This window comes from Acinetobacter sp. SWAC5 (assembly GCF_003419885.1).
Lineage (GTDB): Bacteria > Pseudomonadota > Gammaproteobacteria > Pseudomonadales > Moraxellaceae > Acinetobacter > Acinetobacter cumulans.
In genome coordinates, this window is the sequence record NZ_QUWR01000010.1 from 57,672 (window position 1) to 115,342 (window position 57,671).

Sequence of the window (57,671 nt, forward strand, 5' to 3'; positions counted from 1 at the left end):
TGTATTCACAATAGTGAGGTTATTTCTAAAAAAATTATTGATGCTGAGCTCGATTTTGGCATTATTTTAAACCCACAAAGTCACCATCAATTAGAAATTCTCTCTTTTATTGAAATTCCACTGGGCTATACCCTTTCACCCTCGCACCCATTGGCCACAGCAGAAAAAATTTATTTATCTGATACGCTGAGCGAACGTCATATTATGCCCAGCGAGCCTTTAGTGATTAGTGAATATGTGCATACTTTGTATAAACATCATAAATATACACCCATACAAAAAATTGAATGTAATGATATTCGTATGATGAGTGCTTTAATTAAGCAGAATTTAGGTATTGGCTTAATGTCTTATATGGATGCCTTACCTTTAATTAAAACAGGCGAATTAATCTTTAAACCCCTGCATGAAAAAGGGATTCACCGTTTAACGATTGCACTATGTGTAGCATCAAAGCGTCAAACCACTAAAATATCTAAAATTATGATTAATCAAATGATCGAACAAATCGAAATCATTAAAAATCAGCTCAAGGTTATATAAAATAACGTTTTATTTAACGGATGAACGAATTAAATCCACTTCATAAAAATTTAAAAAAATCATAAAACCAGTATCAAGTACTAGTTTTATGATTCATTTCGGTCAGAGCATCAATCTAAGGGATTACCGACAATATTACTAATAATCCCTTTCATAATGTGCTCACCTTGCTCTTGTTTTAAGTCTTCATACCATTGACGGGTAATGGCTTCGTCTTTCATGTGGGTCACATCACAACGCTTACGTGCACGTAGTACCAATTCATTGGCACGTTCATTTCGTTTATTTTGATAGCGTCTTAAGGCATCTTGTAACCCCAAAGTATTAATTTGCAAGGCACGCGCCAAGTAAATCGCATCTTCCATGGCTTGGCAGCCACCTTGGCCAATGTCTGGCGTCGTACTATGTGCGGCATCCCCCACAATGACCACACGGCCTTTATAAAAATCTGCAAAAGGTTCAATATCGTGAATTTCAACGCGGTTGGTTTTTTGCTCATCCACTGCCTCAATCAGCTTTTGTACGGGCTCACACCAACCTTTAAAATATTCTTTAAACAAGGTTTTATATTGGCTACGGTTATTTTCTAAACCCACTGGCAGTGGCACATCAAAAAAGAAATAGAAACGATTTTCTGCAACGGGCATCAGTGAAACACGTTTACCTTCACCGACAAAAGTTGTCCACTGATCTGCAGCTGCAAATTCTTCTGAAATATTGACCAAACCATTCCAATTAACATAACCGGCATAGCGACGATCAACCTGTGCACCTAATACATAAGCACGAGTAATGGAGTGTGTCCCGTCTGCCCCGACCAATAAATCGCAACTGGTTGTGCTTCCATCTGCAAACTGAATTTTGACGGTGTCGTTGTGCTCGGTAAAAGCCGTCATTTTTTTGGCCAAATGAATATCTTCGCGACCAAATTCATCCATCAGCATATTTTGTAAATCTGCGCGAGACACAGGATATGGACGCTGACCGACTTCTTCAATCAGTGGATACAAGCTGAACTGCGTCATGGTATCGCCACTGAGGCCATCAATATAAGCCAAATAGTCCATTTTACCGCCAAGCTTTTCTACTTGTTCCGTTAAGCCAAGGTAATTTAAACACTTTACACCATTTGACCATAGGGAAATTGCGGCACCAATTGGTAAGATCTGTTCAGCTTGTTCATAAATACTGACTTGATGCCCAAATTTTTTCAGTGCAATGCCTGTGGTTAACCCCGCCATACCTGCACCAATAATTGCAATTTCCATCTATAACTCCCGTATTTATTTCATCATCTGAGTCATAAAAAGCGAAAAGCGTGCCATTTTGCTCAAGTCGGATTGAAAAAAACAAAAGTTGGCACAGGCTGTGCTTCTAAACACCTTGTAAGGCTTGTTTTTATCGAATGTTCAAAATTCATCAAGATGATGCAAGTGTGATGTTTAAAACGATCAAACCTGAATGGATTTTTATAAATGGCAACATTATTCGCCCCTATTTTTGATATTCCTGCACAATTACAAACACTAACTAACTTAGCAGATGCCCGTATTGGTGCAAAAATTATGGAATGTTCCGATGATTTTTTTGCAGAAGCTAAGCGTATGCTTCAATTTGAAGCACCTATATTTGTCGAAGATAAATTTGACGACAATGGCAAATGGATGGATGGTTGGGAAACACGCCGTAAGCGCCACAGTGGTTATGATTGGGCGATTGTGCAATTAGGCGTTGCCGGTCGTATTCAAGCCTTTGATATCGACACAACCTTTTTTACTGGTAATTATCCAGCTTCAGCTTCGGTCGAAGCCTGCTATGCACCAGATGGCGACCTCAGTCAGGCAGAATGGGGGAGTCTTTTAGATAACTCTGTTTTAGGGCCGAGTCAGCATCATGTATTCGCTGCTAAGTCACAGCAGCTATTTAGCCATGTACGTTTAAATATATTTCCAGATGGTGGCGTGGCACGTTTTAAAGCCTATGGCACAGTTGAAGTGCAACTACAAGATGTAGAACAAACGATAGATTTGCTGGCGCTTGAAAATGGCGGTCGCGTCATCGCATATAGCGATGCGCATTTTGGTCACCCACGTAACTTAATCAATCCTGGTCGTGGCATTAATATGGGTGATGGTTGGGAAACAAAACGCCGCCGTGCACCAGGGTTTGACTGGTGCATATTGGCTTTAGGCCAAAGTGGTTCTATTGAAAAAATTGACATTGATACTGCACATTTTAAAGGAAATTATCCTGCGCAAGTTTCAATTCAAGCAGTGTATATCGAAGATGCAACAGATCCACAGCTGATTCCGCAAAGTATGTTCTGGCCTTTCTTGCTGGAAGCGCAAGATATGCAGATGGATCATATCCACACTTTCCTTTCAGAAATTTTAGAGCATGAAAAAATCTCCCATATCCGTGTGAATATGATTCCAGATGGCGGCATTAGTCGTATACGTCTTTGGGGCAAAATTGCGGGATAAAAAGTGATGAGTATGCCTTTTGATCTTCAAACAATTCACATCGAACCACTCACAAAGGCCAACTTTGCCGCTTTTGGTGAAGTCATCCAATGTGCAGAGCAAGATTTCTTCCATATCAATAATGCACATACAGAGCGCTATCATGCGATTGCTGTGACCCAAACAGACCAAGCTCAATCGGGCATTAGTATTTTTCGTAATATCAAATCTACGGTATTACCTTGTACAATCTGCATGTTAGAGCGCCATCCCTTAGGGTCTCAGGCTTTTATTCCTATGCATGGACAGATTTTTTTAATTGTTGTGGCCCCTGCTTTAGATGCCAACCAACCAGATCTAAGTCAGTTGCGTGCGTTTATCAGTAATGGTGAGCAAGGGGTCAATTATCATGCAGGTACATGGCATCATCCTCTTCTGACGCTTGAAGCACCCAGTCAGTTTGTGGTGATTGACCGTATTGGTACAGGGCAGAATTGTGATGTGATTCAATTTGCTACTCCAATTCAGCTCTGTACTACTTAAGGCATGCTGTTTTAAAATTTATTTGTCATCTAAAACAAGCACTTTAGTGCTTGTTTTTTTTATCTCAACTATTTGTGTTGTTTAAAATATCAGTCTATCGTTCCACGGCATCAACAGTGCATATTCTAAAGTGCCTACCCAATTTTAGAACTCATAAAAAGCCCACAAAATGTGGGCTGTATTAAAGTGTTCGTTATGAATCTAGCGTATGACTACTTTAATGTGGTGTTTTCACCAATGTTTTAGACACATTCACAGTCGCTTTGGGTTTAAACAGACTGAGGTGGTTAAACACAATGTTCAGTAAAATTGCCATTACGCAAGTAGAGCTGATCCCTGAATGAAATAATGTTTGCACCCATTTTGGAAAATTTGCATAGAAAGAATGATCAATAATTGGAATCATCCCTGCTGCAATTGCGGTCGCGACAATAATCAAATTCTTTTGTTCATTGTAGTCAATTTTAGCTAAGGTACGAATACCGCTGGCCGCCACTGTGCCAAACAGCACTAGACCTGCACCGCCTAATACAGGGACAGGAATGGCTGCAATAAGGCGCCCCATAATAGGTAATATCCCAAGTACAACAAGAATTAGGCCTCCTGCTGCTACAACGAAACGGCTTTTTACTCCAGTAATAGCTACCAAGCCAACATTTTGTGCAAATGCGCTTTGCATAAATGACCCAAAGATTGGTGCGGCAGCACTCGACAACATATCTGCACGTAAACCATTGGTAATACGTTCAGCATCAACTTTAGTATCTACAATTTCACCTACAGCAATAATATCTGCTGTGGTTTCAGTCATGATCACCAAAGTAACAATCAGCATGGCAATAATTGCGCTGATTTCAAAGGTTGGCATGCCGAAAGCAAAGAAACTTGGAAACTGAATCCAACTGTCGCTTGCAACTTTAGAAAAGTCCCCAAAGCCAAGTACATAAGCTAAAACTGTCCCTAAGATAATCGCCAGTAAAATAGATAAGCGACGAATAGTCGCATTACGCGTTAAATTCAGCGCAATTACGATCGCTAAAGTTAAAAACGCTAAGCTAATGTTTTCTGCACTTCCCCATTCAGGCGCTTTGTTGTTGCCGCCCATCATCCAACGTACGGCAACGGGTAATAAAGACAGGCCAATGACGGTAATTACACAACCAGTCACAATAGGCGGGAAAAAACGGATAATTTTTGAAAAATACGGCGCTAAAAAGAAACCGATAAGTGAAGCGACAATCACTGCGCCATAAACTGCAGAAAGTCCACCACCCGTTGTCACAATCGCAATCATGGTGGCAACGCCCGCAAATGATACGCCTTGTACCAAAGGAAGCTGTGCGCCAATGTATTTCACGCCTATGGTTTGCAGTATGGTCGCCAAGCCGCCGACAAACAGCGCAGCTGCAATCAATAAGCCGATTTGTGCCGCTTCTAAGCCCGCTGCAGTACCAATAATCAATGGTGGCGCAATAATACCTCCATACATGGTCAGCACATGCTGTAAACCGTATGCCAGGCTTTTGCCTGCACCTAAATATTCATGTTCTGGTGAAATGCTTTTTTCGTGTTCTGTCATTGTTATATTCCCCTATATTTTTCAACATTTATTTTCAATTGAAGCGCTTAACTGCCACGGTAAGTTGAATACGCAAATGGGCTGATCAGCAAAGGAATATGAAAATGCTGTGAGGCATCTTGTACATCAAAATGAATGACCACTTTTGGAAAAAAGGTCTGCAGTCCTAAAGCTTGAAAATAGGTTGCTGTAGAAAACTCTAAGCTGTAAGTGCCGGCGCTGAATTCAGTCAGGCCAAAGTCGGTAACCCGTCCATCAGCATTGGTGAATGCAGCGCCTAAGAGCTGCCCAGCGCCATTAAAAAGTTCAATTTTTACATTGGCTGCCGGCTTGCCCAAACTGGTATCTAAAATGTGGGAACTGATCATGCGTTAAGCTCCTGCGTTAATCTTAATAAGGCAATTTCAGTCAGCTGCTGATGCACAATGCGTTTCTCTGTATCTGGATCATTCAGCAGCCGATAACGCAGTGTCTGCAATACATCTTCACTGTTTAGGCCCGAAGCTTTAATTAAAAAAATGTAGCCGTATTTTTTTTCGTAGGCGGTGTTGCCTGCCAAAAGTGCTTCCTGTGTTGCGTCATCACTGGTAATGCTAGCCTGCTCACGCTTAGAAAAATCCTGTTCTTGATCGCTTAAAGTGGCCTGTGCCTGTTTTTCACCTATACGCGGATGATTGTCTAAAGCGCTCTTAATTTCAGACCACTGCCAAGTTTTTGTCTGTTGTTTTGCCTGTATCAACAGGTCTTCAACAGATGCATAAGGTCGCTGCGCTGTTAGTTCACTGACCCAGCTTTTAATTTGCACACAGTGCTTTAAAAAAGATTTTGCATCCGATTCAGATGCTTGATTAAATTCAGCAAGTTGCACTGTTAAATCGCCTAAAAATTGAATATTTGTTCAAATTTTTATTTTGCAATATCAATGCCAAATCAGTTAAAAAATGAAATTTTGCTTTTTTGAAGCAAAAAAAATAGGAGCTAAACTCCTATTTTTTTTAAATACTTATGATTAATTTTGGCGATGTGTTTTCTGCCAATGCAAAGCAATATCCCCGCGTTTGCAAATCCACACTTTTTCGTGAGACTGTACATAATCTAAGAACCGTTGCAGTGCCTTAAAGCGCCCTGGCCGCCCTAAAAGACGGCAATGCATGCCAATCGACATCATTTTTGGCGCAGTTTCACCTTCGGCATACAGCACATCAAAACTGTCTTTTAAATATTGATAGAAATGCTCACCCGTGTTGAAACCGCCCGCTGAGCTGAACTTCATATCATTGCACTCTAATGTATACGGTATGATCAAATGGGGGCGGCTTTGCCCTGCACTGTCCGTTAAGGTGCTCCAAAATGGCAGGTCATCGCCATAGTGGTCGCAATCATATTGAATTTGCGGAAACTCAGCCAATAGCTGACGGGTATTTGGGCTGTCACGTCCGGTGTACCAGCCAATCGGCGCTTTACCGAACAGCGCTTCCAGCACACTTATCGCCTGATCCATGTGCTGACGCTCAATCTCAATCGGCAGGTTTTGATAGTGTAGCCAGCGCTGCCCATGCGACACCACATCATAATTGGCTTCCTTAATCGCTTGTACCACATGGGGATTACGCGCTAGCGCCATGCCAACACCAAAGATGGTCATGGGTAGCTGACGCTTTTGAAATTCTTCGTGAATACGCCAAAATCCAACTCTTGAACCATACTCATACATTGAATCCATCGACATGTGCTTCGCTGGAAAGCTTGCTGCACCAACAATTTCAGATAAAAACTGTTCTGAACCGGCATCGCCATGTTCAACGTGATTTTCGCCGCCTTCTTCATAATTTAAAACAAACTGCACAGCAATGCGGGCTTGATCTGGCCACAGTGCATGGGGCGGTTTGCCATGATAGCCAATTAAGTCTCTGGAATAGTCCTGCTGCTGAATTTCATCAATGAGCGCTTGTCCGCGCAAATAAGGTGCTGACACTGGTATTTCCTAATTATCTATATCAAACAGTAAAAAATATTTCACTGAGTGCTAGCAATTAGTGCGCCAAGAATCCAATTTGCGTGATATGCATGCATTTTTTTAATCAGCAGCCTCAAAATGAGCGTTTATTATGCATCAGAAAATTTTATGCCTCAAAATAAACCAAAGCATCTGCAGCACTATTGCGTTTCAGCGCCAATAGTTTTGCTGTAAAACTGTATTCAGCCTTTAGAAAAAACTGATCTGTTCTAAATTTTCTTCGACAATTTCCAGCCATGCCCGCACAGCCGGCGTCATTGGAACGGTTCTGTTCCATGCCATGCTTAAAGTCCAGTTAATATGCGGCTCTTGTAAAATACTATAATTAAACTTTTCAGCACTGAGCTGTTCGCAGTACTTTTCTGGCAGCAAAGCAATGCCGACATCAGAATCTACCAGTTTGCTGATAAAGTCCCATTGACTGCTTTTACACACCACTTTGGGTTCAAAGCCCACATCATTGGCCGCCTGCAGAATAATTTGATTCAGCCTGAACGTATCATTAAACAGTAAAAAAGATTCTTCTTTCAGTTCAATTAATGACACGGTTTTCCGTTTGCCCCAGCCGGACTGCTTGCGTGACAGCAGGCACATCGGTGAATCCACAATTGGAATACCGCTTAATGCAGGTTTGAGATGGCCTAAAATAATCCCGACATCTACTTTTCTGGCCAATATAGCCGTTTCAATACTGGTTGCGCCGACTTCAAAAAAACTCAGTTCAATATTGGGATACAGCTTATGAAATTTTGCAATTAATCGGCTGAACATAGATGAGCCTATCGGCGGCAAACCGATGCTTAATGAGCCTTGTTTCAGCTGCTGGATGCTGGCAACAGAGGCATACATTTGCCGCTGCTGTTCCAGCATCGACAGCGCATGTTTATAGATTTGTTCACCAATGGCCGTTAAAGCGACATCACGTTTACGCCCAGCCTGCCCCTTGTGAAATAAAGATCCGCCGATTTCTTCTTCTAAGGCATCAATGATTTTACTGACTGTCGGCTGGCTGACAAACGATTCATCGGCAGCTTTTGAGAAACTTTGCAGCTGCACAATATTCACAAAAACATTCAGGCTTTTCATGTCCATAATTAATTATTCAAAATATGCATAATTATTTTTCAATTATTCATAATTTGCCTATCTGGTCAATTTTAAAATAGCCCTCAGTTGTTTAGTACAGTCTGATCTCTATGTTTAATTTAGCTAAAATTCAGCAAGCTTCTATTATTGCGCTGCAGCTGGGGCTGCTGACTGCGATTTGGTGGCTTGGTGCATGTATTCAGCAGTGGTTGAATTTACCCGTCTCAGGCGGCGTGATTGGATTGCTGCTGGTTTTGGCGGCCTTGCTGTCGGGTGTAATGAAGCTGGATTGGATTAAAGCAGGTTCCAGCTTTATTTTGGGCGAACTGGTGCTGCTATTTATTCCTTGCGTTGTCGGCATTATGAAATATAAAGACTTATTTATCAGTCAAGGCTGGCAACTCGTTTTGAGTGTTGTCATTGGTACCATCATTGTAATGACCATTACTGCGCTCACTGTTGCATGGGGCTTTAAGATGGAAGCTGCTTGGTCGAACAAACGCAGTGCTTTAAAAACACAGCTACAACAAGGGAAATAAGGTTGATCACATGAATACTGTTTCAATTATTTGCCTTTTTGCCACCATTGCAGGCTACTTATTGGGTAAAAAGTTTTATAAAAAATACCCACTGATTATTTTTGCACCTGGCATTTTTGTCCCTACGATTATTATCATTGTATTGGTGATGAGTGGCGTGAGTTATGAAACCTATATGCTGGATGCGAAATGGTTGATCTGGATGCTCGGCCCTGCAACGGTGGCCTTTGCACTGCCCATTTATGAATACCGAAAGCTAATTCAAAAGCATGCCTTTGCAATTTGTTTAGGCATTATTGTGGGTATGCTGGCGGGCATTGTGAGTTCTTTTTATTTGGCCAAATTATTCCAGTTTGATGCTGCCACATCTTATAGTTTAATGGCGCGCTCAATTTCAACGCCATTCGCGATGGAGCTGACCTCAAATATCGGTGGCTCAGTCGAATTGGTAATCGTATTCACCATGATTACCGGCACTGCTGGTGTGATGCTGGGTGATATGATTTTGGCAGCGCTAAAACTGAAATCACACTTTGCGCAAGGCGCATCTTTAGGAAATTCTGCGCATGGCTTTGGCACCAGTCACGCCTTTTCCCGTCATGCTGAAGAAGGTGTAGCAGCTTGTTTAACTATGGTGCTCGCTGGGGTATTTATGGTGCTGGCAGGGCCATTTTTAATCCGCTGGACAGTAACTTTGCTCTAAGCAAAGATAATCAATTTTCACTTAAAAACTGTAGCATTTTATTTATATGTTGCAGTTTTTTTTAGTGATTATTTTTTTCAATATGTCTGTCCTTAAGTTAATCCACATCTTCTAAGCGCTTATTAGCCCAGCCCTCTGCAATTCAGCGTATACTGTTTGATTAAATTTCATATTTTTTGCGCATAGCGCAGCCTTGAGCAAGCAATTTCTAAAAATCTAGCTACCCTCATCGGTTTTAGTGCCATTTTGCAATGGTCTTCGATTGTCGGTCTGTTAAAAACAGTTAGTTTCAGTATTGGCCCAGACCTTGCCGTCACGTTTATGTACACGTTCAGTACTGTCATTTTGCTTTTGCTATTTCGTATTCCAAAACTGAAAGACATTCCGCGTGGCTATTTAATTTCTGCAACGTTGCTCTTTCTGATCTATGAACTGTGTTTTTCTTATGCGATTGCCTTAGCGCAAACAGCGCAACAAGCCATAGAAGTCAGTCTGGTCAATTATTTGTGGCCAAGTTTAACCATTGCCGCATTAATTGCCTTTAAGGAATTGAAATTCAATATTTTTGTAATGCTTGGCTTAGCAATCAGTCTCGGCGGTATTGTCGTTATGCAGGCGGGTGCGGGTGATTTTTCATGGGTTGCGGTTATTCAAAACGTGCAGACTAATCCTGCGAGTTATATTTTAGCGTTTATCGGCGCCAGCTTATGGTCTATTTATTGTGTTATTACCAAAAAATACAGCCAAGGCCACAATCCAATTGCGTTATTTTTCTTGGCTATTTCTATTGTGCTATGGCTAAAAATGTTCTTATTTCATGATTTTCAAGGGATTCCAGAGATTCATTTATCTACGGGTATTTGCATGCTACTGGTTTCAATTGTCACGGCATTGGGCTATGCCGCGTGGAATATCGGCATTATTAAAGGCAATATCACTTTATTGGTAACCCTTTCATATTTTAGTCCGCTGTTTTCTTCCCTGCTGTCTATGCTGATTTTAGATACCGTACTGTCCAATGAATTTTGGCATGGCGCCATATTGGTCACAGCTGGGTCATTTGTCTGCTGGATTTCAACAAATTGGGCAGATCTAAAACGAAAACTTAACTTTAAATCTAAAGCATTTAAAATTTAAGATATAAAAAAACAGCCATGATTTCATGGCTGTTTTTTTATGATTGTGCATAGCAAGATATGCATCGCACTTCAAAATTTTACTTAATAAGTCACGCGTTTGTATTCTCGATATTCTGGTGTCCAGAAATTTGCTTCAATTTTTTCACGAATCGTTTCTTCACTAACCCGTGGCGCAACACCATCATCCATAGCGGCAAGTGCAACACGCAACGCGATTATTTTAGAAATTTCTTGCAACTGATCTAAGCTTGGCAGTAAGTCTGCTGTTGGGTCTTGTAACTTTGGTGAGCATTCAGCCAAAGCATTACTGGTTGCCATGAGCATATTATCTGTAACCCGCTTAGCACGTGAGGCAATCACGCCAAGACCAATACCAGGGAAAATATAGGAATTATTACACTGAGAAATATTAAATATTTGATCATGATAATTCACTGGTGCAAATGGACTGCCTGTAGCAATCAGTGCGCGCCCTTCAGACCATTGAATTACATCAGACGGAACTGCTTCTACCTGAGAAGTTGGGTTTGAAAGCGGAAATACAATTGGATTTTCACAATTGGCTGCCATTGTTTCAATAATTTCTTTAGTAAATAAGCCAGCTTGCCCAGACACCCCAATGAGCACGGTAGGTTTTGCATGTCGCACAACATCGAGCAAAGAAATCACATCGTCAGCTTGCGCCCAATGAGCAATGTGTTCAGGTTGCTGCGCCAATTTACGCTGGAAATTCAATAAATTTGGCTGATTTTCTGTAATAAGACCAAAACGGTCTACCATAAATACGTGCTGGCGAGCTTCAGCATCATTCAAGCCCTCTGCACGCATTTGTGCAACAATTTGTTCTGCAATACCACAGCCTGCCGAACCTGCACCTAAAAATGCGATGGTTTGATCTTTCAATTTTTTATTTGATGCATGTGATGCTGCGATTAAACTTCCGACAGATACTGCTGCAGTGCCTTGAATATCATCATTAAAACAACAGATTTTATTTCGATATTTTTCCAATAAAGGCATCGCATTTTTTTGTGCAAAGTCTTCAAACTGAATTAATGCTTCAGGCCAACGCTGTTGAAACGCATGAATGACCTTATCTACAAATTCGTAATATTCATCACCACTAATGCGCGGATGACGTAGGCCCATATACAATGGATCATTCAGCAATTGTTCATTATTGGTGCCCACATCGAGCGTGATTGGTAAGGTATAAGCTGGGCTAATGCCACCACAAGCTGTATATAAAGACAACTTTCCAATAGGAATACCCATCCCACCAATGCCTTGATCGCCTAAGCCTAAAATGCGTTCACCATCTGTAATTACAATGACTTTTACATTTTTTCGATTTACGTTATGCAAAATTTGATCAACATGTTCACTGTCTGGATATGAAATAAAAACCCCGCGATGACGGCGGTAAATATCCGAGAAATGTTGGCAGGCATCGCCTACTGTTGGTGTATAAATGATCGGCATCATTTCTGTTAAATGATTTTCAATCAGATGATAAAACAGCGTTTCATTGGTATCTTGAATGTTACGCAAGTAAATGTGTTTATTGATTGGGTCGCTAAAAGAACTGTATTGTTGATATGAGCGTTGGCTTTGTTCTTCAATATTTTCAATTACATGTGGCATAAGGCCATGTAAGTTAAATGCTTCACGTTCTTGCTCTGAAAAAGCTGAACCTTTATTAAGAAGAGGTAACTCAAGCAAAGTATTTCCAGCGTATGGAATATATAAAGGACGTTTGTTTCGATCTACACTAGACATTAAAAAAGCTCTTTTGAATCAACTTTAACAACTGGGTCAAAGTATCGCGGTTTTATCGTTTATTTGTATAGGATAGCTTAAAATAAGCGAACTTAGTCATTCATTAAATAAATACCTATTTGTCATTAATTTAACCGTCGAATAACGGTAATATTTTATTCTTCTATACCATTTATATTGGCCAAAGGTCTTTCATATCCTTAAAATAATGGGTTTTATGCTTTTTTATGCATACGATTTATAGTTATGAAAAAAATAACAATATATACCTTATTGTTATGTTTTGAATATAAACAATACAGCAAAATTTTTGTCATAAATGTAGAACTATCTGTTTTAGCTATTATTATTTCTTGATAACAAGTTGTTAACTCACTCAAATACCACTCCAAGCTCAATAGTATAAGTTAGTGTTTAAGCTCAATATTTTAAAATATGAATGCCTACATTCCGCTACAATGTGTATAAATTTTGCAGAAGCCTTACACATATATATGTGTAATATTCATATTTAATCCCACTTTATTTTAGAAAATTAGGACTGTACTAATTGCCCTAGCATATATTTACACTCTTCGATTGAAGGCTTTAAATTCTCTAGCTTGGGCAAATAGCCATCTTCAAGGAATGTATGAGGTTTTAATGATGATAAAAAAAATAGCCACTCTTCTTGGTTTATCTGCAATTTCAGCAATGACTTTGGCAGCCGATCCGCTCCATGGTACTAAATGGAAAACCATTGATGATCAAACCAAAAAGCCACTCTCTATTGTAGAGTTCCGCGAAGCACCAAATGGGGCACTTACAGCTAAAATTGTAGATGTGTTCACCCCAGGTGAGGCTGAAAGTTGTGCAAAATGTGTAGGGAAATTTCACAACAAACCCTTGAAAGGGGTTCAAATCGTTTCTGATTTAAAAAATACCGGTAAGAATAGCTATGATGGCGGTAAAATTACTGACCCTAAAAATGGTAAAACATATAGCTTTAATGCCAAACTTTCAAATGATGGCCAAACATTAAATGGCCGTGGTTATATTGGTGTTTCTGCGCTAGGGCGTAGCCAAACTTGGGTTCGTGCGAATTAATCCTTCAGCACATAAAAAAATGGCTCTGATGAGCCATTTTTTTATTTTTAAGCCTTATATTTGCTTAAGTACTACTCGTCTGAATTAGGCATTAGTTAATAAACATCACGTTTATAGCGTTGCTGTTGTTTTAACTGTGCTAAACCTTCTACACCTAGTACCTCAATTAATGCTTGTTCTACACCTTGCGCCATCCCATGTAAACTGCCACAAATATATAGCGTTGCACCCTGCTCGACCCAATTTTTGAGTTGTGTCGACTTTGCAATAATTACATCTTGTACATAAGATTGCGCTTCCCCGTCCCGAGAATAAACCCGATCAAGTTGTGGTAAATAACCTGCATCTTCTAAAGTACTCAATTCTGCATTGCAAATTGCATCATACTGTTGTTGTCGTTCACCAAAAATCAACCAATTTTGCTGATAACCCCACGCTTGACGCTGTTGTAAATGTGCCATTAAACCTGCTAAGCCAGAACCATTCCCAATAAAAATGCATGGTGTATCTTGCATCTTCAAATGGAAACTTGGGTTGTGACGTATAGATGCTCTAAGCGTTTCATCAACTTGTAAATCTTGCGTTAATAAACCTGATCCCAGACCTAAACCTTGATTTCCTATCTCTTGGCGGACAATTAAATCTAATGTCCCATGTGTTGGAATATTGGCAATTGAGTATTCGCGAATGGGTAAATCTATAAGATGATTAATCCATGACTCGATACTTTGTTTTGTACTTTGCTCTGTCGTTTGCAAAACATAGTTAGGAGCATTTTTAAGATTTTTAAATCGTAAAGCTTCAAGATGTGTAGCATTTAAATGCGACTGTTCATTTACAAAGGATTTTAAGGCTTGATTGCTATTTGCACATTGAATTTCAATAATATCACCTGCATGCCATTCAACCTGCTGAGCGACTTGGAAGCTTAAAAAATATAATCCAGTGCCTTGACTACCTGCATTGAGTAAAGATCGGGATTTAAGATGTATATCAATCCAGACTTTTTCCGTTGCCGTATGTTTTAGCTCGGTTTGTGTAAATTGACTTAACTGCGTATGCCATGCTGTTAAATCTGCATTTGCCAATTGATCCACACAAACTAAATTAAAAGCAGGCTGAGCTTGTTGCTGATTCAACCACGTTTGCACGCGTTGGCCAAAAGCACAAAAATTACGATAACGACGGTCACCAAAAGCCAGAATTGCAAAAGTTTGATGTGATAAATCTAAAGTCTGTTGGCTCAATTGATGCTGAAAGCGTTGAGCACTATCAGGAGCATCACCTTCGCCATACGTACTGACAAACCATAAAGTTTGCTGTGCTTGTTTCAGTTGATCAGCTGTTAAATCTTGAATATTAATACAAACACAATCTTCACCCGCTTGTTGTAGCTGTTCAGCAGTATGTTTTGCATAATTCTCAGCATGACCAGACTGGCTAGCATAGATGATTAAATAAGTATGATCATGAATCTGATCGGCTTTCGGCTGTGTAAGTCGGCTATAAATCAACACACAAATATAGACCAAACATAACAATAACAAGCAAGTCAAAATTGTTAGAAGCAGTGCTACTGCAGAAGTCATCACACTGTCCTTAAATTGCAGTCCATATTAATAAGATAAACAACGCCAAGCTACTCGTAGTTAATAGCAAGTGTGTGAGCAAACGCGTTTTAATACTTAAAAATAAAATAAAGCCGGCAATGGACAATAATAAAATAACAACCGAAGCAACATCGATAAACCAATGCCATGCTGTGCCTGCATTTTTACCGCGGTGTAAATCATTAATGAGAGATACAGTTGATGCAGGCTTTGAAGTGACTTCTACTTCGCCAGTGTCTAAGATTGCCCAAACATCCGTTTCGCCAGCAGGACTTTCGAGACGGATCATCACTTCACCATCCATCATTTCGCTACTTTTATAACGTCCGACGACAGTACTGTGTGCACGAACATAGTCCAATAGTGCGGTACTTGGGTTTTCTTGATCAAGCAATTGTTGGCTTACAGTATTAGGTAACTGTAATTTGACTGGTGCTTTTTCTGGTGCGGGTTTAAACCAATCTGGATTATTTAAAAATAAGCCAGTGAGAGCAAAAAAGAAAAGTGTAATAAATGCAAATGCAGAAAGCCAGCCATGCACATAGCGTGCATGGCGGTAAAAATCACGTTGTTGGTACACTGTTTAAAACCTTAAACTCAATCCGCGTTAATGCGCTTTTTGGAAACTCATTTTGACTGCGCCAATTTCGGTTTGAGCAGGCAAAGATTGTGTAGATGCTTTAGATTTTACATTCAAATCGAGTGTTTGATAACTATGGTCACCATGCTCACGTGAGGTTTCAATATGAACAATATAACTACCAGCAGCTACAGATTTTCCGTGGTCATCTTTACCATCCCAAGCCAGTTTGTAGTTACCTGGTTGACGTGAAGGTTTAGCAACCGCATCCAAATTTGTCATTTGACGACCATAACGGCGCCACCAAACGTAGTTTGAATTAATCCACTTCTCATCTTTGCCCCATACTGCAAGGGTACGGACTAATTTTTTATTTTCATCCGTCACCCACACAGATACGTAAGGCATACGATATTTTTCAACATTAATTTTTGGAATTGTTAAGTCAATTAAGGCTTGATAACCTGCTGGCCATTTTGCTGATGCGCCTGCAGCAACTGTCAGCATTTCAGGGCGAGTATCGGTTTGTAGTAAGTGATTCCAGCCTGCACTTTGATAAAACTGACCATTGCTCATGGTGAGTTTAGCTTCATAGCCAACAAGGCTTTCCACCAAAGCCATACCATCTTCAGGTGACATCGCAGTCAATGCGGTTGCCAACGCATCAGCGTCTGCAGCACATGTACCAACAACCACACATTGTTCAACATGTTGCAGTGCTAAACCAGTATTTGGGTCTAATAAATGGCTTTGACCAGCGACATCACGATAGCCCTTACCACTGAAGGCAACAGCATGATCACGTAGTTTTAAAACTTCTGATGGAACGGCTAAATCATGATGATTAAACGCATCTTGTACACCAATGCTCCAACCATCTTTTTGTGGCGCATTACCCCACACACGCATGTCACCACCAATATCAATCAAAAGACCTTCAATATTGGGCACTTTGCTACGTGCTGCCAGCATTGCACGGTCAATGATATAACCTTTTGCATAGGCATCTGGTGCAAATTTTACAGCGCGTTGAATAGCAACAGTCTGTTGTTCTTTATCTAATGTTACGCTGTCTGGTTTCATTAATTCGCTAGTAATGGCTACGCGAGTTGATTCGTCAACTTTATGAATGCCTTGGGCTTTTTCCCACATTGCAATCAGTTCACCTAGTCGTGCATCAAATGCACCACAGCTTTTGGCACGCCATGCTTCACAAGCTACAATCACTTCAAATAATTCAGGTGAAACTTGCGCCGATTTTTTTGCATTTAATGCAGATATTTCGCTGTCAGCACGCCATACAGAAAGTTTTTTATCTAACTGTGCAATTTCTGCTTCAATGGCATCTAAAGCTAATTTTGCATCTTGTTTATTCGTTCCTGTGACAACAACATCAAGTGATGTGCCCAGTACATAGTCACGATGAAAACGATGTGTTTGTGATACATCTGGCTGGTTCTGTTGGGGGCTTTGCACCAGATCTGTTGCGTTGGTCTGCAGTGGAGAAATCAGGGCCAGTGCCATAACCAGTGGGGTTAGATTAAACACTTTTTTATGCAGTTTTTTGTTCTCAGCGAATGGCATGCTGAATCTCCAAAATATTTTTATAGCATCTTATTGATATTGATAACGGTTATCAAGTAGATTAGCGCACATTGAAGATAAATAATTTTTAAACTGGAGAATTCGATGAATAATTGGTTAAAAATCGCTTTAGTTGCGTCTTTACCTGTACTTGCGAACGCACATACAGCAAGCCCGTTTTTACTTCCTGACACATTTGATACAACATCATCGAATGTAACTTTTCAAAGTGCAATTACCATCGAAAAATTCTTTGCACCATCTATGAATTTTAAAACGACTTATGTTGTAACGAATCCAGATGGCAAAACAGTTGCGATTAATCCAGCAACAAGCTTAAAACGCTTCAGTATTGCGGAATTTGATTTACCATCTGAAGGTACATACCGTATTCGTACACAAGACGCGACAGGCAATAGTACAAAATATGCATTGGTTGATGGTCGTTGGTTACGTGTTCGTCCAGTACGTAATCCACAAAATACACCTGCTCGTCCAGCAGCCGAAAAAGCGCCTGAACAAGCAAAAACACCTGCAGCTACACCTGCTCAACCGCCACGTGTAATTGCAGCAGATCAAGTACCAGAAAATGCACAAATTTTAGAAGCAACGAACACATTTATTGCTGAAAGCTTTGTGACTAAAGGTAAACCAACAGCAATTCCAGCCGTGACCAACAAAGGCTTTGAAGTTAAACTTATTACTCATCCAAATGAATTATTTTCAGGTGAATCCTTAAAAGCACAAGTGCTCTATAATGGTAAAGCTGTACCAGATTTAGAAGTTGATGTGTACAAAGGTGCAAGCACTTACGAGCCTAATGCCAAACGTGAATTACCGCATGTACTCACCAACAAAAAAGGCGAATTTGAAATTAAATTTGATAAAGCAGGTATTTATTTAATTTCAGCATCTTATCCAGAAGCAAATACCGATAACACCAAAAAACCAAATACTGAAAATTTTACTTATGGTTTAACTGTTGAAGTTGCTGAATAATTTGTACATAGCACCTTAATTGCAAAATAGAAAAAGCACATCTTTCGAGATGTGCTTTTTCTTTGCTTTCATAAAATAAGATTATTTACTTAGCGCTTTTAATTTCAAAATGTATGGCCTTTCTTAGCTCAAATAGCTTTTGACTAAGGACTTATCCACCATAACTATATGGAGCCAAATAAATAGACTTAGGCCCATATAACCATAATGGCAGCAATCACGACCAATAAAAGTCCCCAGTGATCTGTACGAGCAAGCTTTTCTTTAAAGAAAAAGGCGGAAATAAGTAAGCTAAATAGCACTTCAATTTGCCCAAGTGTTTTAACAATCGCCACTGACTGCATACTCATGGCCGTAAACCAACCGAGTGAAGCCAAAAAGCTACACACACTAACTTTAAATGTCAGTCCAATTCGCTCATACATGGCCACTAGCGTTTTTCGACTAAACAAAACCAAATACAGCAACATAATTAAACACTGAAAACCGATCACACATAGCAAAACCCAAGAAGCGCGATATAAAAATGGTAAGGCTGTCAGTTCTAAACTGGCTTCGCGGACTAACAACGATGTAATGGCAAAACATAAACCACTGCCAACACCAATGAGCAAAGTAGGTACAGATAAGCTTTTTAGCCCCTGACCTTTACTGAGTAAAAATACGGCAATACCGCCTATGAGTACGCCAATCCATGCAAAAAAACTCAGATATTCCTGTAAAAATATCACGCTAATCAGTGCTGCTAATATAGCTTCGCTTTTAGCCAGACCAACACCAATCGCATAATTTTTTTGCTTAAATAGCATGACCATTAAAATGGTGGCTAAAATTTGGCTGCAACCTGCAAAAAAGATATAGAGCCAAAATTTAGAGGTAAATTCCGCATGTACAGTGATGGGATGGGCTTGGTACAACCAAAAGATATACGCGCCAGCAAAAGGAAAACCAAATAAGAAACGTGCCAGTGTCACGCCATAAACATCTACAGTACTGCTGAGTTGTTTTTGAAATGCGTTACGCCAAGACTGCATAAATGCAGCCATTAAAGTAAAAAGGATCCAGCTGGAGAACATGAATATTCCAATGGCGGGAGTGTTTAAAGAGAGTCTTTAATCTACGCCTATTTACACCAATTTTCGAGTTGCAACGGCTATTTAACCTATTGAAGTTTTTTATTGATTGCTCAAAATATCGTTATTATTCATGCTTCATTTGAATAACTTAAAACTTAAACCTGAGGTTTCTATCGCCAGTTCATTATCGAAATGTATTATTTGGGGAAACGAATAACACTGTTATCTACATAGACTTCAATTGCAGTAATATTTCGCGTGTAGCCCCCACCCATCATGTATTTTGAAATTTGGCCATAAGCATAAAGTTCAACGGGTTTGTTGTCAGGCAGTACCAGACATGCCCCCTTATTGATGACAACTTTATGAATCAATATAGGTTTTTCTGAAATAGATTGTACTTCTATCATAGAATTTGGGCTAAACGAATACTGTTTTTGAAGGTCATAGGCATGAACAATAATGGGGTCCTGTTTGGTTTTTGCTTTTGTTTTAGCAAAACTTGATGTACTGATACAGACAAAACAGCACATCATGATGAGTTGCGAAATAGTATTGAAGTAATTCATATTTTTATTCTTAATTTTAGTTATCTGAATATACATTGAATTGGAAAATCAATTCTTTATGCTTTTAACAGTAGGTTTAGATCTTACAATAAAATTTAAACTTTAAAAAAACTGCAAACTTCACCAAGCCCAATTCAATAATTTTCATGGTGAAATATTAATAAACCACAATGCCATACCAAGGGGTATAGCATTGTGGGCTTAGATTAAATGCGTAATTTTGGCACTACTTAAGTACTTAATAGCACTTTACCAAACTGCTCACGCAAATCTTTTTTCAGCATTTTTCCAGTACCACTTAGTGGAATGCTCTCTACAAAAATTACTTTATCTGGAATTTGCCATTTTGCTACCTTATCGGTATAAAAATCAAGAATCTCTGATTCATTTAAATCTACATCAGGCTTTTTAATTGCAATTAAAATAGGTCGTTCATCCCATTTTTCATGCTCTGCCGCAATCACAGCCGCCATCGCAATTTTAGGATGCCCCATGGCTAGATTTTCTAAATCAACAGATGAAATCCATTCACCACCAGATTTAATTAAATCTTTAGAGCGGTCACTAATTTTAAGGTAGCCATCTTCATTTAAGGTTGCAATATCACCCGTATCAAACCAACCATCAATAGTTAAGACACTGTTTTCTTTAGCAAAGTAGTTTTTGATAATCCAATGACCTTTGATTTGTAAATTGCCTGTGGTTTCACCATCACGGCTGACTTCATGGGTCCCATTTTCTTCATCGGTAATTCTTAAATCGACACCAAATGGTGGACGACCTTGAGAAAGACGAACCTGCAATTTTTCTTCGTCAGATAAGCCCATATGCTTGGCTTTAAATTGGTTGGCAGAACCTAAAGGACTGGTTTCCGTCATTCCCCAAGCATGGATGGTTTCACAGTTAAACTGATCTTTAAATGCTTTTAGCATCGCAGGTGGGCAAGCCGATCCCCCCACCACATTACGGCTTAAGCTTGTAAGCTGGCTACCTGATTGTTGCGCTGCATTAATGAGACCTTGCCAAATGGTTGGTACGCCTAAGGCAACACTCACTTTATAGCGATCAATTAAACCCACTAAGCTTGCACCGTCTAAGCCTGGCCCTGGCAGTACCAAGGTACAGCCTGCCATCGCGGCTGCATAAGGCGTTCCCCAAGCATTGACATGAAACATTGGCACAACTGGCATCATGACATCACGTGCAGAGATATTTAAGGAATCTGGCATGCTAATCGCGTAGCTATGTAATACAGTTGAGCGGTGGCTATACAGTACGCCTTTTGGATTACCTGTAGTGCCTGATGTGTAGCACAATGAGCTGGCGCTAAGTTCATCAATCACGGGCCATGTAAATTGTGCAGAATGACCTGCAATTAACTCATCATAAAATAAAACATCTGGAATGGCTTCACGTACAGCATCATCAGGTGCATCTAAGCAAATATAATGTTCTACACTTTTTAGTAAGGGCTTAACGGCTTTAATCAGTGGTAAAAATGTTTTATCAAATAAAAGCGCTTTATCAGCTGCATCATTAATAATAAATACCAATTGCTCTGGGAAAAGTCGTGGATTAATGGTGTGACAGACCAACCCACTCCCCGAAATGGCATACCACGATTCTAAATGTCGATGGTTATTCCATGCGATCGTAGCGACACGATCACCTAAAACAAAACCAAAGGATTGTAATACTTGGGCAAAACGTTTGGAGTTATCGTGTATTTTTCCCCACGTCGTTTCAGTAATACTTAAATCGGTATTTTTTGAAATGACTAAACTGTCCGCATGATAACGTCCAGCATGTTCAATCATGCTACTAATCAGTAGTGGCTGAAACATCATATTTCCAAGCATGCCGTGCTCCTTATGCTATGTTGTTATTTCCATTTGCCCATCATTGGGTTTTATATTTCAGTGATTTTTATAAAAGTTCGTCAGTCAAAATACGTCGCTATGCATTTTGCTCAGTTTTATATTTAACTTAGTTTATTCATTTTGACTAGCTTTTTTGCAAAAGTGTGCAAGTGCTTATTTGCGTAACTATTTTTAAATTAGAATAGAGCGTTTGAAAATGATCTTTTACACCAATTTAATGTCTGAAAATCTCATTGAGTAAAAAATTTAGCTAAAAATAGGCAACTAAAAAAAAGCTCAACACTATTGAGCTTTTTTAGCAGAATGAGAGCAAGTTAAAAATGATTATGCTGGCTTAATGGTTTTGTTTAGCCCATATTAATTTTGTCTGCATTCACAGCAATCGCAACACCAAGGCAAAATAAACCTGCATAAATCGCAAACCAAATAATCATATTTTTAAAAGCTTTGTCTGAAAGACTGCTATCCGCATACTGTGGTGCTTTATCTTGGGGCTTTTGATTCATAGACTCACCTGTAAACTCAATGAAGTGATAACTCATTATGAAAGCCAACAATCCCTTGGGCTAGATACAGAAATACATTAAAAAAATATAACAGTTAAGGTTAATTGGCATTAAATCCCTTTAAATATATTAAAAATAAGTTATTTTAGTTAAATTATAGATACAGATATTTAGGCTGTAGCATGTTTAAGTCTGAAAAATTAGCCCATAGCATTGAGCAATTTATTGAAAATGGTCAGTGGAAACCCCACGAGAAACTGCCTTCTTTACGTGAGCAAGCCCAACTTTCGGGTTATAGCCTTATTACTGTTTTAAATGCTTATCAAATACTTGAAGCTAAAGGCTTAATTTATGCCAAAGATAAGTCGGGATACTATGTTTCTCAGCCTAAATCTTTCATACACCCACCGCTTACTCAGATGCAACACAGCAAACAAATTCAGATCAACTCTACGGTTTTTCGTTATTTAAAAAGTATACAGCACAGCGATATATTGCCTTTTGGTTCAGCCTTTCCAAACCCTGAGCTTTTGTATAACCCTAAATTTATGCAACTTTTAGCACAGCATGCAAAACGTAAGCATAGCTATTTAAACAGTGACAATATGCCACCAGGCAATCATGCATTACGTCAAATCATTGCAAATCGCTATATTTTACAAGGTGTGCAATGCGAAACAGATGACATTGTCATTACATCAGGAGCTTTGAACGCCCTTAATTTGGCCTTAGAGGCTCTCACACAGCCTGGGGATTTTATTTTATTACAAGACACCGTGTTTTATGGTGCATGGCAAGCAGCTGAACGCTTAGGTCTAGAAGTGGTCACCATTCCTACAGATGCCGAACATGGTTTTGATCTTGTTGCCTTTGAGCAAGCGCTAAAACAGTACCCGATTAAAGTCTGCTGGCTCATGTTGAATGTGCAAAACCCAGTGGGCTATACAGTGCCAAATTCGATTAAGCAAAAAATTGCAGATCTTTTACATCACTATCAAGTGTATTTGATTGAAGATGATGTCTATGCAGAATTAAGCTACGGCAAACATAAACCTTTACCCATGACTTATTTTGATCGACATCAACGTGTATTACATTGCTCTACTTTTTCCAAAACACTCGGTATGGGCACACGTGTAGGCTGGGTTCATGCTCGTCAATTTTCAGATGCGATTCAACATTTGCAACTTATGAGTACAGTTTCAGTGAGTCCCTTGGTGCAAAATGCCTTAGTCGACTTTTTGTCACACCATCATTATGAAAAACATTTACGTCATTTGCGTAGTCGTTTAGCTCAGTACAAACAAGTATTTTATGATTATTTAGCGCAGCATTTACCTGTAGATTGCCAAATTCATTTTTTTGCCAGCGGTTATTTCCTCTGGATTGAACTAGCCCAACACTGTGACAGCTTTAAAATTTATGAAAATCTTTTAAAACAAAATATTGGCATAGCACCTAGTGTTTTGTTTCGGCTAGAAAAAAGCACACAAAATTATATCCGTCTGAACTGTTCCTTTGAATGGAACGATACGATGCAATATGCTATGCAACAATTATGTCTATCCATACATCAACATAGTGAATTGCGTTCCTAAATTTTGACTTAAAAACTAAAAAGCCTGCATCAATACAGGCTTTTTATATATTTAGATTTTTTATTGTAAAACTATAGGCTTAAGCTAAGCGATTAAATCGACTAGAAGTTATACATTGCGACAGCATTTACTCGATTGTCTGTGCCTGTTTGACTACCATTTGGTGCGGGAGCAAAGGCTTCTCTTTCACCATAAACATATTCTAGTCCTAAACTGATCGGTTTAATTGGGCTATAAAAAAGATTGGCCCAAGCTTGCCATAAGTCTTTATTGGCTTTGGTTTTATCCGTTAATGCATTGATATACGCATCATTTTGATCAGCCTTCATATAACCATAACCGAGTGTGCCTCGTAGTTGTGGACTAAATTGCTGTGTAATACCTAAAGTGATCGAGTCAAATTCATTCCTAGCAATGATGTCTTTATTGGCATTCGTAACAAAACCTTGGTTACTCCAAGAGACAAAACTACTATCGCCCTTCACATGGTAATAGTCTGCCTTAATCATCGTTTTGTCGGTCACATCCCATTTTGCACCTAAACCAACACCCCATGCCATTTCAGCATCGGTATCCGTTTTTTTCTCTGTGCCCATTGCACGTGCACTGAGTTGTACGCGCTCATTCAGTTGATGGTTTAAGCGTGCAGTTAAAGCAGGTAAACGCATATTTGAACTTTCATCCTTTGCATCTTCAGCCGCCAATACAACATTGGTGATTGGACTGAATTTGTGGCTATAACGGACTTGTGGAGTTCGTTTGACTGCACCACCAACATACCCTAAAGCATCTATTGTTTCAGGCATATAATCAGGTACGGCAAAGTTTGACCATGTTTGACCAATTAACCAATTGCCATAATTCATATAGGCATGACGAATACGAAGTGCATCATTGGTACCTAAAAAGTCGACCTCAAGTTTAGCGTTAATATCTTTGCCAGATGTATCCGTTTTAAAGTCTAAGCCTAAACGTGTGGCAGCAAGCGAAGCTTTTAAGCGATCTGAACTTTCATTATTACCCGTTAATGGCACTGTATTTATTTGATTGTATAAACGCGTTGCGCTACCGCCTTCCGCTTGGTATGACGCATCGGCTCGCACATTGCCATAAAAGGTCAATTCTGCACCTGCTTTGGTTTTGAGGCGCGTTCCTTCCACTTTTAATGCAGGTGTATTTTCAGTATTTATTTTAGCCGTGCTGGCTTGTATCTGTTGCAAGCTTTGTTGATTGCTCTGTTGTTGCTGCGCATATTGCTGCATTAATAGCTTTAAAGCTTTTACTTCGTCACGTAGCTGTTGGATTTCGGCATCGGTAGTTGAGGCTGCAAAGCTCATTATTGGGAAACTACACGCACATGCTATGACAAGTCGGTTTAATTTGAAACTTAACATTTTTTGATTCATCCTGAGTTTGGGTATAACCCCATTTTCCATTTCATTGACACATTAAACCCATGATTTTTACCTTTCAAATCAATATATAAACTTAATGTGTCATGTCAGTGTGTATTTAAATTAATGTGCGGTACTTTTGATTGGCGTGGCTTTTTCTGATGAAGTATGCGTACTCGTTACACCATCTACAGATGCCTTTAAGTTCACACAAAATATGGCAATTGCAGCAATTGCACCTGGTATTGCAATCGCAAGAAAATTCATTTGATGTGGTAATTCTAAGGTGAGTAATGCCCCAGTCAGTACAGGCCCGACAATTGCACCAATACGACCAATACCTGATGCCCAACCCATACCCGTCGAACGGACAGCAGCTGGATAGAACTGTGCCACAAAGGTATAAAGTAAGATTTGCGAGCCAATAGTCGCTGCTCCTGCAACCGCAATGAGCAAATACAATACAAATTGAGGACTATTAAAACCAAGTAACACCAGCGCAATCGCACCAACAGTAAACATAATGCTTAATACAGGTTTTAAGTGGAATTTATCTGCCAATGTCCCGCCACCAATCGCGCCAACCATACCACCGATGTTGAGTGCAAATAAGAACAGCATGCTTGCACCAAGTGAATAGCCTGCTTGAATCATGAGTTTAGGCAACCAACTACCAAGTGCGTACACCATGAGTAAGCACATGAAAAATGCAATCCAAAACATGATGGTACTAAAGGTACGACCTTGCTGGAATAAAGCCTTAAATGGTGCTTCATTGCTATTGCTTTCATTTAAGACAAACTGCGTTTGTGCTGTGACAGCTTGTTCGGGTGCAATTTTTTGCACAATTTCTGCAACTGCTGTTGTTTGGCCTTTTTGGGTCAAAAACATCAGCGATTCGGGTAGAAACTTCCAAATCAAGGGTAAAGCTAAAAATGGAATACATGCGATATAAAACATGATTTTCCAGCCATAATCGGCAATCAGCCAAGCCCCGAGTAATGCAGAAGCCATACCACCAATGGCATAACCACTAAACATGAGTGCAACTAAGGTACTGCGGATACGTTTAGGTGCATATTCAGTCATGAGTGCAACCACATTCGGCATTACACCACCAATGCCAAGGCCAGCTAAAAAGCGTAGTAGGCCAAACTCAATGGGATTAGAAGCAAATGCACCCAAAAAGGTAAAGCCACTAAACAGCCCAACGCAAATCATAATGGTTTTTTTGCGTCCTAATTTATCTGACAAAGTCCCAAATGACATGGCGCCAAACATCATGCCAAAGAGTGCTGTACTGGCCAATAACCCTGCTTGTACTGCACTGAGCGACCATTCTTGCATCAAAAGTGGTAAAGCGACGCCATAAATGACCAGATCATAACCGTCAAAAATAATAATCAGTAAGCACCAAATTAATACGCCCCAATGAAATGGGCTAAACTTGGCTTCATCTACAATCGAATTGATATTGAGTTGTTGTGTATTCACGCTAAGCCTCCTGCTTGTGAATTTTTTATTCACAAAAACAATGAAGCAAAGGTGTTTTTATGTCCAAAACTGATGAGCTCTATATTTATACCTTTAAAGTAAAGCCTAAATTTCTTTCTTTGAAACAAATAATTAAGTCACTAAAAGCCATAAAAAATAGCAAAAAAATATTTTTAATTCGAAGTGCTTTACTAAACTGATTCATAAAAAAAGCAAATCTAAAATCAATATTAGATTTGCCTTAAAATATATATTTCACGTAATTAAAAAGGTATTTACGGTTTATTTTTAATTATTTTAATATAAGCATTCTATACATTTTCTCAATGATTAAATGGTTGCTCTGTCGTAGCTAATCGCTTCTAAGTCATATACTTGATAAATACAATCAAATAAGGAGCGAATATCATCGCTTTCATCCATACTTCGAATAGCAAGAAAAATAGGACTCACCGCCGAATCATCAAGGATAGGTAAATAATGTAAATGCGGAAATTTAATGGTTTGTGCACTTTCAGGCACTACACAGCAACCTTCTCCTGCTGCCACCAACCCTAGCGCCAACTGAATTTCACGGACTTCCTTTAAATTTTTGGGGTCTAAACTATGTTCAGCAAACAAATGTCTGACTTGTGTGGAAAAGTTGGGTTTTGGATGGCTTGGATATAAAAACATATGTTCATCGACAATATCTGCCAAATACACGCCTTGTGCTTGCTCGGCTAAAGGATGGCTGGCATGTACGGCCAACATTAAAGGTTCTTCTCTTAATAAGACCCGACGCACAGCTGAATCTGAAATTCTTAACCGTCCAAATCCAACATCAATACGCCCCTCTTTTAAAGCCGAAATTTGGTCTTTGGTGCTCATTTCAATGAGCTCAATTTTCAAATTTGGATGTTGCTTGCGAAACAAATACACAATTTTGGGCAATAAACCATAAAGCAAAGAGCCTACAAAACCCATTGTCACTGTTTTTTCGACCAGTCCAATACGCTGTGCCATGGTTTTTATTTCTTCAGCATTAGACAAAAGTTTAACAGCATGCTGATAGAAAAATTGCCCTGCTTCCGTGGTCTTTAATGGGCGGCTTCCACGCTCAAAAAGCTGTATACCAAGCTCTGCTTCAAGGTTCTGAATTTGACGGCTCAAAGGCGGTTGAGCAATAAATAATTTTTCAGAAGCTTTGGTAAAGCTTTGCTCCTCTACAACTGCAACAAAATAGCGAAGGTGTCTGAGTTCCATTCAATTCCATACCTTTTATGTATATAAAAATGCAAATTTGATCTTCGACAGTCAAATTTTATTCTTTTAAGGTATATCACAAGAGCCATGAAACGCAAGTTTGCGAAGAGTAAACATGTACAAATCAGTCGAAACACTTTTAGTCGAAATCCCGACCATCCGCCCACACAAAATGGCGGTGGCGACGATGCAAACCCAAACTTTGGTTCTAATTAAAATTACCACTGAAGATGGATTTGTCGGTTGGGGCGAAGCAACCACCATTGGTGGCTTAGGTTATGGTGAAGAAAGTCCTGAAAGCATCAAAACCAATATTGACACTTATTTTTCACCATTACTTAAAACTTTAAAAGTACACAACATTGCGCAAATTATGCGCGTGTTGAAAAAAAATATTAACGGTAACCGTTTTGCGAAATGCGCCATTCAAACTGCACTTTTAGATATTCAAGCACAGCGTTTGAATCTACCGCTATCGGAGTTATTGGGTGGCCGTTTACGTGAAAGTGTACCTGTGCTTTGGGTGTTGGCTTCTGGTGATACCAGCAAAGATATTGCCGAAGCGCAAAAAATGATAGCGATTAAACGTCACAATACATTCAAACTCAAAATTGGTTCACGTCCTGTAGAAGCAGATGTTGAGCATGTGCTTGCGATTAAACAAGCTTTAGGTACAGATATTTCGATTCGCGTAGATGTAAACCGTGCGTGGTCAGAACTTGATGCCCTTAAAGGCATACAGCTTTTACAAGATGGTGGTGTTGATCTCATTGAGCAACCTTGTGCAATTGACAATATTGATGCCATGCAACGCCTAAGTCGCCGTTTCGATATTGCCATTATGGCGGATGAATCTTTAATGGGTCCAAGTTCGGCGTATCGCCTTGCACGTACCAATGCCGCCTCCGTATTTGCAGTCAAAGTTGCGCAGTCTGGTGGACTTTTAGAAGCTAAAGATGTTGCCACCATTGCCAATTTGGCAGGAATCGATCTTTATGGCGGCACCATGTTAGAAGGCCCTATCGGGACAATTGCATCTGCGCATTTATTTTCAACCTTTGAAAATTTGGCCGCAGGAACAGAACTTTTTGGCCCGTTGTTGCTTACCGAAGAAATTTTAAAAACCCCTTTGCAATATCAAAATTTTGAACTTGCTGTGCCAAAAACATCAGGTTTAGGCATTGAGTTAGATCAAGACAAACTTGATAACTTGCGTCGCAAATAAACTTAAATCAGGAGCTTCACATGCTTTTTCAAGTACGAATGGACGTGAATATTCCTCTGGACATGCCAGCGGAAAAAGCAAATGAAATTAAGGCTGTAGAAAAAGCCTATTCACAAGAATTGCAGACTCAAGGTAAGTGGCGTCACATTTGGCGTATTACAGGCCAGTACTCGAACATCAGTATTTTTGATGTGGAAAGCAATGAAGAACTGCACAACATTTTGCAGGGTCTACCGCTATATCCCTACATGAATATTGAAGTAATGGCTTTAAACCGTCATCCATCTTCTATCCGTGACAATGACAGTTAATTAAAACAGTCAATCACATCCTAAGGGTTATTTAACAAGGAATGTGGCAGCCAAGTGAAATTATAAAAATCACATCAGCCACCCAAAAAACATACTTAAGGAGCAATAGTATGAACCGTCAAGACATTGATACTTTAGTCAAAACAATGAATATAGATACGGCAACCAAACCTGTAGATGCACGTGTTCAGCAAGTTGTTGTACGCCTTTTAGGTGATTTATTTCAGGCCATTGAAGACTTAGATATTTCACAATCAGAACTGTGGAAAGGTTTGGAATATTTTACCGATGCAGGTCAGGCCAATGAATTAGGCTTATTGGCAGCAGGCCTTGGCCTAGAACATTACCTAGACTTACGTGCCGATGAAGCAGATGCCAAAGCAGGTATTACAGGCGGTACGCCGCGTACCATTGAAGGCCCGCTTTATGTTGCAGGTGCACCTGAATCTGTTGGCTTTGCTCGTATGGACGATGGTACTGAAACAGATAAGATTCCAACTTTATTTATTGAAGGTACAGTGAAGGATACTGCAGGCAATATCATTGAAGGTGCAAAAGTTGAAATCTGGCATGCCAACAGCTTAGGTAACTACTCTTTCTTTGATAAGTCACAATCTGACTTCAATCTACGTCGCACAATTTTTAGTGATCAAGACGGCAAATATATTGCACAAACAACGATGCCTGTTGGCTATGGCTGTCCGCCTGAAGGCACAACACAATTTGTATTAGACAAACTTGGCCGTCATGGCAACCGTCCATCTCATGTGCATTATTTTATTTCTGCACCAGGCTACCGCAAGCTAACGACTCAATTCAACATCGAAGGTGATCAATACCTATGGGACGACTTCGCTTTTGCAACCCGTGAAGGTCTCGTTGCAACGGCTGTTGATGTCACTGACGAAGCTGAAATTACCCGCCGTGGTTTAAACCAACCGTTTAAACACATCACGTTCAATGTTGAGTTGGTGAAAGAGCAAACAGAAGCTCCATCAACAGAAGTTGACCGCCGTCGCGCTAGCGCTTAATACCCATAGATTAGGAAACTCAGATGTCTGCAGGATGACATTGTCATGACATCTGTGTGACTTCCCCCAAATTTGGAAAGTTGGAGAAAGGATATGCCACGTATTCCAGTCATAAATACCAGCCACCTCGATCGTATAGATGAATTACTTGTAGACGATTTTGAAAGTGGTGAATTTAAACTTCATCGTTCTGTATTTACAGATCAAGCCCTGTTTGACCTAGAGATGAAATACATCTTTGAAGGCAACTGGGTGTACTTGGCACACGAAAGCCAAATTCCAAATAATAACGATTTCTACACCACCTATATTGGCCGTCAGCCGATCATCATTGCGCGTAACCGCCAAGGTGAACTGAATGCCATGATCAATGCTTGCTCACACCGCGGCGCACAGCTTTGCCGTCATAAAAAAGGCAACAAAGCAACTTACACTTGCCCTTTCCACGGCTGGACATTTAACAACTCAGGAAAATTGCTGAAAGTCAAAGATCCATCTGAAGCAGGTTATTCAGACTGTTTTAACCAAGATGGTTCGCATGACTTAAAGAAAGTTGCACGCTTTGAAAGTTATAAAGGTTTCCTATTTGGCAGCTTAAACCCTGATGTGCCTTCACTAGAAGAGTACTTAGGTGAAACCAGCAAGATTATCGACATGATCGTCGGCCAATCCGAACAAGGCCTTGAAGTGCTGCGCGGTTCATCAACTTATACCTATGAAGGCAACTGGAAACTGACTGCCGAAAATGGCGCAGATGGTTACCACGTGTCTGCGGTGCATTGGAACTATGCAGCAACCACACAGCACCGTAAAGAAGCGCAAGCAGCCGATAACATTCGTGCCATGAGCGCAGGCTCTTGGGGTAAACAAGGCGGTGGCTCGTATGGCTTTGAACATGGCCACATGTTGCTTTGGACACAATGGGCAAACCCAGAAGACCGTCCAAACTATGTTAAAGCTGAAGAATATACCGAGAAATTTGGCGCACCGATGTCGAAATGGATGATCGAGCGTTCACGTAATCTTTGTTTATATCCAAACGTGTATTTGATGGATCAGTTTGGTTCACAAATCCGAGTGTTGCGTCCAATTTCAGTCAATAAAACTGAAGTGACGATTTACTGTATTGCCCCTGTGGGTGAAGCGCCAGATGCACGTGCACGCCGTATCCGTCAGTATGAAGATTTCTTCAATGCCTCAGGCATGGCAACACCAGATGATCTAGAAGAATTCCGTGCCTGCCAAGCCGGCTATGCAGGCATTGAACTGGAATGGAACGATATGTGCCGCGGTTCAAAACATTGGATTCAAGGCCCAGATGAAGCCGCCAATGAAATTGGACTCAAACCAATCCTCAGCGGTATTAAAACTGAAGATGAAGGTTTGTATCTTGCACAGCATCAATATTGGTTAAAAATGATGAAGCATGCCATTCAAGCGGAAAAGGAATTGGCAGAAATTGAAGCTTCTGCAATGGGAGAAAGCGCATGAATGCAGCCGTTCAACAAGATGCGATCACGCTCGAAACTATTGCACAATTTCTCTACCGAGAAGCACGCTTTTTAGATGATGAACAATGGGACGATTGGATCGAGTGCTATGCCCCATCGGCCTCATTTTGGATGCCAGCTTGGGACGACGACGACAAATTAACGACCGACCCTCAGTCTGAAATTTCATTAATTTACTACCCTGACCGTCAAGGTTTAGAAGACCGCGTTTTTCGAATTAAGACTGAACGCTCATCAGCAACCATGCCTGATACCCGTACCAGTCACCACATTAATAATATCGAAGTCATTGAGCGTGATGGCACTAAAGTCACTGTGCGTTTTAACTGGAACACCTTGAGTTTCCGTTACAAAACCAATTACAGCTACTTTGGCATGTCACGTTATGAAATCGACTTTTCAGCAGAACAGCCGCAAATCTTAAGTAAATACGTGGTGCTGAAAAATGATTACATCAATCAAGTCATCGATATCTATCACCTCTAAGTATAGACAGCAATGTCACCTTTCAGCCAGAAGGATATTTGGCTGAAAGGTCTCAGTTACACCGATTTTTAAAAGGATATTCAGCCATGTCAAACCACAATGTTGCACTTCAATTTGAAGATGGCGTTACGCGTTTTATTTCAGTTGCACAAGGTGAAACGCTTTCTGATGCTGCTTACCGTCAAAAAATTAACATTCCGCTAGATTGCCGTGATGGCGCATGTGGTACTTGCCGTGCATTCTGTGAATCGGGCAGCTTTGATATGCCTGAAGAAACCTATATTGAAGATGCCCTTACACCTGAAGAAGCGGCTGAAGGTTATATCTTGGCTTGCCAATGTAAACCGACTTCTGATGCAGTTTTCCAAATTCAAGCCACTTCAGATGTCTGTAAAACTGAAATTAAAGCCTTACAAGGTACATTGGTCAGTGTAGACAACCTATCTGACTCGACCATTACATTTGATATTCAACTCGATGAAGGTCAGCCTGATATCAACTTCCTTGCGGGCCAATATGTCAATGTCGGCATTCCTGGAACGACTGAAACACGCTCTTATTCTTTTAGCTCAAAACCGGGCAACCGTCTGACAAGTTTTGTGGTACGTAACGTGCCGAACGGCAAGATGAGTGACTTTTTAAGCGTCAATGCCAAAGCGGGCGACAAAATGACTTTTACCGGCCCTTTTGGCAGTTTTTACTTACGTAATGTGGCACGCCCTGTATTGATGCTTGCAGGCGGCACAGGTATTGCCCCGTTTATGTCCATGCTGCAAGTTTTAGAAGAAAAAGGCGCAGAACACCCTGTTCGTTTGGTCTTTGGTGTGACCAATGACTTCGATCTTGTTGCCATAGAAAAACTCAATGCCTTAAAAGCAAAGTTCAATTGGTTTGACTACCGCACGGTAGTGGCAAGCCCTGAATCTAAGCATGAACGCAAAGGCTATGTGACCAACCATATTGAAAACGAATGGTTAAATGCGGGTGATGTTGATGTCTACCTATGTGGCCCTGTGCCAATGGTAGAAGCTGTACGTGGTTGGTTAGATGGTGAAAACATTAAACCTGCTAGTTTCTTATTTGAAAAATTCTCTGCGAACTAAGCATCTGACTACGTTAGACATATAGAGGTAGAGACATAAATGAACCATAACAACCGTTTTGAAAATAAAGTGGTCATTGTGACCGGTGCAGCACAAGGTATTGGACGCGGTGTGGCTTTACAAGTTGCAAGTGAAGGCGCTCAAGTTGTATTGGCCGATCTTTCTGACTATGTGGAAGAAACACTGGCTGAAATTGAAGCGCATGATGGCGATGCCATTATTGTTAAAGCCAATCTTGAGACTTTTGCAGGTGCAGAATTCGTCGTAGCCCAAGCCATTGCAACCTATGGCCGTGTAGATGTGCTGATCAATAACGTAGGCGGTGCAATTTGGATGAAACCATTTCAGGAGTTTTCTGAAGATGAAATCATCAAAGAAGTGAACCGTTCACTGTTTCCAACAATGTGGTGCTGCCGTGCGGTATTACCTGAAATGATCGAAAATCAGCGCGGTACGATTGTCAATGTGTCGTCTATTGCGACACGTGGAATTAACCGTGTGCCCTATTCTGCGTCCAAAGGTGGCGTAAATGGCTTAACGGCTGCACTTGCTTTTGAACATGCTCAAGATGGTATCCGAGTGAATGCTGTGGCAACTGGCGGTACAGAAGCGCCGCCACGTAAAGTCCCACGCAATGCCAATCCATTATCGGATGATGAAAAGCAATGGATGCAGCAAGTGGTTGATCAAACCATTGACCGTACTTTCCTCGGGCGGTACGGCACGATTCAAGAGCAAGTGAATGCGATCTTATTTTTAGCATCCGATGAATCATCTTATATGACCGGAACTGTCGTTCCAGTAGGCGGCGGTGATCAGGGCTAAAGCTGATCGATTTCAGGATCATTTTTGAAAGCATGGAGGCAACAACAATGGCGACCCTGTTGAAAACATTAAAAGAAGATTGGTCACTTTCAGCAACTGTTGCAGGATTTTTAGCTGTGCTGATTTCCTATTCAGGGCCATTAATTATCTTCTTTCAAGCTGCACAGAAAGCAGATGTTGCACCTGAGATGATGATCTCATGGATCTGGGGTATTTCTATTGGTGCAGCAGTTGCAGGTATTTTTTTATCCATCAAATACAAAGTACCTGTGATTACTGCTTGGTCTGCACCCGGCACGGCACTTTTAGTCACGCTTTTTCCCAATATTAGCTTGAATGAAGCCGTCGCTGCCTACATTACGGCAGCAATTGTGATCTTAATTATTGGATTAACAGGTTATTTCGACAAACTTTTAAAATGGATTCCGCAATCCATCGCTGCAGGCATGATGGCAGGTATTTTATTTCAGTTTGGACTTGGTCTGTTTAATGCCACCGACAGTATGCCCTTGATTGTATTTGGCATGCTGTTGGTTTTTTTAGTGTCAAAACGACTCAACCCGCGCTATAGCATGCTTTGGGTACTCGTGACAGGCGTAGTCCTCAGTTTAATCTTTGGCAAAATGAACCCTGTCGACATCCACTTCAGTTTAGCCATTCCGCAGTGTATTAGCCCTGAGTGGACACTCAACAGCTTACTTAATTTAGCCCTTCCCCTGATTTTAGTCAGCCTTTCAGGCCAATTTTTACCAGGCATGGCCATGATGAAACTCAGCGGTTATGACACACCTGCCAAACCCATTATTACCGTGACCAGCTTAGCGTCATTAGCTGTCGCATGTGTCGGCGCAATCACCATAGTTCTCGCATCCATCACTGCTGCTTTATGCATGGGTAAAGATGCACATGAACTTAAAGACAAACGCTACATCGCAGGAATTGCCAACGGCATTTTTTACATCTTCGGTGGTCTCTTTGCTGGAAGCATTGTTTTGCTCTTTAGCTTATTACCTAAAGAACTCGTTGCAGCCCTTGCAGGTCTAGCGCTTTTAGGCGCAATTGCCACCAATGTATCCGTGGCGATGAAAGATGAAAGTCAAAGAGATGCGGCGCTAATTACATTTTTAGCAACAGCTTCAGGCATGCATTTTATGGGGCTGAGTTCAGTTTTTTGGGGGATTTGTATCGGGATTATTGCGCATTTGCTTTTAAGTAAACCGAGTACAAAAATAGCCTCTCAAACAGCTATGACAGGCTCAACAGATTCTAAAACTTTATAGTATAGGTACGTATATGATCGATAAAAGTCAGACTTCATTAACTGAAGTACTTTCACAAATCAAAAATGGCTCAACCATTATGATTGGCGGTTTTGGTACGGCAGGACAGCCAGCAGAACTGATCGATGGCCTGATCGAACTGGGCATTAAAGACTTAGTGATTGTAAATAATAATGCAGGTAATGGTGATTACGGCCTTGCCAAATTGCTTAAAGCCGGTGCTGTACGCAAAATTATTTGTTCTTTCCCCCGTCAATCTGACTCTTGGGTTTTTGATGAATTATACCGTGCCGGAAAAATTGAGCTTGAGCTGGTTCCTCAAGGTAACCTTGCCTGTCGTATACAAGCTGCAGGTATGGGACTTGGGCCAATTTATACACCTACAGGTTTTGGGACTTTACTTGCCGAAGCTAAACCTATGCTGAACTATGAAGGCAAAGATTATGTGCTAGAAAATCCAATTAAAGCCGATTTTGCACTGATTAAAGCCTCTCAAGGTGACCGTTGGGGTAATTTGGTTTATCGCAAATCTGCTCGCAATTTTGGCCCAATTATGGCAATGGCCGCGGATATTACCATTGCCCAAGTTTCTGAAGTGGTTGAACTTGGTGCTTTAGACCCCGAGCACATTATTACCCCAGGCATTTTTGTACAGCACGTTGTTGCTGTCACACCTGCACAGTAATTGGAGATTTTTATATGAGCTATACCAAATTAACTCGCGACCAAATTGCTGAACGTGTGGCGCAAGATATCCCTGACGGTGCTTATGTGAACTTAGGCATTGGCCTCCCGACCAAAATTGCCAACTACTTGCCTTCAGATAAGGACGTATTTTTACATTCAGAAAATGGTTTATTGGCCTTTGGTGAAAAGCCCGAGGTTGGACAAGAAGACCCTGAACTGATTAATGCAGGCAAAGAATTTGTCACGATGCTGACAGGTGGTGCATTTTTCCATCATGGTGACTCATTTGCCATGATGCGTGGCGGTCACTTAGACATCGCAGTTTTAGGAGCATTCCAAGTTGCACAAAATGGCGATCTTGCCAATTGGCACACTGGTGCACCTGATGCGATTCCTGCTGTAGGTGGTGCAATGGACTTAGCTGTAGGCGCAAAAAAAGTCTTTATTACGACCGATCATGTCACTAAAAAAGGTGAACCAAAGATTGTTGCAGAACTGAATTACCCAGCGACAGGCTTGAAGTGTGTAGACCGAATTTATACTGATTTATGTGTGATTGATGTGACTTCAGAAGGCATGAAAGTTCTTGAAAAAGTTGAAGGTCTTTCTTTTGAAGAATTACAGTCACTAACAGGTGCGAAGCTAATTGATGCGACTGCTTAAAGCAAAATATTCCCTCTTTTTTAAAGGGGGGATTTAGGGAGGATTAATAATAAAAATTAACTTCCTGTAAATCCCTCCCAACCTCCCTTTTACAAAGGGAGGAGCTGTGTTTCTAGGATTTAAAAAATGAAAAATGCCTATATTATTGATGCTATTCGTACACCTTTCGGCCGCTATGCAGGTGGTTTAGCACCAATTCGTGCAGATGATCTCGGTGCTTTGCCAATCAAAGCCATTATGGAACGCAACCCAACTGTAAATTGGGAAAAAGTAGATGACATTATCTTTGGCTGTGCCAACCAAGCCGGTGAAGATAACCGTAATGTCGGCCGTATGTCTGCGCTACTTGCAGGCGTCCCTTACCAAGTCCCTGCTACCACAGTAAACCGCCTTTGTGGGTCATCTCTTGATGCAGTAGCTATGGCTGCACGTGCGATTAAATCGGGTGAAGTAGATCTGATTATTGCTGGCGGTGTAGAGTCAATGTCACGCGCGCCTTTAGTTATGGGTAAATCTGAAGCAGCCTATGGTCGTACTCAAAAAATTGAAGACACCACTATGGGTTGGCGCTTTATCAACCCTAAACTCAAAGAAATGTATGGTGTCGAAACCATGCCACAAACGGCAGAAAATGTCGCCGAGCAATTTAAGATCAATCGTGAAGATCAAGACAAATTCGCATTGAATAGTCAACTACGCACTGCAGCAGCCCAAGCACGTGGTTTTTTTGCCAATGAAATTATTCCCGTACACATCGCTCAGCGTAAAGGCGAGCCTGTTGTAATTGATACGGATGAACACCCTCGCGCATCAACCACACTTGAAGCTTTAACAAAACTTAAACCTGTGGTGAAAGCAGATGGAACAGTGACTGCAGGTAATGCATCTGGCATTAATGATGGTGCCGCCGCTCTACTCATTGCATCTGATGAAGCCGTTACACGCTATGGTTTAAAACCACGTGCCAAAGTGATTGCTGCAACAGTAGTTGGGGTTGAACCTCGGATTATGGGCTTTGGCCCTGCACCTGCGATTAAAAAGCTGCTTTCGCAAACTGGCTTAACACTTGCACAAATGGATGTAATTGAACTGAATGAAGCTTTTGCAGCCCAAGCACTTGCAGTGACACGTGACTTAGGACTTGCTGATGATGATGCTCGCGTCAACCCGAATGGTGGTGCGATCGCCATTGGACATCCACTCGGTGCATCAGGCGCACGTTTAGTTACCACTGCTTTGAATCAACTCGAAGCAATCAACGGGAAATTCGCACTTTGTTCGATGTGTATTGGTGTCGGTCAAGGGATTGCTTTGATCATAGAAAAAATTTAACTAATTTAAAATCCACTCCCTGTATCAAGGGAGTTTGGGAGGGATTCAATGCCAACATTCAATTCAAATGATGCTCAGATTAACTATCAAACTTTTGGCAATAATACAAAGCCAACCTTGATATTTTCAAACTCATTAGGCACCAATTTTTCGATGTGGAAACCGCAAGTTGATGTGCTGAAAAAACTATTTTATATCATTTGTTATGACACCCGTGGTCATGGTGAATCAACTGCACCCAAAGGCCCATATACATTGGCGCAACTCGGCCAAGATGTTATTCACTTGATGGATCATCTCTCCATTAAAACGGCATCATTTTGCGGTATTTCTATGGGTGGGCTTACAGGCCAATGGTTAGCCATCCATCATCCTGAACGTTTTAATCATGTGATTGTATGTAATACGGCAGCCAAAATTGGGCAAGAACACGCATGGACTGAACGCGCAAAACTCGTGCGTGAACAAGGCCTAGAACCGATAGCCAGTACAGCTGCATCGCGCTGGTTTAGTGAACCCTTTATCCAAAGTAACACAGCAGTGATTGCAAAACTTTCTAACGACTTAGGTGCTGGCAGCCCTGAAGGTTATGCAAGCTGTTGTGAAGCTTTGGCTAAAGCGGATCTAACGACAGAGATTTCACAAATACGAATCCCACTTTTAGTCATCGCGGGTACGCTCGACCCCGTAACAACTGTTGCAGATGGACAATATTTAGTGAATCAAATTCGTAGTAGCGCACTATTTGAAATTGAAGCTTCACATATTTCAAATATTGAACAAGCACAGATCTTTACTCAAACAATTTCAGAATTTTTAGAGCAAAGTTAAATACAAGTTCATCTAAACACAATTTAAAATGCCTGCTTAAAACAGGCATTTTTTTTAATAAAAAATTAGATCAGAAAGTATTAAATGCGTTGTAGCTCATTAACAGATGTACCACTTTGTGCCAACCATTTTGCACGGCGTTTAAACAGTTTAGGTGCAGCTATATTTACGTCATCAATCAATTTTTGTAAATCTGCATTCAATAACTGGCCATTTTTAACCAATGTTTGCCCTGCTACCATCGTCATGACAACATCTTGACCTTGTACAGCATGAACCAAATTGTGATGTAGGTTAAATAATTGACCTCCTTTAATCAGTGGCGTCATACGTGGTGTTGCCGTATTTACCACAATCATATCTGCCTGTTTTCCCGTCTCTAAAGAGCCAATTTTGTCTTGCATACCTAAGGCTTTCGCTCCTAAAGAAGTGGCCATTTTGCACACAGACCATGCGTCTAAAGATGCCGCATTTAAATTGGAGAATTTTGCCAATAAAGACGCTGTTTTCATTTCTTCAAACATGTCTAAATTATTATTCTCTTTTTCACCGTCTGTGCCTAAGCCCACGGCCAAACCTTTGGCCAGCATTTGCGTAATAGGTGCCGCACCAGAAGCCAACTTCATGTTTGAAATTGGATTATGTGCCACACCTACACGGTAATTTTTTAAAATATCTATTTCTGTCGCATCTGTCCAAACACAGTGTGCAAGTAAGCACTTAGGTACATCAAATAAGCCTAACTGCTCCAGAGTTTGGATCGGGCGCACACCATAACGCTTCAAATTTTCTTGCACATCAAACTGACTTTCATTGCTATGGGTATGAAATCCCGTTTGATAATCCTGACAGAGCTTTTGTATGCGATCTAATGCTGGTTCTTGTGCATAAAATAAATGCTCTAGCCCCACCCACACCTCTATGCGACCTTGTGCGCTTTGGTGCCAACGATTGAGTAAAGCCTCATTACTTTTGAGCGTTTCAAAGTAGTTGTGGTCAGGGTGCTCTGCCACATAAGGCACCAATACCGCACGAATGCCAAGTTCTTTAGCTGCTTCAGCACTACCATCCATAAAACGCCACATATCAACTATTGTGGTCGTACCCGACAGAAGTGCCTCTGCATAACACAAGTAAGAGGCTATTTTGGCATCTTCAGGCAGAAGTACGCGGTGCATTGGATCAATAAACTGTTGCAACCAATCCCATACAGCCAAGCCTTCTGCAGTCCCTCGCAAAAAACCAGAGTGACAATGTGTATTCACTAAACCAGGCATAAGTAAGCCATTTGCATAATGTTCAACTGTTACGTCTGGATACTGCGCTTGAAGTTTTGCTAATGTCCCAACTTGCTGAATGATTTGACCATCGATGAGCACTGCCCCTTGTTCAATACAGTCTAATTGTTCATTCATGGTCAGAACATAATCTGCACTGATAATTTTCATTCGTATCTCTATTGTTATATCTGTGGGAGTTATGGCGTAAATGTCTTACCTAATGATGCAGGTAAGTTCATTTTCAATAATTTTTTGTCACGTGAAATTATGACAAGCACGACAATCGTAGCCACATAAGGCAATGCAGAAAGCAGCTCATTTGGCACTTTTAAACCCAATGCTTGCGCATGAAATTGTAAAATTGTGACGCCACCAAATAGGTATGCACCCAACATAAGACGTGTAGGTTTCCATGTCGCAAATACGACTAGGGCAATTGCAATCCAACCACGTCCTGCCACCATGTTTTCAATCCACATTGGTGTATATACCGTTGATAAAAACGCACCGCCAACTCCTGCCATTGCACCACCAAACAACACGGCACAATAACGAATGGCCAAGACGTTATAACCCATTGCATGTGCACTTTCTGGTGACTCACCCACTGCTTTTAATAGCAAGCCTAAACGAGTTTTTGCCAATACCCACCAAATCACGGCAAAGGCCAAAATCGACAAATAAACCACATAGTTTTGTTGAAATAGCACAGGGCCTATAAATGGAATATCTGCTAATCCAGGAATATTCATATTTTGTAAGCCGGGTAAAGCCATGCTCACGTAGTTTTGACCAATAAATGCCGAAATACCAATCCCAAAAATGGTCAGTGCCAAGCCACAAGCCGACTGGTTTGTACTTAAGGACAGGGTAAAAAATGCGAAGATGAGTGACATAAACATGCCCGCCAAAGCCCCAACCAATAAGGCACTGGCAACGCTTGCTTCATAGTGCGCAGCAAATGCAAAACCTGCGATTGCACCTACTAACATCATGCCTTCTACACCAAGGTTAATTACCCCTGTACGCTCAGCAACTAATTCACCTAAACCTGCAAAAATCAGAGGTGTTGCAGCTGCAATCGTTCCCGCTAAAATCGCGGTCATTTCAATACTCATGATTTATTCCTTTTGATTTAAGCCACGCCAGCATTTGGTACGGGTGCAGTTTTCTTTTTGGCAAAACGGTAGCGCTTTTCAATTAGCACATCCGACGCCAATAAGAAAAAGAGTAATAAGCCTTGGAAAATACCGGTAATTGCGACAGACAGTTGTAATTGCATTTGTGCCATTTCACCTCCAAGGTAAAGTAGTGCCATCAATAGCCCTGCAAGTACAATTCCGATCGGGTTTAAACGGCCTAAATACGCCACAATAATGGCTGCATAGCCATAACCTGGGGAAATATTTGGATTTAACTGACCAATTGGGCCTGCAACTTCACAAATACCTGCAATACCTGCCATCAGTCCAGAGATCCCTAAACTTAACCACACGGCTTTTTTAGATGAAAACCCTGCATATTGTGCAGCCAAAGGCGCCTGACCACTGACTTCAAGTTTGTAAGCCGTCATGCTTTTTTTAATAAAAAACCAAAATACAATCACGGCTAAAAGCGTTAAAAAGATAGAGACATTGACACGTGTGCCTTCCACAATAAAAGGCAAAGTGGCACTTTCACCAAACATCACAGACTGTGGAAAGTTCATGCCATCTGGGTCACGCCATGGTCCATTCACCAAATACAATAAAACAAACAAAGCCACGTAATTCATCATGAGCGTAGTCAATGTTTCTTCTGCATTAAAATGTGTTTTTAAAAATGCAGGAATGAGCCCCCAAAATGCACCACCAATCGCACCCATCACAATCATGAGGGGTAAAATCCACCAGCCCATTTGGTCATGAAATAAAATGGCAATACCACCACCAAAAATGGCGCCCATGGTGAGCTGTCCTTCGGCACCAATATTGAAGAGCTTGGCGCGAAAGCCAATGGCAAGGCCGAGCGCAATTAATATGAGCGGGCTGGCTTTAATCACCAATTCACTTAAGCTATAGAGCGAAGTTAAAGGCTCAATAAAAAAGATATACAACGCTTTAGCGGGGTCTACCCCCAAAATAAAAAACAACAAACTTCCAACAACCAGCATGGCAATGAGTGCGATGAGTGGTGACAACCATCTCATCAGTTGTGAGGGCTTTTCCCTCGGTTTTAATAAATACATGGATTCACCTCTATGCCTTGCTAAGCATGTAATTCTGGCTGTTTGCCATCATGTACATCGGATTGTTCTGATGCAATGCCCGACATGAGCAAGCCAATTTGTTCCGCATTTGTGCTTGTAGTTGCTTGTGGCGCCGAAAGCTTGCCTGAAGCAAGCACACAAATTTGGTCACTAATTTCGAATAACTCTTCCAATTCTTCTGAAATCACTAAAATAGCCACGCCAGTGCGCGACAGATCGATTAAAGTTTGTCGAATAAACATGGATGCACCAACATCTACGCCCCAAGTTGGCTGAGAAATAATTAAAAAATTGGGTTGTTGTAAAATTTCACGACCGACAATAAATTTTTGTAAATTACCACCAGACAGTGATCGTGCTTCTGCATGTGCACCAGCAGCCTTGACGCCAAATTTTTGAATACAATGCTCTGCAAATGCTTTAGTTTTCGAAAAATTAATAAAGTTAAAACGCGTCAACCCATGACGAAATGCCGTGAGTAAAGCATTTTCCGCTAAGGTCATCGCAGGGACTGCACCTCGGCCTAAACGCTCTTCTGGAACAAAGCCCAAGCCTAAATCACGGCGCTCACCCGCATTTAATTTGGTAATATTTTGACCCTTTAGCCATATCTCACCTTGCTCAGAAAATGATTCGCCAGAAAGCAAAGCCAAAAGCTCAGCCTGACCATTGCCCGATATTCCCGCAATCCCCATGATTTCGCCTGCTTGAATATTCAGGTTAATTCCAGCTAAAGACACGCCAAAAGGATCATCAGAAGTTTTGGATAAATTAGAAACCTCAAAGCAAGTAACTTTCTTACCTTCATAATCAGCATGTACATAGGTCGGCAATTCACGCCCAATCATCAGTTTGGCTAAATCACTGGTCGAGTTATTTTCGGGTAAAACATGACCTGTCACTTGACCATTTTGGAGAATGGTCGCTTCGTCACAAAGTTCTTTAATTTCATGTAACTTATGACTGATATAAAGAATAGATACACCTTGAGATGCTAAGAGTTTTAGCGTTTTAAATAACTGCTGTACGGCTTGTGGTGTCAGGACAGAAGTTGGTTCATCCAAAATAATTAACGATGGGTTTTGCAGTAGGCATCGGATAATTTCTACACGTTGTCGCTCACCTACAGATAAAGAATGGACTTCACGTCTTGGATCTACAGGTAGGCCATATTGCTTGGAAACCTCTAGAATTTTTTGATGTAGGTCGTCCAAATCAATTTTATCGTCCAGACCTAACAAAATATTTTGTGCAACGGTTAAGGTTTCAAACAAAGAAAAATGTTGATAGACCATGCCAATACCTAGCTTACGGGCCATCGATGGATTATCAATTTTTACTTCTTTACCATTCCAAATGATTTGCCCTTGATCAGCTTTGGTCGCACCATAAATAATCTTCATCAAGGTACTTTTTCCAGCACCATTTTCACCCAATATTGCGTGAATATGTCCTGCTTGTACTTTCAAGTTAATGTTGTCATTGGCTTTCAATGAATTGTAATTTTTACAAATATTGAGGAGCTCAAGACGAGGAATGGCTGTACTTGGTGCTCGATTTAGTTTTATGTCAGGTTCATGTTGAAATGCATTCATACCTCAAGCTCTCATTTTTAAAATCTAGGGTGTATGGCTTGAGCCTAGATACTGCGTATCTAGGCTAAATTCGGCTTTATTTAGGTAGAGCGCCTTCTACACCTTTAACATAAAAGTTCATTTTGCCAAGTTCAGCATCAGTCATAGACTTACCTTTAGCCACGACTAGACTGCCATCTTGTTTATAAATAGGGCCTGTAAATGGGTGCAATGTGCCTTTCTGAATCGCACTTTGTACGTTAAGCGCTTTTTGTTTTACATTGGCTGGGACAAAAGGTGCAAAGTTTTCAATTTTTACAGCATCTTGTTTTACGCCATACCAAATTGCGCTCGGTTTCCATGTTTTATTCGCCACTTGTTGCATGACAGGCGTATAAATTTTTTCCCAATGTAAAACCGATGCTGCCAGTTGCGCTTTGGCACCAAATTTACTCATGTCCGAATCCCAACCAAAGGCATAAACACCTTTTTGTTCGGCAGCTTGCACCACCGCTGGTGAATCTGTGTTTTGCATGAGTACATCTGCATTTTGCGCAATGAGCGCCAAAGCGGCATCACGCTCTTTACCAGGATTAAACCAAGAGTTCACCCAAATCACTTTGGTTTTAATTTTTGGATTGACACTTTGAGCACCTAAGGTATAGGCATTAATGTTGCGTACCACTTCTGGAATTGGGAAAGACCCCACTACGCCTAGGGTATTCTTTTTAGTTTGTTGACCGGCAACCACACCTAACATATAGGCACCTTCATAGGTACGTACGTCATATACCCCTAAATTTTTGCCTTGCTTATAGCCAGTTGCATGCATAAATACAGTATTAGGAAATTGTTTCGCCACTTTCTCCATTTGGTTCATATAACCAAAGGACGTCCCAAAAATCACTTTATTCCCTTGCTGTGCCAAATTTCGAATAACACGTTCTGCATCAGCAGTTTCAGGAACATTTTCAATATGAGAGGTTTTATATTTTCCAGCCAATGCTTTTTCAGCTTTAATACGGCCTTGGTCATGTGAATATGTCCAGCCATGATCACTGGTTGGACCAATATAAACAAAGGCTGCTTTATCCGTAGCATTGGCAGCAGTAATAAACGAAGTCCCCAAAAGCGTCGCTGTACTGAGTGTTAGAACGATTTTTTTTAACTGTGTTTTAAAGCTATATTCTTTTGGCATGAAGCTGCTCCTACTCATTAAATGCATTTCTAAATTGATGTAATTACAAGGCATTAGAAATATAAAAATTGAACATCGGTTTAAATGTCTGTGTTCACTTTCTGTTAATTAGCAAGTTCCATTCCAAAGTTAATAAAAATTAGAACATAGACACTTTGTTCGATTTTTTAGAACGCATATATGAATTTTTAAACAATAAATACAATGACTTATGATTTTATAGACAATGTAATTTGTGAGTTTTTCGTATCCATTTCAAAACACTTTTTTTAAATTTTAACGATTAAAACAAAAGTGCATTTTTTTAGCGCTAGTGCTTTTTTGTATGCACCCAAAATAAAAAAAGCCCTGTACCATCAATCGTACGGGGCTGTTTTTAAAAATTTTTAGTTAGATTTGTTCTAGTATTTTCTGTTCATCTTGGCTTAAGTCATAAGCTTTCATATACATTTCTTCCATGTGTTCACCTGCCGTACATGGGCGGTATCGATATACCTCGCCATCATTCAATGTGCCGGGTAGCGCATTAATCGCAGTCATATAATTTGGCCCATAAAAAAATGGAATTGAATAACGAGACTGCCCACCAGCATATACATTACGCACCCGATGTGGATTAGATTTAAATAAATCATTACTCCAACGCGGAATAAGATCTCCTAAATTCACCACAAATGTTCCATCAATGGGCGGTGCTGTCACCCATGTGCCATCAGGTAAACATACTTCTAAACCACCACAACTGTCTTGCGCTAAAATGGTAATTGAACCCCAATCTGTATGTGCCCCCACACCATAACTATCAATATCAGCATCTGCAGGATGTGGCGGATAACGGAGCATTTTTAGCGTGATCATTGGATCATGATAGCTTTCATCAAAATAATGCTCATCTAAATTTAATGCTAAGGCCAAAAGTTGCATAATGCGTTTGGCTAATTCGCTTAGTGCCTGAATATATTCCTGACAATGTTGCTCCATTTCTGGCACTTCGGCATGTGGCCATTGGTTAATTCCATAACCTTGATAATGTGCCAAAACGTAGGGATGATCACTGGCATAATTTTTCCCGCAGTAAAATCCTTCCTTAAGATCAGGTTTACCACTGTAATCGGACTTTTGCGCAGCGAATTGTTCGAATCCCAAATGACTAGCATTTAAACTTTGGTCATATTTCAGTTTTGTAGCTAAGGGTAAATCGAATATTTTTTGACAGAGTACAAATTGGCGCTGAATAATTTCAGCAGAAATGCCATGATTTTTAACATAAAAAAAACCGGAATGCGTGGCTGCTTCACGTAGTAAAGCGACAACTGCATGGGCCTGATTTGAATCAGATACAAGCGCTTCACTCAAATCTAAAACTGGAATACTGGTCATGTTTTTATTACCTGTAAAAATCAATGTGCGCTTGGAACAGCGCACAAAACAATATTGAAATTACGCCCGAATAGCTGATCTATTTGTTTTATTTAGGAAATGTTCCTTCTACACCTTTAACGTAATAATTGGTTTTCGCTAAATCTGCATCTGTTAAAGACTTCCCTTTTGCAATCAACAAACTGCCATCTTGCTTATAGATTGGGCCACTAAATGGATGTAATGTCCCTTTTGCAATCGCATCGCGTACAGCCAAAGCTTTAGCTTTCATTTCAGGTGTGGTATTTGGGCCAAAGTTTTCAATATTCACAGCGCCTTGTTGAGCACCATATTTTATAGCACTACTTTTCCATTTATTTGCGAGTACATCTTTCATCACAGGCTCATAAATTTTTTCCCAATGTAGTACTGCGGCTGCCAAGTGTGCTTTAGGGCCAAACTTAGTCATATCGGAATTCCAGCCAAAGGCATACACGCCTTTTTGCTCTGCCGCTTGGACCACTGCAGGCGAGTCCGTATTTTGCATGAGTACATCTGCTTTTTGAGCAATCAGTGCCAAAGCAGCTTCTCGCTCCTTACCAGGGTTAAACCACGTATTGGCCCAAATCACTTTGGTTTTTACTTTCGGGTTTACGCTTTGTGCACCTAAAGTATAGGCATTAATATTACGTACAACCTCAGGAATAGGAAAAGAAGCCACCACACCAATGGTATTGGTTTTGGTTTTTTGCCCAGCCACTACGCCTAACATATAAGCGCCTTCATAGGTACGTGTTTCATACACACCTAAGTTTTTGCCCTGCTTATAGCCCGTTGCATGCATAAATACAGTATTTGGAAATTGCTTTTCGACTTTTTCCATCGCATTCATATAGCCAAAGGAAGTACCAAAAATAATTTTATTGCCTTTTTGTGCCAAATTTCGAATCACACGTTCTGCATCTGCAGTTTCAGGTACATTTTCGATATAACTGGTTTGGTATTTACCCGCCAAGGCTTTGTCTGCTTTTATACGTCCTTGTTCATGTGAATAAGACCAGCCATGATCACTGGTTGGACCTAAATAAACAAAAGCTGCTTGCTCTTTGGCTTGGGTTAAACTCGAAATGCCAATAGCTAAAATAGTTAAAGCCCCCACAAACACTTTCTTGTTAAATTGCATACAGACCACCCTCACCTTTTATGATTGATCACTTGATTTTTGACTTTCTAGACATTTTTTAAATATGCAATTAGCATTCCAAATACAATTAGGTTTGATTATTTTATTAAAATATTAAAAGTTACCAATAAAATAATTTAGTTCTATTATATTTAAGTGATTAAAACCCATTAAAAATATGAATAATATAAAATTAAAATAAACCTATTTAACGATTTGACCAAAATTCAGCTTGTACTTGTATTATTTCTGGCTCTAATTCTTCCATAGGACCAATCAATTCAATGTCTTTTTGACCATGTGCAAATACATAAGATGCAGGAATGCTCAGGGTTGGATTTTCATGATGATTTCCAGTGCATGCCAAAAGTTTTTCTTCAGTCATGGCAAAAACCACACGCCCAATATTGGCCCAATAAATGGTTCCTGCACACATACAGCACGGTTCTACGCTGGTGTACAAAGTACAATTCCATAAATATTCAGCTGTATAATTAGTGCTGGCGATACGTGCTAAAGTTGATTCCGCATGATTAACACTGTCAATATTACACTGAGTGAAAAGCACCGTTTCGTGATCTGGCGCAACCAATACTGCACCAAATGGGTGATGCCCTAAAGATATTGCACGCTCAGCGACATCATTAGAAAGTTTTAAAAAATTAATCATCTGTTCATGAGTCGGTTTATTCATCAAAATGACCCCAAATAAATATATTTAAATTTAATAAATAATCAAAAATACTGTCTAAAAATAAAAAAGCACTTTTAAATAAAAGTGCTTCATATAATCAAATTAAACAGTATATCGTTTACTCAATCCCCATTCGGCTAATATACGGCGATATGTTGTCGATGAGCGATCAGCTTCAAAATGCGCCTCCATACTAATGTCAAGCGGAAGCTCCTCAGGTTTTTGACTTTCAACCATGTCTTGATCTTCAGCAAAAATCTGTGCATTAAAGTCATATACCGCTTGCAAGTCGCCTGTGGTGTCAAAATTACGTGTAAGTGGTACAAATAATCGGGTTTGATTATGTGAAACAGGACAGCAAGCATTTAAAATTTTCAAAATGCCATCATTTGGAAAATACACCGTCAACGTTGCTGAAAATGGCGGATAGACATCAAATTCACGCGTCCATAAAAAGTCTTCTGGCGCTAAATGTTGCATCCCATGCGGATAATTGCTGACATCAGAAATATAGATGCTTTTCAGTCCATAATCAGTTCGCTCAGTGTGATATTTGGGTACAACAGGATTATCACGCGTAGCAAAAGCTTCATGATGCACCCATGCAAAATGCGCTACATCAATAAAACCTTCTAATTGACGGCCACTTGAACCTGCAATATCAACATAAGGCGGCAAAATAGCTTGATGATCGGCATCATCCCAAGTTTCAAGAATTGGAAAATTGGCTTCGCTTTCATTTCGGCTAAATAAACTGGTCCAAATCAGGCCATATTTTTCTACAACTGGAAATTTCGTTAAGCTAAAACGATCTGATATTTTCGTTAGTTCTGGTTGCGCAGGAATTTTGCTACATTTACCATCGGTGTTATAGCGTAAGCCATGATATGGGCAAACAATCTCTTCACCTTCAACCCAGCCTTTACTGAGCGGTACACCACGATGTGGACAAATATTTCGTACCAGATGAATTTGACCACTTTCGGTTTTGTATAAGGCCATTTTCACATCAAGCAAAATAACTTGTTGAGGCTCAATCGTGACATCTTGAACACGTGCAACAGGATACCAGTGCTGTGCCAAAATATTCCAATCCGATGCTTCAAATTGGCTACATTGCGGTTGGCTAAATAAATTGAGGACTGGAATAGCGTTCATAATAGACTCACGAATAGCATTAATTTTGCAGAAATTCTGATGTAAAACGAAACATACTGACTTCTGCCTGATGCTTTTAAATTAATGTTTTTATTAATTTTCTGTCTATTAGAATGTTTCTAACATTTTGTTCTAATAATTAGAACATCTGAGTATTCACTTCATTTTCTGCAACATTGCTTCAGATACATTTTTAGCTGTGAAAAAAATTGCTCATTCCAAATAATAAGTTGTTCTATTTTTGACAAATTTGAATGGCTGGTACAAAAATTGTATGCATGCACGTCATAATGATTTGTGTATGGTTACTTTATGACAACGCTTTGGATTAAAAACCCCATGGCTATTTTTACCGCCAATGATCAAGATGCACGTGGCGGTCTGCTTATTTCAAACGGTAAGATAACTGAACTGGTTGCGCTTGGACAAAGCCCTAAACAACCTTATGACACTTTTTTTGATGCATCACAGTTGGTAATTACTCCGGGTTTAATTAACAGCCATCATCATTTTTATCAAACCCTAACACGTGCTTGGGCACCCGTGGTCAACGCGCCACTTTTCCCTTGGTTAACCACTTTATACCCAGTGTGGGCCAAGCTAAATCCTGAACAACTCCATTTAGCCACTCAAATTGCCCTTTCAGAGCTTTTGCTTTCTGGCTGTACATTTGCAGCTGATCATCATTATTTATTTCCACAGCAATTAACAGATGCCATAGACATACAAGTCACTGCCGCTAAAGAAATTGGCCTTCGCGTGATGCTCACGCGCGGTTCAATGAGTTTAGGTCAAGATGCAGGTGGTTTACCACCACAACATACTGTGCAAGATATTGATATTATTTTAAAAGACTCAGAACGCTTGGTGAAAAAGTATCATCAGCGTAGCCCTGATGCGATGGTGAATATTGCGCTGGCACCGTGTTCGCCTTTTTCAGTCACGCAAGACATAATGAAAGAAAGTGCCCAATTAGCACAGAATTTAGATGTCCGCTTACATACGCACTTGGCTGAAACCATAGATGAAGAAAATTTCTGCTTAAATATGTTTGGCATGCGCACGGTAGATTATTTGGAAAGCGTCGGTTGGCTGAGTGATCGTACTTGGTTAGCACATGGCATTCATTTTAATGCTGATGAAATACGGCGTTTAGGACAAGCCAAAGTAGGCATTTGTCATTGCCCACATTCCAATATGCGTCTTGCTTCTGGTATTTGCCCAACCATGGACTTATTAGACGCTGGTAGCCCAATTGGTTTAGGCGTAGATGGCTCGGCGTCGGGTGATGCGTCTAATTTAATCCTTGAAACACGCCAAGCAATGTATTTACAGCGCCTCAAATATGGTGCAGAAAATATCACACCTGAGCTTGCATTGAGCTGGGCAACCACAGGTTCCGCACAGCTTCTTGGTCGTGAGCAACATTTAGGGCAATTACAAGTAGGCTTTCAGGCGGACTTAGCCTGCTATGCATTGAATGATGTGAAATTTTCAGGTGCACATGATCCAATCGCTGCTTTGCTACTGTGTGGTGCAGACCGTGCTGAACATGTCATGGTAAACGGTGAATGGGTCGTCAAAGACCAAAGCTTAGTCAATGTTAATATTGATGAACTGCAAGCTAAACACCGCGTTGCTGCCAAAGCCTTACTGGCAGCATGATCAAAAAGACCGAAGTCATGTGCTTCGGTCTAAATTTTAATTCTAGCGATACTTTTAAAGCCCATATATTCCAAGAATAAATGAGAAAATATTAAGCTGCAGGATGATTGAGTTGATCAATGATACCTTGTGCAGCCAATTCATTTAATTCAGCTTCAGTTCTAAATTGGGACAAAATTTCTGTCGTGTGCTGTCCTAACTGTGGTGGTGCATGACGGTATTCCACTGGTGTATCAGATAATTTCATCGGTGATCCAATCACTTTAAAATCATGATTTAAAGCATGTGGAATATTTACCACCATTTGACGATGTTGAATTTGCGGTTCATTTAATGCATCTTCTACAGAGTTGATTACACCCACTGGCACTTTTACCGCATGAATCGCATCAACCCAAACTTGAGCATCTTGAGTGAGAAAATAAGCACTCAATAATGGAATTAATTCTTCACGGTGCTTCACTCGATCTTGATTACGTAAATAGTTCGGCTGATCTAGCAGTTCTGTATAGCCAATCGCAATACACAAGTCTTTAAATTGTTTGTCATTACCACAGGCAATAATAAATTCCTTATCTTTGGCTTTAAAAGTTTGATACGGCACAATATTCGGGTGATTATTTCCCATACGCTTAGGTGCTTTACCTGAGGTCAAATAGTTCATACCTTGATTGGCTAAAGCTGCCACCTGTACATCGAGTAAAGACATATCAATATATTGACCGCGTCCAGTATGCTGCCGCGCCAACAATGCCGCCTGAATGGCAATGGTTGAGTACAATCCCGTTTGAATATCGACCACAGCGACCCCCACCTTTTGTGCTCCACCCATCACATCATCTGCTTCACCAGTAATACTCATCAAGCCAGACATGCCTTGAATAATAAAGTCATAGCCTGGTTCTTCCGCACGTGGACCATCCTGACCAAAACCTGTAATTGAGCAATATACGATATTTGGATTTAGCGCACTGAGCGATGCATAATCCAAACCATATTTGGCAAGTGAGCCTGCTTTGTAGTTTTCAATCACGACATCTGCCGTTTGGGCAATTTCACGGACTAAGGCTTGCCCTTCTTCACTGGCAATATCAATGGCTACAGAATATTTATTACGGTTCGCACATTGGTAATAGCCTGATTCTTTCGTTACTTGACCTTGCTGATTAGGCATCCAAGGTGGTCCCCACATACGGGTATCATCCCCGACTTTAGGACGCTCAATTTTGATTACCTCTGCACCTAAATCAGCCAATATTTGACCGCACCAAGGACCCGCCAAAACACGGCTTAAGTCCAATACTCGAATTCCTTTTAATGCACCCATAGTTCACTCCAGATGTGCCATAGTATTGAGCTATGGCACAGATCTTTTTATTTATTTTGCTGTTGCAGTTTTTGCATTAGTTTTTTGCGCTGCATCAGCAGCATGTGTATCTAAACTTAAACTGGTCAGTTTTTCTTTTTCCGCATCTGAAGAAAACGATGCTTGCTGCGGGTCATATTGGCGTTCACGGATAAACAAGCCAGGAATAACACCTGCAATAAAGTACGCAGCTCCCATTACAATAAAGGCCATGGTGAACGATCCGCCAGCGGCAATCATACCAATGGTTGCTGGTGCAATGGCTGCGCCCAAACGTCCCATATTGTAAGCCCCGCCAATGGCAGTTCCGCGTACATCCGTAGAGAAACTTTCTGCCATATAAGTTGCATTTACACCGTATGGAATACCGTATAGGAAACCGAAAGTTACAAGTAAATAGGCGATATTGGCTGGTGTGTTATAGAAAATAATGATTGGTAAGAATGCTGCCGTGGCTACCGTACCAAACACAAAGGTAATACGACGTCCGAACTTGTCAGCAGCATAGCCTGCTAAAATTTTACCCAGAATCATGGCCGTATATGCACCTACCATATAGCCAGTCATGGCTTTAAAGTTCATGCTGAGTTCGGTTTCTAAATATGTCGGCATCCAGTTGTTAACACCGTAATAACCGAATTGTAAAAATGCAGCGGTCGACATCCAAAGGAAGAACATTTTGCGATGATTGGTATGGCCAAAAATACGTTTGTAAATACTTTCAGAAGGCGCGTTTTGAGTGACTGCAGCATGTTGCTGTACAGGCTCAAGTTTTAATTCACGGCGTTTTAGCTGCTCAATTTTTGCTTCCTGCCAAGATTTTGGTTCAGGAACAAAACGCATAAAGATAAGGGCAAAAGCAGCAGGAATAATGGTGACATAAAATAGCATGCGCCAGCCATGATCTGGAATAATGGCACCCGCCATCAGCGTTGCAACGATATACCCCACGGTTTGACCCGTTTGCAAAGTCCCGAGTACTGTTGTGCGGTATTTGGTTGGTACATATTCTGCCATCAGCGTATTACACGCCATATAAAGTGAGCCCAAACCAAATGCGCCAATAAAACGTAAAATTAAAAATTGTTCATAGCTTTGGGTAAAGCCTAAAATACAGGTCATGATTGAGAAAAATACTACCGACCAAGCAATAGTTTTCACACGGCCGAATTTATCGCAGGCCCATCCACCAGAAATACCACCCAGCGCCATCCCTGCTAAAGAAGAGCTACCAAGCATTCCTGCTTGAAATGTACTTAAACCAAACTCAGCCTTTAAACTGGTGAGGCTGAATGACAGCAACATAATGTCTACACCATCAATCACCAATGAAATAAAGGCAAAAATAAAGGCCATTTTCCAAGTGTTGCTGGTAATACGATGCATCGTGCCCACGTTAGAAGGCAATTTGAGCGTTCCTGCTCCGTTTTGCATTTCGTTATTCATTTCCTTGTTCCTCATTTTCCCAAATGAGTCATCGGCATTCCTATGTCTGCACATTTACCTTTTTTATTCTTTTTATTTCATCACTGCTCAGGCTATTGCACAGAGTTACAAGAGTGTTTCACGATGAATCCTTTATTGATTAAGTTTATTTTTGCATAAAAAGTCTCTAAGGCACTCTATGTAGAGCACCTTATGGATATATAATTCAATTAGTTACAAAAAGACGCGATGCCTGTTTGCGCACGACCAAGGATCAGCGCATGTACATCATGCGTTCCTTCATAAGTGTTGACGACTTCGAGGTTAACCAAATGGCGGGCAACACCAAACTCATCAGAAATGCCATTTCCACCCATCATGTCACGCGCTACACGGGCAATATCTAAAGCCTTGCCACAGTTGTTACGTTTAATGAGTGATGTGCCTTCTACAGCAGCTAAACCTTCATCTTTCATACGCCCAAAGCGAAGCGCAGCTTGTAAACCTAAGGCAATCTCAGTTTGCATATCCGCCAATTTCTTTTGAATCAGCTGATTCGCAGCTAAAGGTCGGCCAAACTGTTTACGGTCCATGGTGTATTGGTGCGCTGTATGCCAGCAGAATTCAGCTGCGCCCATTGCGCCCCAAGCGATACCATAACGTGCACTATTTAGGCAGGTAAATGGGCCTTTTAAACCACGTACTTCTGGAAAAGCGTTTTCTTCAGGGACAAAGACATTGTCCATGACAATTTCACCGGTAATCGAGGCACGTAAGCCAACTTTACCGTGAATTGCTGGAGCAGATAGACCATCCCAGCCTTTTTCCAAAATAAAACCGCGAATGTCACCCACATTGCCTTCAGCCGAAACCTCTTTCGCCCAAACCACAAAAACATCGGCAATTGGGCTGTTGGTAATCCACATTTTTGCGCCCGTTAGACGGTAACCACCATCCACTTTTTTTGCACGTGTAATCATGCTGCCTGGGTCAGAGCCATGATCAGGCTCTGTCAGGCCGAAACAGCCAATGTATTCACCCGTTGCCAGTTTTGGCAGGTATTTTTGTTTTTGCTCTTCCGAGCCAAATTCATTAATCGGCACCATCACCAAAGAACTTTGCACGCTGGCCATTGAACGGTAGCCAGAATCAACATATTCAATTTCACGTGCAACTAGTCCATAGCTAACATAGTTTAAACCTGCGCCGCCGTATTGCTCTGGAATGGTTGGGCCAAGTAAGCCCAGTTCACCCATTTCACGGAAAATTGAAACGTCTGTTTTTTCATGACGAAATTGTTCGAGTACACGTGGTTGCAAACGCTCTTGGCAATAAGCATGTGCAGTATCACGGATCATGCGTTCTTCTTCTGTTAATTGCTGTTCCAAAAGAAATGGGTCTTGCCAGTTAAATTGTACTTTTGCTTTTTTTACATTGACCATTTGATTCATCGCATCCTCTGCTTTTTCGGGTTTTCGTTGTTTTATTTGATGCTATGTGTGAAAAGTGATTCATTCAAACGATTAATTTGCATGTAGATATGCACCTTTCGCATACCTGAGCTTGACCCACAGTGCGTTAAGCACTTTAGCCACTGATTTAAGCGCTGGATTGCTTTATTTATAGACTATAGTGGTATATGAAAATCATTCTTATATGCCATTTTGTGATATCTATCGATAAAAAGGACTTTATCTATGCGGCGCAATATTCCGTCATTGCAAAGCTTAATTTGCTTTGAATCTGCTGCGAAACACGCAAGTTATACGCATGCTTCTCAAGAGTTATTTATTACGCAAAGTGCCGTGTCGCGCCAAATTCAACAGCTTGAAGAATATTTAGGTGTAATGCTATTTAGCCGAACACGTCACGGTGTAGATCTCACAGAAGCAGGCAAGCAATATGCAAAAAGTATTAAACCATTTTTGCAAGGCATCGAAAAAAGCACCTCAGATATCATGACGCACAAAGGCTTGGGCGGTACTTTAAAGCTGGGCGTTGTGCCAACCTTTGCCACACGTTGGCTGTTGCCAAAATTACATAAATTAAATGCGCAACATCCTGAAATTACAGTGCATTTGGAAACCAGTACCAAACCTTTTTTGTTTAATGAAATGTCTTTGACGCGGCGATTTTTGCAGGAACGCAGCAGCAAATTGAGCATTGGCCGGGCATTCAAGCACATTATTTAATGGATGAAGAAGTGGTTCCCGTTTGTTCCCCCAAATTGATTGAAAACAACTTTCCACATGCGGAAATGACGGATGATCACAGTTTTAATTTAAGCGATGAAGAGTTACTTCAATTGCCCTTATTACAGCAAACCACCCGTCCAAGTATTTGGCAAGAATGGTTTCAAGCCCATCAGCTTCAGCATCCCAAACCATTTGATGGTCAGCGACACGAACTATTTTCTATGCTTTCTGTGGCAGCCAGTCATGGCATGGGTATGGCTCTCATTCCACAAATGCTGATTGAAGCAGAACTGAGAAAAAAAGAATTGGTGATTGCATCAAATAAAAAATTGCACGGTAGCCGAAAATATTATTTAGTCCACTCGAGCCAAGACAGCTCACCGCAAATAAAAAAATTTGTCGATTGGGTGCTACAAGAATTGCATCAGCTAAGTTGAAGTAATCGCTATATTTTGAGTACAGTAAATTCGCTGAATCATCCATTCAATACATGCAACCGTACGCATTGGACTCATCAATTAAAATATAAGGCTAAATATCTATGCAAAAAATTGTGGTGTTTTCAGGTGCTGGCATGAGCGCAGAAAGCGGCATCAATACCTTCCGTGACAGTGATGGTCTTTGGGAACAGCATCGTATTGAAGATGTGGCCACACCTGAAGCTTGGGCACGCGATCCAGCTTTAGTACAGCGATTTTATAATGAACGCCGTAAACATATTTTAGCCGCAGAGCCAAATGTAGCACATAAATTAATTGCTGAACTCGATGATTTTTTTGATGTTCAAGTCATTACACAAAATATTGATGATCTACATGAACGTGCAGGTAGTCACAATGTACTACATCTGCATGGCAATATTCGTTACGCAAAAAGCTCTGGCCCTCAGGCGCAATATACGCAGGAATTGTTTCCCATTGAAGGTGCAGATTTAAACTTAGAGACCGATCAATGCCCTGAAGGATATCCTTTACGGCCACATGTGGTGTGGTTTGGCGAAGCAGTTCCTGCCTATGAAGATGCCAGTGTG

The 57,671-nt window shown here is 40.6% G+C and carries 52 protein-coding genes and 1 pseudogene (2 of these 53 cut by a window edge); 24 read left to right on the forward strand and 29 right to left on the reverse strand.

What is annotated here, in order from left to right:
- Positions 1-543: the 3' portion of a LysR family transcriptional regulator gene (locus DYI81_RS08875; RefSeq protein WP_117007346.1), read on the forward strand. It extends 381 nt beyond the left edge of the window; only the last 543 of its 924 coding nucleotides appear in the window; its start codon lies beyond the left edge, outside the window; the stop codon is at positions 541-543.
- A gap of 110 nt (positions 544-653) precedes the next feature.
- Here DYI81_RS08875 and hpxO read toward each other — a convergent pair whose 3' ends face one another.
- Complete coding sequence (gene hpxO / locus DYI81_RS08880; protein ID WP_106984350.1) at positions 654-1,811, reverse strand: FAD-dependent urate hydroxylase HpxO; 1,158 nt, start codon at positions 1,809-1,811, stop codon at positions 654-656.
- A 207-nt stretch (positions 1,812-2,018) separates the two neighbouring features.
- Here hpxO and alc point away from each other — a divergent pair, with 207 nt between their 5' ends.
- Entirely contained in the window at positions 2,019-3,026 is a 1,008-nt protein-coding gene (gene alc / locus DYI81_RS08885; protein ID WP_117007347.1) for an allantoicase, read from the forward strand.
- A 6-nt stretch (positions 3,027-3,032) separates the two neighbouring features.
- Complete coding sequence (locus DYI81_RS08890; protein ID WP_228198696.1) at positions 3,033-3,548, forward strand: ureidoglycolate lyase; 516 nt, start codon at positions 3,033-3,035, stop codon at positions 3,546-3,548.
- Between the two features lie 217 nt (positions 3,549-3,765).
- On the opposite strand, the gene DYI81_RS08895 is transcribed toward DYI81_RS08890, so the two are convergent.
- The 5 genes from DYI81_RS08895 to DYI81_RS08915 all read right to left on the reverse strand — a co-directional run bounded on the left by DYI81_RS08895 (position 3,766) and on the right by DYI81_RS08915 (position 8,236).
- Entirely contained in the window at positions 3,766-5,127 is a 1,362-nt protein-coding gene (locus DYI81_RS08895) for a nucleobase:cation symporter-2 family protein (RefSeq protein ID WP_117007349.1), read from the reverse strand.
- A gap of 47 nt (positions 5,128-5,174) precedes the next feature.
- Positions 5,175-5,495: a hydroxyisourate hydrolase gene (uraH, locus tag DYI81_RS08900; RefSeq protein ID WP_117007350.1), complete on the reverse strand. Its 321-nt coding sequence runs from the start codon at positions 5,493-5,495 to the stop codon at positions 5,175-5,177.
- Positions 5,492-5,995, reverse strand: a complete 504-nt coding sequence (gene uraD / locus DYI81_RS08905; protein ID WP_117007351.1) for a 2-oxo-4-hydroxy-4-carboxy-5-ureidoimidazoline decarboxylase — start codon at positions 5,993-5,995, stop codon at positions 5,492-5,494. Before uraD ends, uraH begins: the two co-directional genes overlap by 4 nt.
- A gap of 141 nt (positions 5,996-6,136) precedes the next feature.
- Positions 6,137-7,102 carry an allantoinase PuuE gene (gene puuE / locus DYI81_RS08910; RefSeq protein ID WP_117007352.1) on the reverse strand — a complete coding sequence of 322 codons (966 nt, stop codon included), beginning with the start codon at positions 7,100-7,102 and terminating at the stop codon, positions 6,137-6,139.
- Between the two features lie 231 nt (positions 7,103-7,333).
- Positions 7,334-8,236: a LysR family transcriptional regulator gene (locus DYI81_RS08915; RefSeq protein ID WP_106984357.1), complete on the reverse strand. Its 903-nt coding sequence runs from the start codon at positions 8,234-8,236 to the stop codon at positions 7,334-7,336.
- Positions 8,237-8,340: 104 nt separating this feature from the next.
- Between DYI81_RS08915 and DYI81_RS08920 the strand changes: the two genes are divergently transcribed.
- The 3 genes from DYI81_RS08920 to yddG all read left to right on the forward strand — a co-directional run bounded on the left by DYI81_RS08920 (position 8,341) and on the right by yddG (position 10,609).
- Complete coding sequence (locus DYI81_RS08920) at positions 8,341-8,769, forward strand: CidA/LrgA family protein (RefSeq protein ID WP_117007353.1); 429 nt, start codon at positions 8,341-8,343, stop codon at positions 8,767-8,769.
- A 10-nt stretch (positions 8,770-8,779) separates the two neighbouring features.
- Positions 8,780-9,472 (forward strand): LrgB family protein, encoded by a 693-nt coding sequence (locus tag DYI81_RS08925; RefSeq protein WP_117007354.1) that lies wholly within the window; start codon positions 8,780-8,782, stop codon positions 9,470-9,472.
- A 204-nt stretch (positions 9,473-9,676) separates the two neighbouring features.
- Positions 9,677-10,609: an aromatic amino acid DMT transporter YddG gene (gene yddG / locus DYI81_RS08930; protein WP_117007355.1), complete on the forward strand. Its 933-nt coding sequence runs from the start codon at positions 9,677-9,679 to the stop codon at positions 10,607-10,609.
- An 83-nt stretch (positions 10,610-10,692) separates the two neighbouring features.
- On the opposite strand, the gene DYI81_RS08935 is transcribed toward yddG, so the two are convergent.
- Entirely contained in the window at positions 10,693-12,390 is a 1,698-nt protein-coding gene (locus tag DYI81_RS08935; RefSeq protein WP_117007356.1) for an NAD-dependent malic enzyme, read from the reverse strand.
- 648 nt (positions 12,391-13,038) lie between these two features.
- Here DYI81_RS08935 and DYI81_RS08940 point away from each other — a divergent pair.
- On the forward strand, positions 13,039-13,476 hold the full coding sequence (locus DYI81_RS08940; protein ID WP_106984432.1) for a DUF2147 domain-containing protein: 438 nt from the start codon (positions 13,039-13,041) through the stop codon (positions 13,474-13,476).
- A gap of 95 nt (positions 13,477-13,571) precedes the next feature.
- On the opposite strand, the gene DYI81_RS08945 is transcribed toward DYI81_RS08940, so the two are convergent.
- Genes DYI81_RS08945 through DYI81_RS08955 form a run of 3 tightly spaced genes read right to left on the reverse strand, consistent with a single transcriptional unit; the run spans position 13,572 to position 17,250 of the window.
- Positions 13,572-15,065, reverse strand: a complete 1,494-nt coding sequence (locus DYI81_RS08945) for an NADPH cytochrome P450 oxidoreductase family protein (RefSeq protein WP_117007357.1) — start codon at positions 15,063-15,065, stop codon at positions 13,572-13,574.
- A gap of 10 nt (positions 15,066-15,075) precedes the next feature.
- The gene (locus DYI81_RS08950; RefSeq protein ID WP_117007358.1) at positions 15,076-15,666 is read right to left on the reverse strand and encodes a PepSY-associated TM helix domain-containing protein; all 591 of its coding nucleotides are present in this window, start codon (positions 15,664-15,666) and stop codon (positions 15,076-15,078) included.
- 27 nt (positions 15,667-15,693) lie between these two features.
- Positions 15,694-17,250: a DUF2271 domain-containing protein gene (locus tag DYI81_RS08955; RefSeq protein WP_117007359.1), complete on the reverse strand. Its 1,557-nt coding sequence runs from the start codon at positions 17,248-17,250 to the stop codon at positions 15,694-15,696.
- Positions 17,251-17,355: 105 nt separating this feature from the next.
- On the opposite strand from DYI81_RS08955, the gene DYI81_RS08960 reads away from it, so the two are divergent.
- Positions 17,356-18,249, forward strand: a complete 894-nt coding sequence (locus tag DYI81_RS08960) for a DUF4198 domain-containing protein (RefSeq protein WP_117007360.1) — start codon at positions 17,356-17,358, stop codon at positions 18,247-18,249.
- A 188-nt stretch (positions 18,250-18,437) separates the two neighbouring features.
- On the opposite strand, the gene DYI81_RS08965 is transcribed toward DYI81_RS08960, so the two are convergent.
- The 4 genes from DYI81_RS08965 to DYI81_RS17930 all read right to left on the reverse strand — a co-directional run bounded on the left by DYI81_RS08965 (position 18,438) and on the right by DYI81_RS17930 (position 22,280).
- The gene (locus tag DYI81_RS08965) at positions 18,438-19,325 is read right to left on the reverse strand and encodes a DMT family transporter (protein WP_117007361.1); all 888 of its coding nucleotides are present in this window, start codon (positions 19,323-19,325) and stop codon (positions 18,438-18,440) included.
- 197 nt (positions 19,326-19,522) lie between these two features.
- A complete protein-coding gene (locus DYI81_RS08970) occupies positions 19,523-19,894 on the reverse strand; it encodes a hypothetical protein (RefSeq protein ID WP_121594108.1) in 372 nt (123 codons plus the stop codon).
- Between the two features lie 230 nt (positions 19,895-20,124).
- Positions 20,125-21,753, reverse strand: coding sequence for a long-chain-fatty-acid--CoA ligase (locus DYI81_RS08975; protein WP_117007363.1), 1,629 nt, complete (start codon positions 21,751-21,753; stop codon positions 20,125-20,127).
- 368 nt (positions 21,754-22,121) lie between these two features.
- Positions 22,122-22,280, reverse strand: a complete 159-nt coding sequence (locus DYI81_RS17930) for a hypothetical protein (RefSeq protein ID WP_165382470.1) — start codon at positions 22,278-22,280, stop codon at positions 22,122-22,124.
- A gap of 182 nt (positions 22,281-22,462) precedes the next feature.
- On the opposite strand from DYI81_RS17930, the gene DYI81_RS08985 reads away from it, so the two are divergent.
- Entirely contained in the window at positions 22,463-23,878 is a 1,416-nt protein-coding gene (locus DYI81_RS08985) for a PLP-dependent aminotransferase family protein (protein ID WP_117007364.1), read from the forward strand.
- A 101-nt stretch (positions 23,879-23,979) separates the two neighbouring features.
- Here DYI81_RS08985 and DYI81_RS08990 read toward each other — a convergent pair whose 3' ends face one another.
- From DYI81_RS08990 to DYI81_RS09000, 3 genes are all read right to left on the reverse strand, one after another.
- Positions 23,980-25,272 carry a DcaP family trimeric outer membrane transporter gene (locus DYI81_RS08990; protein ID WP_171356342.1) on the reverse strand — a complete coding sequence of 431 codons (1,293 nt, stop codon included), beginning with the start codon at positions 25,270-25,272 and terminating at the stop codon, positions 23,980-23,982.
- A 123-nt stretch (positions 25,273-25,395) separates the two neighbouring features.
- On the reverse strand, positions 25,396-26,766 hold the full coding sequence (locus tag DYI81_RS08995; RefSeq protein WP_117007366.1) for an MFS transporter: 1,371 nt from the start codon (positions 26,764-26,766) through the stop codon (positions 25,396-25,398).
- 330 nt (positions 26,767-27,096) lie between these two features.
- A complete protein-coding gene (locus tag DYI81_RS09000; RefSeq protein WP_106984373.1) occupies positions 27,097-28,011 on the reverse strand; it encodes a LysR family transcriptional regulator in 915 nt (304 codons plus the stop codon).
- A gap of 115 nt (positions 28,012-28,126) precedes the next feature.
- Between DYI81_RS09000 and DYI81_RS09005 the strand changes: the two genes are divergently transcribed.
- From DYI81_RS09005 to pcaD, 12 genes are all read left to right on the forward strand, one after another.
- On the forward strand, positions 28,127-29,236 hold the full coding sequence (locus DYI81_RS09005) for a muconate/chloromuconate family cycloisomerase (RefSeq protein WP_106984374.1): 1,110 nt from the start codon (positions 28,127-28,129) through the stop codon (positions 29,234-29,236).
- A gap of 20 nt (positions 29,237-29,256) precedes the next feature.
- Entirely contained in the window at positions 29,257-29,547 is a 291-nt protein-coding gene (gene catC / locus DYI81_RS09010; RefSeq protein ID WP_106984375.1) for a muconolactone Delta-isomerase, read from the forward strand.
- Between the two features lie 110 nt (positions 29,548-29,657).
- On the forward strand, positions 29,658-30,578 hold the full coding sequence (catA, locus tag DYI81_RS09015; protein ID WP_106984376.1) for a catechol 1,2-dioxygenase: 921 nt from the start codon (positions 29,658-29,660) through the stop codon (positions 30,576-30,578).
- Between the two features lie 93 nt (positions 30,579-30,671).
- Positions 30,672-32,069: a benzoate 1,2-dioxygenase large subunit gene (gene benA / locus DYI81_RS09020; RefSeq protein WP_117007367.1), complete on the forward strand. Its 1,398-nt coding sequence runs from the start codon at positions 30,672-30,674 to the stop codon at positions 32,067-32,069.
- Positions 32,066-32,575, forward strand: coding sequence for a benzoate 1,2-dioxygenase small subunit (benB, locus tag DYI81_RS09025; RefSeq protein WP_106984378.1), 510 nt, complete (start codon positions 32,066-32,068; stop codon positions 32,573-32,575). Before benA ends, benB begins: the two co-directional genes overlap by 4 nt.
- Before the next feature lie 86 nt (positions 32,576-32,661).
- The gene (gene benC, locus DYI81_RS09030) at positions 32,662-33,678 is read left to right on the forward strand and encodes a benzoate 1,2-dioxygenase electron transfer component BenC (protein WP_106984379.1); all 1,017 of its coding nucleotides are present in this window, start codon (positions 32,662-32,664) and stop codon (positions 33,676-33,678) included.
- Positions 33,679-33,717: 39 nt separating this feature from the next.
- Entirely contained in the window at positions 33,718-34,503 is a 786-nt protein-coding gene (gene benD / locus DYI81_RS09035) for a benzoate diol dehydrogenase BenD (protein WP_117007368.1), read from the forward strand.
- Positions 34,504-34,550: 47 nt separating this feature from the next.
- The gene (gene benE / locus DYI81_RS09040; RefSeq protein ID WP_117007369.1) at positions 34,551-35,783 is read left to right on the forward strand and encodes a benzoate/H(+) symporter BenE; all 1,233 of its coding nucleotides are present in this window, start codon (positions 34,551-34,553) and stop codon (positions 35,781-35,783) included.
- Between the two features lie 13 nt (positions 35,784-35,796).
- Positions 35,797-36,468 carry a 3-oxoacid CoA-transferase subunit A gene (locus tag DYI81_RS09045; RefSeq protein ID WP_106984381.1) on the forward strand — a complete coding sequence of 224 codons (672 nt, stop codon included), beginning with the start codon at positions 35,797-35,799 and terminating at the stop codon, positions 36,466-36,468.
- 14 nt (positions 36,469-36,482) lie between these two features.
- Positions 36,483-37,133, forward strand: coding sequence for a 3-oxoacid CoA-transferase subunit B (locus DYI81_RS09050; protein ID WP_106984382.1), 651 nt, complete (start codon positions 36,483-36,485; stop codon positions 37,131-37,133).
- 126 nt (positions 37,134-37,259) lie between these two features.
- A complete protein-coding gene (gene pcaF / locus DYI81_RS09055; protein WP_106984383.1) occupies positions 37,260-38,465 on the forward strand; it encodes a 3-oxoadipyl-CoA thiolase in 1,206 nt (401 codons plus the stop codon).
- Positions 38,466-38,513: 48 nt separating this feature from the next.
- A complete protein-coding gene (pcaD, locus tag DYI81_RS09060) occupies positions 38,514-39,296 on the forward strand; it encodes a 3-oxoadipate enol-lactonase (RefSeq protein WP_106984384.1) in 783 nt (260 codons plus the stop codon).
- Positions 39,297-39,376: 80 nt separating this feature from the next.
- Here the strand turns inward: pcaD and DYI81_RS09065 are convergent, their stop codons facing one another.
- The 9 genes from DYI81_RS09065 to DYI81_RS09105 form a co-directional block, all read right to left on the reverse strand.
- Complete coding sequence (locus DYI81_RS09065; protein ID WP_106984385.1) at positions 39,377-40,744, reverse strand: amidohydrolase; 1,368 nt, start codon at positions 40,742-40,744, stop codon at positions 39,377-39,379.
- Positions 40,745-40,773: 29 nt separating this feature from the next.
- Positions 40,774-41,694, reverse strand: coding sequence for an ABC transporter permease (locus tag DYI81_RS09070; protein WP_106984386.1), 921 nt, complete (start codon positions 41,692-41,694; stop codon positions 40,774-40,776).
- Between the two features lie 17 nt (positions 41,695-41,711).
- Entirely contained in the window at positions 41,712-42,803 is a 1,092-nt protein-coding gene (locus DYI81_RS09075) for an ABC transporter permease (RefSeq protein WP_106984387.1), read from the reverse strand.
- A 20-nt stretch (positions 42,804-42,823) separates the two neighbouring features.
- Positions 42,824-44,419, reverse strand: a complete 1,596-nt coding sequence (locus DYI81_RS09080) for an ABC transporter ATP-binding protein (RefSeq protein WP_106984388.1) — start codon at positions 44,417-44,419, stop codon at positions 42,824-42,826.
- Positions 44,420-44,495: 76 nt separating this feature from the next.
- Positions 44,496-45,596 carry a BMP family ABC transporter substrate-binding protein gene (locus tag DYI81_RS09085; protein ID WP_106984389.1) on the reverse strand — a complete coding sequence of 367 codons (1,101 nt, stop codon included), beginning with the start codon at positions 45,594-45,596 and terminating at the stop codon, positions 44,496-44,498.
- A 390-nt stretch (positions 45,597-45,986) separates the two neighbouring features.
- Complete coding sequence (locus DYI81_RS09090) at positions 45,987-46,976, reverse strand: 2-oxoglutarate and iron-dependent oxygenase domain-containing protein (RefSeq protein ID WP_106984390.1); 990 nt, start codon at positions 46,974-46,976, stop codon at positions 45,987-45,989.
- Positions 46,977-47,064: 88 nt separating this feature from the next.
- On the reverse strand, positions 47,065-48,138 hold the full coding sequence (locus tag DYI81_RS09095) for a BMP family ABC transporter substrate-binding protein (protein ID WP_117007370.1): 1,074 nt from the start codon (positions 48,136-48,138) through the stop codon (positions 47,065-47,067).
- Positions 48,139-48,346: 208 nt separating this feature from the next.
- Complete coding sequence (locus tag DYI81_RS09100; protein ID WP_106984392.1) at positions 48,347-48,832, reverse strand: nucleoside deaminase; 486 nt, start codon at positions 48,830-48,832, stop codon at positions 48,347-48,349.
- 102 nt (positions 48,833-48,934) lie between these two features.
- Positions 48,935-49,990: an aromatic ring-hydroxylating dioxygenase subunit alpha gene (locus DYI81_RS09105; RefSeq protein ID WP_106984393.1), complete on the reverse strand. Its 1,056-nt coding sequence runs from the start codon at positions 49,988-49,990 to the stop codon at positions 48,935-48,937.
- A 312-nt stretch (positions 49,991-50,302) separates the two neighbouring features.
- Here DYI81_RS09105 and DYI81_RS09110 point away from each other — a divergent pair, with 312 nt between their 5' ends.
- Positions 50,303-51,655 (forward strand): 8-oxoguanine deaminase, encoded by a 1,353-nt coding sequence (locus tag DYI81_RS09110; RefSeq protein WP_117007371.1) that lies wholly within the window; start codon positions 50,303-50,305, stop codon positions 51,653-51,655.
- A gap of 91 nt (positions 51,656-51,746) precedes the next feature.
- Here DYI81_RS09110 and DYI81_RS09115 read toward each other — a convergent pair whose 3' ends face one another.
- The 3 genes from DYI81_RS09115 to DYI81_RS09125 all read right to left on the reverse strand — a co-directional run bounded on the left by DYI81_RS09115 (position 51,747) and on the right by DYI81_RS09125 (position 55,897).
- The gene (locus tag DYI81_RS09115; RefSeq protein ID WP_117007372.1) at positions 51,747-52,982 is read right to left on the reverse strand and encodes a CaiB/BaiF CoA-transferase family protein; all 1,236 of its coding nucleotides are present in this window, start codon (positions 52,980-52,982) and stop codon (positions 51,747-51,749) included.
- A 51-nt stretch (positions 52,983-53,033) separates the two neighbouring features.
- Entirely contained in the window at positions 53,034-54,467 is a 1,434-nt protein-coding gene (locus DYI81_RS09120) for an MFS transporter (protein ID WP_117007373.1), read from the reverse strand.
- A gap of 209 nt (positions 54,468-54,676) precedes the next feature.
- Positions 54,677-55,897 carry an acyl-CoA dehydrogenase gene (locus DYI81_RS09125; RefSeq protein WP_117007374.1) on the reverse strand — a complete coding sequence of 407 codons (1,221 nt, stop codon included), beginning with the start codon at positions 55,895-55,897 and terminating at the stop codon, positions 54,677-54,679.
- Positions 55,898-56,143: 246 nt separating this feature from the next.
- On the opposite strand from DYI81_RS09125, the pseudogene DYI81_RS09130 reads away from it, so the two are divergent.
- Positions 56,144-57,078 (forward strand): annotated as a pseudogene (locus DYI81_RS09130) (LysR substrate-binding domain-containing protein).
- A gap of 104 nt (positions 57,079-57,182) precedes the next feature.
- Positions 57,183-57,671, forward strand: the 5' portion of a protein-coding gene (locus DYI81_RS09135; RefSeq protein WP_117007375.1) for an NAD-dependent deacylase. The gene runs 213 nt beyond the window's last position; only the first 489 of its 702 coding nucleotides appear in the window; it begins with the start codon at positions 57,183-57,185; its stop codon lies off the right edge, out of view.

Bases quoted from the DNA above. Each gene is read 5' to 3' on its own strand.
- uraH (WP_117007350.1), bottom strand. From the start codon at position 5,495: ATGATCAGTTCCCACATTTTAGATACCAGTTTGGGCAAGCCGGCAGCC.
- catC (WP_106984375.1), top strand. From the start codon at position 29,257: ATGCTTTTTCAAGTACGAATGGACGTGAATATTCCTCTGGACATGCCA.
- DYI81_RS09095 (WP_117007370.1), bottom strand. From the start codon at position 48,138: ATGCAATTTAACAAGAAAGTGTTTGTGGGGGCTTTAACTATTTTAGCT.
- benC (WP_106984379.1), top strand. From the start codon at position 32,662: ATGTCAAACCACAATGTTGCACTTCAATTTGAAGATGGCGTTACGCGT.
- catA (WP_106984376.1), top strand. From the start codon at position 29,658: ATGAACCGTCAAGACATTGATACTTTAGTCAAAACAATGAATATAGAT.
- DYI81_RS08920 (WP_117007353.1), top strand. From the start codon at position 8,341: ATGTTTAATTTAGCTAAAATTCAGCAAGCTTCTATTATTGCGCTGCAG.
- DYI81_RS09065 (WP_106984385.1), bottom strand. From the start codon at position 40,744: ATGAAAATTATCAGTGCAGATTATGTTCTGACCATGAATGAACAATTA.
- DYI81_RS09050 (WP_106984382.1), top strand. From the start codon at position 36,483: ATGAGCTATACCAAATTAACTCGCGACCAAATTGCTGAACGTGTGGCG.
- pcaF (WP_106984383.1), top strand. From the start codon at position 37,260: ATGAAAAATGCCTATATTATTGATGCTATTCGTACACCTTTCGGCCGC.
- DYI81_RS09005 (WP_106984374.1), top strand. From the start codon at position 28,127: ATGTACAAATCAGTCGAAACACTTTTAGTCGAAATCCCGACCATCCGC.
- DYI81_RS08975 (WP_117007363.1), bottom strand. From the start codon at position 21,753: ATGCTTGGAAATATGATGTTTCAGCCACTACTGATTAGTAGCATGATT.
- DYI81_RS09000 (WP_106984373.1), bottom strand. From the start codon at position 28,011: ATGGAACTCAGACACCTTCGCTATTTTGTTGCAGTTGTAGAGGAGCAA.
- DYI81_RS08890 (WP_228198696.1), top strand. From the start codon at position 3,033: ATGAGTATGCCTTTTGATCTTCAAACAATTCACATCGAACCACTCACA.
- DYI81_RS09090 (WP_106984390.1), bottom strand. From the start codon at position 46,976: ATGACCAGTATTCCAGTTTTAGATTTGAGTGAAGCGCTTGTATCTGAT.
- DYI81_RS09120 (WP_117007373.1), bottom strand. From the start codon at position 54,467: ATGAATAACGAAATGCAAAACGGAGCAGGAACGCTCAAATTGCCTTCT.
- hpxO (WP_106984350.1), bottom strand. From the start codon at position 1,811: ATGGAAATTGCAATTATTGGTGCAGGTATGGCGGGGTTAACCACAGGC.
- DYI81_RS08985 (WP_117007364.1), top strand. From the start codon at position 22,463: ATGTTTAAGTCTGAAAAATTAGCCCATAGCATTGAGCAATTTATTGAA.
- DYI81_RS08915 (WP_106984357.1), bottom strand. From the start codon at position 8,236: ATGGACATGAAAAGCCTGAATGTTTTTGTGAATATTGTGCAGCTGCAA.
- DYI81_RS09105 (WP_106984393.1), bottom strand. From the start codon at position 49,990: ATGAACGCTATTCCAGTCCTCAATTTATTTAGCCAACCGCAATGTAGC.
- DYI81_RS09045 (WP_106984381.1), top strand. From the start codon at position 35,797: ATGATCGATAAAAGTCAGACTTCATTAACTGAAGTACTTTCACAAATC.
- DYI81_RS08960 (WP_117007360.1), top strand. From the start codon at position 17,356: ATGAATAATTGGTTAAAAATCGCTTTAGTTGCGTCTTTACCTGTACTT.
- DYI81_RS08925 (WP_117007354.1), top strand. From the start codon at position 8,780: ATGAATACTGTTTCAATTATTTGCCTTTTTGCCACCATTGCAGGCTAC.
- DYI81_RS08945 (WP_117007357.1), bottom strand. From the start codon at position 15,065: ATGACTTCTGCAGTAGCACTGCTTCTAACAATTTTGACTTGCTTGTTA.
- pcaD (WP_106984384.1), top strand. From the start codon at position 38,514: ATGCCAACATTCAATTCAAATGATGCTCAGATTAACTATCAAACTTTT.
- benB (WP_106984378.1), top strand. From the start codon at position 32,066: ATGAATGCAGCCGTTCAACAAGATGCGATCACGCTCGAAACTATTGCA.
- DYI81_RS08990 (WP_171356342.1), bottom strand. From the start codon at position 25,272: ATGTTAAGTTTCAAATTAAACCGACTTGTCATAGCATGTGCGTGTAGT.
- DYI81_RS08970 (WP_121594108.1), bottom strand. From the start codon at position 19,894: ATGAATTACTTCAATACTATTTCGCAACTCATCATGATGTGCTGTTTT.
- DYI81_RS08895 (WP_117007349.1), bottom strand. From the start codon at position 5,127: ATGACAGAACACGAAAAAAGCATTTCACCAGAACATGAATATTTAGGT.
- DYI81_RS09075 (WP_106984387.1), bottom strand. From the start codon at position 42,803: ATGTATTTATTAAAACCGAGGGAAAAGCCCTCACAACTGATGAGATGG.
- DYI81_RS09085 (WP_106984389.1), bottom strand. From the start codon at position 45,596: ATGCCAAAAGAATATAGCTTTAAAACACAGTTAAAAAAAATCGTTCTA.
- DYI81_RS08935 (WP_117007356.1), bottom strand. From the start codon at position 12,390: ATGTCTAGTGTAGATCGAAACAAACGTCCTTTATATATTCCATACGCT.
- DYI81_RS09110 (WP_117007371.1), top strand. From the start codon at position 50,303: ATGACAACGCTTTGGATTAAAAACCCCATGGCTATTTTTACCGCCAAT.
- DYI81_RS09100 (WP_106984392.1), bottom strand. From the start codon at position 48,832: ATGAATAAACCGACTCATGAACAGATGATTAATTTTTTAAAACTTTCT.
- DYI81_RS09115 (WP_117007372.1), bottom strand. From the start codon at position 52,982: ATGGGTGCATTAAAAGGAATTCGAGTATTGGACTTAAGCCGTGTTTTG.
- DYI81_RS08965 (WP_117007361.1), bottom strand. From the start codon at position 19,325: ATGTTCTCCAGCTGGATCCTTTTTACTTTAATGGCTGCATTTATGCAG.
- DYI81_RS09080 (WP_106984388.1), bottom strand. From the start codon at position 44,419: ATGAATGCATTTCAACATGAACCTGACATAAAACTAAATCGAGCACCA.
- benD (WP_117007368.1), top strand. From the start codon at position 33,718: ATGAACCATAACAACCGTTTTGAAAATAAAGTGGTCATTGTGACCGGT.
- alc (WP_117007347.1), top strand. From the start codon at position 2,019: ATGGCAACATTATTCGCCCCTATTTTTGATATTCCTGCACAATTACAA.
- DYI81_RS09125 (WP_117007374.1), bottom strand. From the start codon at position 55,897: ATGAATCAAATGGTCAATGTAAAAAAAGCAAAAGTACAATTTAACTGG.
- DYI81_RS08955 (WP_117007359.1), bottom strand. From the start codon at position 17,250: ATGCCATTCGCTGAGAACAAAAAACTGCATAAAAAAGTGTTTAATCTA.
- DYI81_RS17930 (WP_165382470.1), bottom strand. From the start codon at position 22,280: ATGAATCAAAAGCCCCAAGATAAAGCACCACAGTATGCGGATAGCAGT.
- DYI81_RS09070 (WP_106984386.1), bottom strand. From the start codon at position 41,694: ATGAGTATTGAAATGACCGCGATTTTAGCGGGAACGATTGCAGCTGCA.
- benE (WP_117007369.1), top strand. From the start codon at position 34,551: ATGGCGACCCTGTTGAAAACATTAAAAGAAGATTGGTCACTTTCAGCA.
- benA (WP_117007367.1), top strand. From the start codon at position 30,672: ATGCCACGTATTCCAGTCATAAATACCAGCCACCTCGATCGTATAGAT.